This is a genomic window from Dankookia sp. P2 (genome assembly GCF_050632255.1).
Taxonomy (GTDB): domain Bacteria; phylum Pseudomonadota; class Alphaproteobacteria; order Acetobacterales; family Acetobacteraceae; genus Paracraurococcus.
In genome coordinates this window covers 2607082-2663408 of sequence record NZ_CP192581.1, presented here as the reverse complement: position 1 = coordinate 2663408, position 56327 = coordinate 2607082, and the positions used below count along the sequence as shown (strand labels likewise).

The window sequence follows — 56327 nt, the reverse complement described above, 5'->3', positions numbered from 1 at the left end:
GCTCCCGCAGCATCTTCATCTGGCCCTTGCCGCTGGCGGCCGCCCCCTTGGGCTTGCCGCGCAGCCGCTTGAGCAGGCCGACGATCCCCTTGCCTCCCCGGCCATGCTGAACTTGCCGAGCCGGGTCAGCCGCATGACCTCGGGTGCCGAGAGGCAGCAGACCAGCGCGTCGCAATGGTCCCGCCGTGCCGCCAGCGCCGGCTCGACCAGTCGGATATGGTCCTCCAGGAACAGCATGCCGGCGATGATGATGTCGGCCCGGCCGATATCCTCGAGGCAGGCGGCCAGGGCGGTGGGGTCGGTGGCGAATTCGTCGGCGGCGTGCAGCACCAGCTCCAGCCCGGGGAGGCTGCGGCGCAATTGGCTGCGGGCGGCGGTGACGGCCCCGCCGAAATGGCTGTCCATGGTGACGATGGCGACCCTGACTGGGGTGCTCATGGCCAAAAGCCCTCGTCCCCACCTGCGCGGCGCATGCCGGTCGCCTTCACGGACTTCCCCTCGAACAGGCCTGTGTCAGGCATTTTGGACCGGGTGCGCGAAGTGTCAATCTAAACTGACGTCCAACCTTGTTGACGGTTGGTGGCGCCCTGGCGCCCAGCCCCATGCCGAATGGATAAGCCCCGGATTTATTTGTCCGTGCCCGATGCAATGGCGATCCGGTCGGGCCATGTCTTCCCGGTAACAGACCAGCGTCAGTAAAGCCGCAAGTCCCCGCGGTCGCCCCGAACCCAAGGACTCCGCCGTGACCAGCCGGATACGCCGCGAGACCCTGGTTTTCAGCCGCCCCTTCCGCCTGCGCGGCTGGAAGGAGGCCCATCCGGCCGGGACCTATGCGCTGGAGACGGAGGAAGAACTGATCGACGGCCTGTCCTTCACCGCCTATCGCCGGGTCGGCACCACCCTGACGCGGGAAGCGACCCCGGGTGGCCATTGCCGGCAGGTGATCCCGGTGGAACTGGCCGACCTGGATGCAGCGTTGGCGGCCGAGCGGGCGCTGGCCGGCGCGCCGCCCGCCACCCCGCAAGCCTGACAAGACCGAGGAGGCCAGCATGGCCAAGGGTCAGAAACGCAGCACCCGCGAGGCCAAGAAGCCGAAGGCCAGCGTCAAGAAGCCGGCCGCGGCCAGCACCGCCTCGCCCTTCTCCCAGCCGCCCAGCCCGCCGCGCAAGCCGGCGCGGGAGGCCTGATTTGGTCCGCCTCCTGCGACTGCTGTTCGGCCGCCGGCGCTACGAGCGCCGCTGGGGCCGGGTCGCCGCCGCCGCGGTGGCCGCCGCCGACCGGGCGACGGCCGAGCTGAACCGGACTAATCCGAGTCGGGCCGGCCGCGCATCCGCTTGACGTCGCCGCGCTTCGCCTTGCCTTCCAGCCGGCGGGTCTTCGACCCGAGCGTCGGCTTGGTCGGGCGGCGCGGCGGGGGCGGCGGCACCGCGGCCTCCCGGATCAGCTCCAGCAGGCGTTCCAGCGCATCCTCCCGGTTGCGGGCCTGGGTCCGGTGGCGCTGGGCGGTGATGACCAGCACGCCGTCCCCGGTGATCCGCCGCCCGCCGAGCCGCAGCAGCCGCTGCCGCACCGGCTCCGGCAGGTTCGGGCTGCGGGCCACGTCGAAGCGCAGCTGGACCGCGGTCTCCACCTTCTGGATGTTCTGCCCGCCGGCGCCGGAAGCGCGCAGGAAGTCCTCCTGCAACTCCGCGTCCTCGATGCTGATGCGCGGCGTGACCCGGATCAGCATGGCGGCAGCAGAACCCCGGACGGCTGCTCGTCCTTCAATGCCACTCCGGTCTCGCCCAGCCGCCGCGCCGCGCCGGTCAGCCAAGCCAGCTTCTCCGCCGCCTGCATGGGCGAAAGCCCGCCGGGCCGGATGTTGGAGATGCAGTTGCGCTCCGCATCGGCCCGCCCCGGGCGGGGATTCCAGGTGAGATAGATGCCGAGGCTGTCGAGCGCGGTCAGGCCCGGCCGCTCGCCGATCAGCACCGCGACCATGGCGGCGCCCATCGCCCCGCCGATCTCGTCGCCGAGCGCGACGCGGGCCTGGTCGGCCACCACGATCGGCGCGATCTCCAGCCCCGAACGGCGCAGCAGCGGCAGGGCAGCGGCGATCAGCGCCGGGGCCCGGGCCTGCACGCCGGTGGCGCAGAGCCCATCCGCCACCACGAAAAGGAAGGCGCCCGGCGCGGCCGGCAGCCGGTCCCGGTCCGCTGCCCGCAGCCTTCGGCCGAGATCGGGGCGCAGCAGGTAGCTGCGGCGATCCGGCGCCTGGCTGGCAATCCGCACCACCGGCAGGCCGAGCGGCGCCAGCGCGGCCTCGAGCGCCGCGGCGTCGAGGCTTGAATGCACCGCATCCCGTGCCTGGGCATGGGCTTCCTGGAAATCCAGGTGCGCCGCGGTCGGCAGGCCATGGCCGGCGCGGCCGAGCGCGACCCGGGCCGTGGTGAAGCGGCGCAGCTCCGCCCAGCGGGTCGGGGCGCTCATGCCAGACCCACCAGGGCCGGCGCCATGCGGCTTGGCAACTCGCCGGCGCCGCTCGCCGCCTCGATCCCCATGGACTCCATCCAGGCCTCGAATTCCGGCGCCGGGCGGCGGCCGAGCGCGGCGCGGAGGTAGAGGCCGTCATGGAAGGAAGTGGACTGGTAGGCCAGCATCACGTCATCCGCGCCCGGTACGCCCATGATGTAGGTGACGCCGGCGACGCCCAGCAGGGTCAGCAGCGCGTCCATGTCGTCCTGGTCGGCTTCGGCATGGTTGGTGTAGCAGACATCCACCCCCATCGGCAGGCCGAGCAGCTTGCCGCAGAAATGGTCCTCGAGCCCCGCCCGGGTGATCTGCTTGCCGTCGAACAGGTATTCCGGGCCGATGAAGCCGACGACGCTGTTGACCAGCAGCGGATGGAATTCCCGTGCCACGGCATAGGCGCGGGCCTCGATCGTCTGCTGGTCGCAGCCGTGATGCGCCTCGGCCGAGAGCGCGCTGCCCTGGCCGGTCTCGAAATACATCACGTTGTCGCCGATGGTGCCGCGGTTCAGCGACAGCGCGGCGTCCCGCGCCTCCCGCAGCAGGGCGAGGGAGACGCCGAAGCTGCGGTTCACCCCTCGGTCCCGCCGATCGATTGGAAGACGAGATCGACCGGTGCGCCACGCTCGATTGCCAGCAGGCTGGTGGTGACATGCGCCAGCACGCAGGACTGGGTCGGGATGGCGTAGCGGTCCCGCACCGCGTCCAGCAGCTTCCAGCACCCGCACCGTCGTGTCGATGTTGTCGCTGGCGGGATTGACGCCGATGACGGCATCGCCGGCGCCGAGCAGCAGCCCGTCGAGGATGGCGGCGGCCACGCCGCGCGGGTCGTCCACCGGGTCGTTCGGCTGCAGCCGGATCGACAGCCGTCCAGGCAGGCCGAGCGTGTTGCGGAAGCGGGTGGTGACGCGGCACTTCGCGGCGATCGCCACCAGGTCCTGCAGCCGGCAGATCTTGCTGACCGCGGCCACCATCTCCGGCGTCAGGCCGGGCGCGAGGGCCGAGAGGTCGCCCGGCGCGGCCAGCAGCCAGTCGCGGAAGCCGCCGACGGTCAGGTGGGCGATGGGAGCGAAGGCGGCGGCATCGTGCCGGTCGAGGGTCAGCCGCGTGACCTCGGTCCGCCTCGTAGGGGATCACCACCTCGTTCAGGAAGTGCCGCAGCGGCAGGTCGGCCAGGGCGCGCTGGGCCGCGACACGCTGTTGCGCGCTTTCGGCGGCGACGCCGGCGAGCACGTCGCCCGAGCGCAGCGGCGTGGCCCGGGCCAGCAGGGTGCGCAGGTCCGGGAAGACATGGCGCGTGCCGCCCACCACCTGCGCAAAGCCCATCCATCCTCTCCACCCGCGACAGGCCGTTCAGTAGCACGGGACTCGGCCGCCGCGGCACCCATGGGCGCTTGACGGGTCCCGCCGCGGCGGACCAGCCTGGACCCAAGGCCCGCGAGGCCAGGAGGATCCGCGCATGCATGATCGCCCCAACCCTTGGCTGCCGAGCGTTTCGGCATGACCGCGCTGCCGACCGCCCGGCCGGAGGAGGTGGGGCTCTCCGCCGCGCGGCTGCGGGCGATGGGCACGGTGCTGGAGGAACGCATCGCCGCCGGCCACCTGCCGGGCGCCGTGGTGCTGGTCGCGCGCCGGGGCCAGGTCGCGTGGCAGGAGGCCTATGGCCGGCGCGACCCGGCCGGCGGCGCGCCGATGCGGACGGACACGATCTTCCGCATCTATTCCATGACCAAGCCGCTGGTCTCGGTCGGCGTCATGATGCTGGTGGAGGAAGGCCGGCTGCTGCTGGGCGAGCCGATCAGCAAGTACCTGCCGGAGCTTGCCGAGATGCAGGTGGCGGCGACGGGCGGCGGCACGATGCCGGCCGCCGCACCCATCACCATCCAGGACCTGCTGCGGCATACCTCAGGCCTCACCTACGAATTCCGCGGCAATGGCCCGGTGCAGCAGGCCTATGCCGCGGCCGGCATCGCCCGACGCGAGCAGAGCAATGCCGACCAGGTCGCGACGCTCGGCCGCCTGCCGCTGCTGCACCAGCCGGGCACGCGCTGGGAATACAGCCGCTCGACCGACGTGCTGGGGCGGCTGATCGAGGTGGTGTCCGGCCAGTCGCTCGGCGCCTTCCTGCAGGCGCGGATCTGCGGCCCGCTCGGCATGGTCGATACCGGCTTTCACGTCCCGCCGGCTGAGCAAGGGCGGTTGGCCGAGGGCTTCGCCACGGACCCCGATACCGGCGCGGCGGCGATGACCCTGCTGGAGGTGCGCGAGCCGCCGAGCTTCGAATCCGGCGGCGGCGGCATGGTCGGCACCGCGGCCGACTACCTGCGCTTCGCGCAGATGCTGGCGGACGGTGGACAGTACCAGGGCACGCGGCTGCTCTCGCGCAAGACGGTGGAGCTGATGGCCAGCGACCACCTGGGCGGCATCCCGGGGGCCGGCGACATCCTGCCGCTCGGCCACGGCTTCGGCCTGGGCTTTGCGGTGCGGAAGGATCGCGGCGTTGCCACCGCGCCCGGCTCGGTCGGCAGCTTCTTCTGGAGCGGCATGGCCGGCACCTTCTTCTGGATCGACCCGGCGGAGCGGCTGACCGCGGTCTTCATGATGCAGGGCGTCGGGCAGCGTGAGTACTACCGCAACCTGATCCGCAACCTGGTCTATGCGGCGATCGCCGATTGACGCGGTCCGATGACCGAAACGCCGCAGGGCATGGAGGTCTGAATCGGCCCGCCGGAGGACATGTCATGCGCTGGACGGTAGGCAAGGTCACCATCACCAAGGTGGTGGAGCTCGAGATGGCGGGCGGCAGCAAATTCTGCTGCCGCAGGCGACCCCCGAGGCGGTGCGGGAGATCGATTGGCTGGTTCCTCACTTTGCCGACGAGGCCGGCCGGCTGCGGATGAGCATCCATGCGCTGATCATCGAGACGCCGAACCGGCGCATTCTGGTCGATACCTGCCTCGGCAACGACAAGCAGGGCCGGCGCATCCCGCACTGGAACGCGCGGCAGGGCACCTTCCTCGAGGATCTGGCGGCGGCGGGCTATCCGGCCGAGAGCATCGACACCGTGCTCTGCACCCATCTGCACGTGGATCATGTCGGCTGGAACACGCGGCTGCAGGACGGGCGCTGGGTGCCGACCTTCCCCAAGGCGCGCTACGTCTTCGGCGCCCGCGAATATGCCCATTGGTCGAGCCCGGACTCCGGCGAGGAGCCGCAGCGCGCGGTATTCGCCGACAGCGTGCAGCCGATCATCGAGGCCGGCCTGGCCGAGCTGGTCGAGGCCGACCACCAGCTCTGCCCCGAGGTGCGGCTGGTGCCGAGCTTCGGCCATACGCCGGGGCATGTCAGCGTGCTGATCACCTCGGAGGGCGAGGAGGCGCTGATCACCGGCGACATCGCCCACCACCCCTGCCAGCTGGCGCGGCCGCACTGGAGCTCGACCGCGGACAGCGACCCGGTCCAGGCGGTAGCGACGCGGCATGCGGTCTTCGGCGGCCTGGCCGGGAAACCCGTGCTGGTCATCGGCACGCATTTCGCCGGGCCGAGCGCCGGGCGCGTCACGCGGGACGGGGAGGGTTACCGGCTGCTGGTCTGCTGGTAGGCGAGGAAGCAAGGCCAGGGAGGAGGTATCCTCCCTGGACCCACCTCTATTTTTCTGAGTCTGGCACTCGCCGCGCGGCGGCTGGGGAGGGAATACCTGTTTCCCTCCCCAATCTTCAGGCGTGCACGTGCATCGGCGATCTGCCGCCGAAATAGGTCCGCTCCAGCCGGTGCGGCAGATGCGGCTCGTCCGCCCGCGCCTCCAGCGCGATATTCCCCTGCACCATGGCATAGACCCGGTCGGACACGGCCAGAGCCTTCTCGATCAAGCTGCTCGACCAGCAGCACCGATGTGCCCTTGGCCCGCAGCGCGCTGACGACGCCGAGCACGCGGTCCACCAGCACCGGCGAGAGGCCCGCCGAAGGCTCGTCCAGCATGATCAGCCGCGGCCGCCGCACCAGTCCCTGCGCGACCACCAGCATCTGCTGCTGCCCACCGCTGAGCGCGCCGCCGCGGTCGCCCCGCTTCGCCGCGATCTCGGGGAAGTATTCCAGCGCCTCCTCGATCCGCTGCGCGCCGCTCGCCGCGGGGCAGGTCGTAGCCGGCCAGCAGCAGGTTGTCGGCCACCGAGATCTGGGTGAAGACCCGGTGCCCCTCGATGACGTGCACGAGGCCAGCGCGCGCGGCTTCCCGCGGCCCGGCGCCGCGCATGTCCTGGCCGGCGAAACGGACCGTGCCCGCCGCCACTGGCAGCAGGCCCGACATGGCCCGCAGCAGCGTGGTCTTGCCGGCGCCGTTCGGGCCGAGCAGCGCGACGACCTCGCCCGCCGCGATGCGCAGCGAGACGCCGTGCAGCACGGCGATCTTGCCGTAGCCGGCCTCCAGGCCCTGCACGTCGAGAAGGGGTTCACCCGCCGAGATAGGCACTGACGACCTCCTTGTGGCTGCGGATCTCGTCGGGCGTGCCGGCGGCCAGCACCTTGCCGAGGTTGAGGACGGTTATGCGGTCGCAGATCTCGAAGATCAGGTCGGCATGGTGCTCGACCAGGAGCACGCCGGTGCCCTGCCGGCTGACCGCGCGGATCAGCTGGTCTAGCCGCTTGATCTCGTCGGTCGAGAGGCCCGCGGCGGGCTCGTCCAGCATCAGGAAGGCCGGGCGCAGCATCAGCGCCCGGGCGATCTCCATGAAGCGCAACTCGCTGTGCTGCAGCCGGTCGGCCCGCACATCGGCCAGCGCGCCGAGTCCGACGGCGGCGAGCGCCTGGCGGGCGCGGGCGGTGGTCTCCTGCTCCTCCCGCCGCTGCCGCGGCAGCGACAGCAGCGCCTCGAGGAAGCCGGCGCGGCCCTCGATCATGGCGCCGACCATGACATTCTCCAGCACCGAGGCCTCGCCCACCACGCGCGGGGTCTGGAAGGTGCGGGCGATGCCACGGGCGGCGCGGCCGACCGCGTCGCCGGCCGGCAGCGGCGCGGCATCGCAGGTCATCTCCCCGTCTCCGGCCGGTAGTAGCCGGAGATGACGTTCAGCGTCGTGGTCTTGCCGCTGCCGTTCGGGCCGATCAGCCCATGCACCTCGCCGGGGCGAAGATCGAGGTCGAGCCCGTCGATGGCGCGGACGCCGCCGAAGGCCAGCACGATGTTGCGCAGGCTGAGGCCGGCATGCGGCGGCTGCTGGCCGAGCAGGGCCGGCAGCAGCTCGGGCCGTGGGATCACCGCGCGGTTGTCGGGCAGGGCGCGGCGGTTGCGCGGGTCGATCAGCGCGGCGATGCCGCCCGGGATCGCCAACACGATGACCAGCAGCAGGGCGGCATAGAGGAAGGTGGACCAGGCGGCGAGCGGCGCCGCAACCTCTGGCAGCAGGGTCAGCAGCAGGGTGCCGAGCAATGGCCCGAGGATGGAGCCGCGCCCGCCGATCAGCACCGCGATGAAGAAGAGCAGCGACAGGTCGAAGGTGAAGGCGTCCGGCGTGATGTAGGTCTGCAACGTGGCGAAGAGGCCACCGGCGAAGGCGGCCAGCGCCCCGGCCAGGATGAAGACCCAGATCAGCAGCCGCGGCTTGGCGATGCCGCTGGCCTCCGCCGCCACCTCCGCATCCCGCACCGTGACCAGGGCGCGGCCGAAGCGGCTGCGGGCGATGTTGCCGGTGATCCAGGTGCAGACGACGGCAACCGCGAGGCAGGCATAGTAGAAGCCCCAGGCGGTATCGAGCGGCGCCGGCATGGACGGCCCGGTGATGCCGATGCCGCCCCCGTCACGTCCTGCCAAGCCAGCGCCACCTGGGTCACGATGGTGGCGAAGCCGAGCGTCGTCATGGCGAAGTAGAAGGTCCGCAGCCGCAGCGCCGGCAGGCCGACGACCACGCCGAAGACCGCGCCCATCAGCGCCGCGACGGCCAATGCCAGGAAGGGGTGCACCGGCTCGAACAGGTTGCCGGCGGCCAGAACGGCGGCGGTATAGGCGCCGATCGTCAGCAGGGAGACATAGCCGATGGCGAGCTGCCCGGCATAGCCGACGATGAGGTTGAGCCCGGAGACCAGCACCCAGTAGATGCAGGCGCGGGTCGCGATCAGCGCCCAGTACTCGTTTCCCGTCAGCGGCAGCAGCACCGCCAGGCCAAGCAGCGCGGCGAAGGGCCAGAGCGCGGCGAGCGGGCTGGACGCGGGCAGCGCGACAGGCTGCGGCGCTGCCAGGTTGTTTGCCAGTGCCATCAGACCCTCCGTGCCGCGGGAGCGCCAAACATGCCTTGCGGCGCGGCGAGCAGCACGATGATGAACAGCGCGAAGACGGCGACCGAGGAGAAGATGCCGCCGACCATGAAGTTTGCCGCCTGCTGGAACAGCCCGAGCAGGATGCCGCCGATCACGGCGCCGCGGTTGTTCCCCAGGCCCCTAGCGCCACCGGGACGAAGCCGTAGAAGTTCAGCAGCGCGCCGTTGGCGAAGAAGGCCAGCAGCAGCTGTCCGCCGGCGAAGCCGGCCAGCGCGCCGATCGCGCCCGCCAGCGCATAGCTGGCGATCTCGCAGGTTGCGCTCAGGCAGGCCGAGCGCGCGGGCGGCGAAATTGTCCTCCGCCACCGCCAGGAAGGCGCGGCCGACCAGGGTGCGGCGATAGAGAAATCCGAGTCCGAGGATGGTCGCCGCGCAGGCCAGCACCGGCAGCCAGTACTTCTCGTCCCAGACCCCTTCGCCGAGCCCGACCAGCCGCGGGAAGGGTTGCGGCTCGGTGCTCCAGAGGATCGCCGCGGTCTGCTGCACCATCAGCGCCAGCGCCAGGGTAGACAGGACATACAGGTGCTGGTCGAGGCTTTTCAGCACTGGCCGCACCGCGACATATTCGGTGACCACGCCGAGCAGCGCGGCCCCCGCCAGGGTCAGCACCAGGGCCGGCAGCAGCGGCAGGCCAAGGCGCAGCATGAACAGGGACCCCAGGACGCCGCCGAGCATGCCGAGCTGCCCGGCGGTGAAGCTCATGACACGGGAGGTCGCGTACATGGTGTTGTAGGTGATGCCGATCAGCGCATAGATCGCGCCGACGGCCAGGCCCGAGGCCAGGATCGAAGCCAGCATCCGCGAACCCCCGCGTCCCCTGCCTCAGCCGTAGCCCGGGGCGAGGGCGAAGGTGCCGTTCTTGCCCGAGCTGGCATCGGACATGATGACGTCCTCCACCGGGTAGCCGTTGTGCTCCGCCGGCGTGAAGGTGAAGTTGCCGTAGTAGCCGGGTCGCGCCTTCAGCGTGTTCCAATGGCCGATGATCGCCTCGGAGGAGGTGCTGCCGCTGGCGGCCACGGCTTCCGCGATCATCTCCACCGCATCCACGCCGCAGGCGACCCACCACATCAGCGTGTCGTTCAGCGCCACCTTGCCGGCCATCTTCTGCACCAGCTTCTCGGTATGCGGCGGCAGCTTGCCATTGGCGTCGTAGCTGCAGCTACGGTAGCCGATGCAATAGACCTTCTTCCAATTGTCCGGCTTGTCGAGCAGCGAGGCGATCTCGCCCGAGGACAGCGCCGGGTGGCCGATGAAGGGCACGTCCCAGCCCATCTTGGCGCGGGTGTTCAGCAGCCGGGCGATCATGCCGGTGGAGACCGACCAGATCACGATCGCCTCCGCCCCCGCATTGCGGGCGCGCAGCATGTCGGGCGTCATGTCCGGCTGGGTCGCGTCGATATTGGCCTTGTAGACCACCTCGGCGCCTTCCTTCTGGATGTTGGCGGCCGAGGCATTGGCGGCGGTCACGCCATAGCCGGTGGTGTCGCCGACGACGGCCACCTTCTTCGCCTTGGCGATCTTCAGCGTGTAGTTGCGCACCGCGTCGTCCCACTGGGTGTTGCTGGGGGCGATGCGGAAGGCGTTCGGGTATTTCTTGGTGTCGATCAGGCTGTCCACCACGCAGGGGTGGATGTTCGGCATCTTGCCGCGGGCCATGATCGCGGTGGTCGCCAGGCTCTCGCCGCTGTTGGTCGGCCCCCAGATGGCATGCACCTTGAGTTGGCTGATCATCTCCTGCGTCGCGTTCACCGCCTTGGTCGGGTCGCCCTGGGTATCGCGGGTGATGATCTCGACCTTGCGGCCCTTGACGCCGCCGGCGGCATTGATGGCGTCCGCGGCAAAGACCACGCCGCGGTTGAAGCCGATGGCCGGCGCGCTGCTGGGCCCGGTCATGGCGGCGAGCCAGCCGATGCGGATCGGGTCGGTCTGGGCGAGGGCGGGGGTGGCGAGGCCGAGACCGGTCGCGGCCACGAGCCCGGTGCCGCCGAGGGCCAGGCCCCGGCGCGTGATCATCATGGACATTCTTGTTCCTCCAGGGACGGACCCGGTTGCCCGGGTCCGGCAGTTTCTTCGGCGATCGTTCGCGCGGTCGGGCCGCGGCGGCGTTCTGTGCCCATCCTGCGGTGGTGGCGGGCGATGTCAACGTGGCAGGGCATGGATCGCGGCGCCGCCCCAGGCCCAGGATGGACGCGTCGCCGTTGCGGCGGCAGAGTGCCGCCACCGGGGCCGCCTGGCCTCCCATCAATCGTCCAAGGACCGCCACCGCCATGTCCAGCACGACCGGCCCAGACTATGAGCGCCTGTTCCGCCGCGGCGTGCCCGCCGCGGCCGCACGCTTCACCGGGTTCCCGAAATACAACTTCATCGGCGGCCACAACGATCCGACCATGCTGCCGGTCGAGGCGCTGGCGGACTGCGCCGCTGCGGCGCTGCGGCGGGAGGGCGCGAGCCTCTCGCTCTACAATCTCGGCCACGGCCCGCTCGGCCATCGCGGCATGCGCGACCTGGTGGTGGACAAGCTGAAGCGCCACCGCGGCATTGAGGTGACGCGGGAGGAGGTGCTGCTGACCTCCGGCTCGCTGCAGGGGCTCGACTTGGTGAACAGCCTGCTGCTGGAAGCCGGCGACACCGTGCTGTTCGAGGAGCTGTCCTATGGCGGCGCCATCTCCCGCGTCCGCACGCTGGGCGTCGAGCCGGTGCCGATTCCGCTGGACGGGGAGGGCATCCGGATCGACGCGTTGTCGAACGCGCTGGATGCGCTGAAGGCGAAGGGCGCCACGCCGAAATACATCTACACCATTCCGACCATCCAGAACCCGACCGGGTCGATCCTGCCGCTGGAGCGCCGGGAGCAATTGCTCAAGCTGGCCCGCGTGCATGGCGTGCCGGTTTTCGAGGACGAGTGCTATGCCGACCTGATCTGGGCCGGACAGGCGGCGCCGCCGGCGCTCTACGCCATGGACCCGGCCCAGGTGATCCACATCGGCAGCTTCTCGAAGACCCTGGCGCCTGCGCTGCGCTCGGCTTACGCCGTCGCGCCCTGGCCGGTGCTGTCGCGGCTGGTGTCGCTCAAGACCGATGCCGGCAGCGCTTCGGTCGAGCAGATGCTGGTGGCCGAGTACTTCTCCCGCAACTTCGACAGCCATGTCGCGGCATTGTCCGGCGTGCTGAAGGAGAAGCTCGACGTGATGGTCGAGGCGGTGGAGCGCGAGTTCGGCAGCACCGCCGAATGCTTCGTCCCGAAGGGCGGCATCTTTCTCTGGATCAAGCTCCCGCCCGAGGTCGATGTCCGCAAGCTGGTCAAGCCGGCGGCCGAGCGCGGCATCGCCTTCAACCCCGGCCCGGAATGGGCGGTGGTGCCGGACTCCGCCAGCTTCGCAGCTCCGGCTTTGCTTCGCCCTGCCGAGCAAGGACGAGATCAGGGAGGGCGTCGCCGCCTTCGCCCGGGTCTGCTTCGAGCAGACCGGCATCCCGGCGCGCAGCGGCAACATCCGCAACGCGGGCTGAGTCAGGCGGGCGCCCCCGCCGGCACCCGCCGCGCCGGCAGGTCGAGGGGGATCAGCCCCATCTCCAGGCTGCGGGCAATCCGCCGGGCGCGTTCCAGCATGTGCCCGGCGCCCTCCGGGGTCAGGCGGGTGCGCACCGTCGCCTCGAACAGCGCCAGCCAGCGGGTGAAATGCGCCGGTGTCAGCGCCAGCGGCCGGTGCGCCTGCATCGGCTGGCCGTGATAGTCGCCGGTCATCAGCGCGACCGAGCCCCAGAAGCGGGCGAGGTTGGCGATATGCGTCTCCCAGTCCTCGACGCCGGCGAAGGCCGGGCCGAGCAGCGGATCCTGCCGTGCCGCACCGTAGAAGGCGCGCAGCACCTCCTCGATCGTGGCGGCATCCAGGCCGGTGCGGGCGGTGATCTCGGCGCCGAGCGCGGCGCGGCGTTCGGCGTTTTCCGGGATGGGCTGCAAGGCGGGCTCTCCGTATGCCTGCATCATGACCGATATAAGTGGTATTTTCAATACTATTTTTCAGAATCCACGCTCCACCGCTTGCGCTCCGCGTCCGCCGGCCGATGCTTGGGGCCCTGCCTGGGTGCCGGAGGCCTGACCATGCTGGACCATGTCGACGGCCTCGCGCAGCATGAGGCCCGGGTCGCCCGCGACCTCGAATTGCTGCTGCTACCGCCGGCCAATTGGACCGCCCCGGTCACCGGGCCGGGCGGCGAGCCGGTGCTGGACGTGCTGGTGGTTGGCGCCGGGATGTACGGCATCGCCGCCACTGCTGCCCTGACCTTCAAGGGACTGCGCAACGTCCTTATGCTGGACCGCGCGCCCGAGGGACAGGAAGGCCCCTGGGTGACCACGGCGCGGATGGAGACGCTGCGTTCGCCGAAGCACCTTCCGGGTGTCGCGCTCGGCATCCCGTCGCTCACCTTCCGCGCCTGGTTCGAGGCCCGCTCCGGCGCCGCGGCCTGGGCGCGGCTGTACAAGATTCCGAATGGCGACTGGCAGGACTACCTGTCCTGGATTCTGCCGCGTGCTGCGCCTGCCCGCGGCGAACGGGGTGGAGCTGCTGCGGGTGGAGCCGCGCGGCGGGCTGCTCGCGGCGGTGCTGCGGCAGGACGGCGCCGAACGCGTGCAGCTCACCCGCCGCCTGGTGCTGGCCACCGGGCGCGGCGGCACCGGCGGCTTCGCCGTCCCGCCCGGGATCGATCCGGGCCTGCTTCCGGACCTCGCCGCGCATGGCGGCGGTCCGGTCGACTTCGCCGCGCTGCGCGGCCGCCGCATCGCGGTGATCGGCGGCGGACCGACCGCCTGGGACAATGCCGCGACCGCGCTGGAACGCGGCGCGGCGCGGGTCGACATGTATGTCCGCCGCGCCGTGCTGCCGCAGGTGAACAAGGGTCGCGGCTCCGCCCATCCCGGCTTCTTCGAGGGCTGGGCGACGCTGCCGCCGGCGGAGAAGTGGCGAATCCTGGCCTATATGCACGACCTGCAATCACCGCCGCCGCACGAATCCATCCATCGCGCGCTGCGGCTGGAAGGTTTCCACATCCATCTCGGCACGCCGGTGCTGGGCGCGGCGCGGCAGGACGGGCGGGTGCGGCTCGATCTTGGCGGCGGGCGGACCGAAGCGGTCGATTTCCTCATCCTCGGCACCGGCTATGGCATCGATGCCCGGCGCATCGCCGAACTCGCCGCGCTCGCCCCGCGAATCGCCACCTGGGCCGACCGCTTCACCCCGCCGCCGGGGCAGGACCGTCCTGAGCTCGGCCGCTTCCCCTGGCTGGGGAGGGGTTCGAGCTGGCCGGGCGCGCGGCAACGGACGACGCGATGCTGTCCCGCATCCACCTGTTCAGCCATGCCGCCTTCGCCAGCCTGGGCGCCATTGCCTCCGACGTGCCGGGCGTCTCGGCCGGGGCGGAGCGCCTGGCGCACCGGATCGCCGCCCGGGTTTTCGCCGAGGATATAGACGCCATCCGCGGCCGGCTGGAGGCCTTCGCCGAGCCGGAGTTGCAGGGCACGCCCTTCTTCGTCGCGCCACCCTGACGCGGGCAGGGCCGATCGGCGCCGCGGCCTCGCGGCCGGCCCAGGCCAGCGAAAAGGATCTGTACGGGCCGGGGTCTCTCCGGTGTGCCTTGGTCGGCATGGGCAAGGTCGACGGCGGCGCCTCGGCAGCCATCCCTGGCATCCGGGGTGATACAGGGTCCGCAACACTCTCCGGCCGGTCCGGTCATGCGATGATCCGCGCTGGCCCGACTCGATTGAGGGGCCGCCCGATGCAGCGCCTTATCGGCAAGACGGGCCGGCACAGGGTGGGAACAGCCTTCGGCCTCCGCCGTTCCGCCCCGGCGCGCCCCGAAGCGACGCAACGGGCGGGGGACATGTCGTCGGCTATGGTGGAGCGCAGCTCACTCACGCACGCATCGAGAATGGCATCGGTGTCCCGGTGTCGCGTCCGGCCGGGCCAGGGTCGGTGAGCGAATCCCGGGACGGCGCGATGCGTGTCTTCACCGTGCCGGCCTGGCGCCTGCGGATGATTTTGGCGGTCTATTCCTATCAAGGTTTGGTCGCGGGCTTCGGCATGACGGCGCTGCCGAACCACCTCGCCGCCACCGGCGCCTCGGCCGGAGCGATCGGCGCGCTGATGGCCATGATCGGCCTGCCCTGGGCGCTGCAGCCATTCTGGGGGCCGGTGGTCGATGGCTTCGGCCAGTTCAGGATGGGCCGGCGGCGCTTCTGGATCGTGCTGCCGCAGACCGCTGCGCTCGGCTGCCTGGCACTGCTGCCGCTGGCCGGCGACGGCATCGGCGCGATGCCCTGGCTGGGCGCGATCCTGATGGCGCACAGCGCCTGCGCCGCGCTGCTCGACACCGCGATGGACGCGATGATCATCGACGGCACGCCGGCGGATCGGCTGGGTCAGGCGACAGCCCTCACGCGCACCGGCTTCGTCGGCGGTACGGCGCTGGGCGCCACGGCCTTCGCCGGGGCGATCCCGGCTTTCGGCCTGCCGGCCACGGCCGGCTTGCTGCTGCTGCTCGCCGCTCCGCTGGCCTGGGTGCCGCTCACCGTGCTCGAATCGCCGGGCGACGACCGGCTGTCGCTGCGGCGGCGGCCCATCACCGCAGCACATGCACCCGTGCCGTCCCATGTCATGCTGCTGCGGCTGTCGTGGCGGCTCCTCTCGATGATGCGGCAGCCTGCGGCGCTCGCCCTGATCGCGCTCTGCGTCGTCGAGGAATCCGCGACCTCGGTCTTCGGCGTGCGCCTAGCAGTGGAGATGATCCAGGCGGGCGGCTGGGATCCGGCGGCCTTGTCACGGCTGCAAAGCGGGCTGGCAGTGCTGGGCGGGACGCTTGGGGCGCTCTCCATCGGCTGGTGGTCGGACCGGATCGGGCCCTACCGCACCCTGGTCGTGCTGTTCTGGCTTTGCGCCGTCGCCTATGCCGGCAGCGCGCTGCTGCTGCTGGGCCCTCGCCGGCCTGGCCGCGGCTCTGGCCATGGCGCTGACCAGCGTCGTGCCGGCGCTGGTCTTCGTCGCGCTCGCGCCCGCGGTGATGCAGGCCAGTCGCGGGCCTGCCGCCGCGACGCGGTTCGCGCTGTTCATGGCGGCGCTCAACCTCGGCAGCGCACTCGGCGCCGCGGCATCGGGACCTGTCGGCGCGCTGCTGCGGCCCTGGCAGACGGTGCTCGGGGCAGCGGCGATCTTTGCCGCCTGCGCCCTCGTGGCGATGCGGCCGGAGCGGTTGTTCGGCGATTCCAGAACATCTTGATCATCCGGCTTGTTCCCGGAAACCATTCGGCACTCGGCACGGAGAGCGCTCGTTTCGATTTGCATCATTCGGGTTTCGCAGAAACATCTCCGGTATACGTGATCATGTGCGGCTCTGGCGCTTTTCGCGGCCGGCATGAGCTTCTCCGACGGACAGCGACGGTGGGAGAGAGATGCCAGCAGCTTCGAAGCGGCGCCGGGTAGGCGTGGCCGTGGTGGGTCTTGGCGGTGCGGTGGCGACCACGGCGGCGGCGGGCGTGGAAATCCTGAAGCGTGGCACCAACCAGATGAGCGGCCTGCCCCTCGCCGGCCTCTCCGTTCCCGGGCTTGCGGGCTATGAGGACCTGGTCTTCGGCGGCTGGGACCTGAACGGCCAGAACCTTGCCGAAGCCGCCGCCGAGCATCGCGTGCTGAACGACAACCAGCTCGACGATACCGCTCCGGCCCTGGCGGCGATCCGGCCCTGGCCGGCAGTCGCCAGCAGCGCCTTCTGCCGCCGCATCGAGGGCGCCAACATGCGGGAGGCGAAGGGCCACCGCGCCGCGATCGACGCCATCATCGATGACCTGCAGCGCTTCAAGGCGGCGAACGACATCGACGACGTGGTCATGGTCAACCTCGCCTCCACCGAACGCACGCCGGCCGATGCGCCCGCGCTGCGCACGCCGGAAGCCTTCGCCCGCGCCATCGCCGAGGACGACCTCTCGATAGGCCCGGCCATGCTCTACGCCGCCGCGGCGATCGAGGCGGGCGTTCCCTACGGCAACTTCACTCCCTCTGTCGCCGCCGACGCGCCGGCCCTGACCGAGCTGGCGCGGCGCGGCGGCGTGCCGATCGCGGGCAAGGATGGCAAGACTGGCCAGACCCTGATGAAGACGGTGCTTGCCCCGGCCTTCCGGGCGCGTGCGCTGCATGTCGATGGCTGGTTCTCCACCAACATCCTCGGCAACAGAGACGGCCAGGCGCTGGAGGACCCGGACAGCCTGAAGTCGAAACTCGGTACCAAGGGCAGCGTGCTGGACAGCATCCTCGGTTATCGGGTCGAGGACCACATCGTCGATATCCGTTACTACCGCCCTCGCGGCGATGACAAGGAAGCCTGGGACAACATCGACATCTCCGGCTTCCTCGGCCACCGCATGCAGGTGAAGGTGAACTTCCTCTGCAAAGACAGCATCCTCGCGGCTCCCCTGGCACTCGAGATCGCCCGTGTGCTGGACCTGGCGAAGCAGCGTGGCGAGGGCGGGCCACAGGAGCAGCTCAGCCTGTTCTTCAAGGCGCCGATGACTGCGAACGGCCGCGCGCCGGAGCATGCATTCCACACCCAGGAACGCATGCTGGCCGAATGGCTTGGCCTGCCGGTGCCGGCAGCCGCTGCGGAATGAGTTCGGCCGCCGAGGAGGGCAGGCGTGCGCCCCCGCTTTGCTCCCGCTCTGCCGTGCACTCGGCGACCTCAAGCGCATCCGCTCGGCCGGACGCAGCGGATCGATCGCCGAGCGTCTGTTCGCGGCGGCCTGGGCACGGGTCGCTGCGGGCGAGGCGCCCGAGGCCGTTGCGCGCGACACGGTACGGTCTGCGCTGATCGCCACGCGCCTGAGCGATTTAGATGCCGCCGCGCTGGGTGATGCCGGCATCCCGCCGGCGGAGGTGGGCCGGATCCAGGGTGCTGCGCTGGCGCAGGCGGCCACACCGCTCGATATGGCCACGCGGGCCTGGCTGGCGGGAGGCACCAGGCCGGAGCCTGCCGCCACACCAGCCTCGCTTCCCGGCTTCGTCGCAAGCCTTGCTGCCCAGCCGCGCGCCGGCGCGACGCATCCGCAGCTCGGGCGCCTGATGCTGGAGCCGCCGGAGAGCCATGCCGAGCATTGCGTGGTTGTCGCGGTGATCGGCACGCTGCTCGCGCCGAGCTGGGACGCCGGCTTTGAGGCGGTCTTCCTGGCCGGCTTGGCGCACCATCTGCACAACGCGCTGCTGCCCGATTCCGGCTTCGCGGGAGAGATGCTGCTGGGTGCATGGCTGCAGCCCGCTTTCGCGCGCGCGACCTCGCTGGCGCTGCAGCAGCTCGACCCCGTGCCACGCAACCGCGTCGCGGCGGCGCTGCAGGTCATCCCGGATGCCGCGACGCCGGAAGGCAGTGCCTTCCACGCCGCCGACACGCTGGACCGCGTGCTGCAGGTGGAGCACCACCTCCGCGCCGCCGGCACCACGATGGACTACGTGTTGCGGGAGATGGAGCTGGTGCATGCCGGCCCGACCAGGATTTTCCAGGATGCAGTCCTGGCACGATTCGGGCTGCTAACGGGGCCGCCGGAGGCACGCGGCGGGGTGGCGGCGTGATCCCGGACACCCCGCATTCGGTCCGCGACGCCGCGGGCCGCCGCTGGCCGGCGCCGGATGGCATTCCCTTCCTGCGCGCAGGCCGCGATGCGCTGGCGGAAGCAGCCCTCGCTGCGCTCGATGCCGGTGATGCCGAGGGCGCGCTGGTGCTGCTGCTGGCCGACCAAGACGACTGGTGGCGCGGCCCGACCGCCGATGCCGGCGCCCTGCGCCGCTTGGTGCGGGAGCGCGAGCGGCTGAGCCTGCGTGACGCCATGGCGCTGCTGGCCTGGGGGCCGGTCGCCGACTACTTCGCGCATCGCTGGTCGGATCCAACCTTCCTGGCCGGCTTGGCGCTGGTCGAGGCCCACTGGACTGCGCCCCGCACAGCCTTCGAGCTGGCCTGTGGGATCGGCCACCACCTGCGGGAGCTGTCGCGCCGCGGTATCGCTGTGGCCGGCATGGACGTGGTCTTCGCTAAGCTCTGGGTGGCGCGGCACTGGGTCTGCCCCGAGGCACGGTTGTTCTGCCTGGACGCGGCGCAGGACTGGCCCACGCTCGGGCGTTTCGACCTGGTGGCCTGCCACGACGCCTTCTACTTCCTCGAGCCCAAGGCGGCGATCCTGGCCCGGCTGCGGGCCCTGCTGGATGCGCGGGTCGGCCTGCTGGCCATAGGCCATGTCCATAACCGCGAATGGGAGAACCTCTCGGCCGGGGCTGCGGTCAGCGCGGCCGAGATGGCCGGACTGCTGCCCGATGCCGTGCTGTACGACGATGCCGAGCTGACCCGCGCCCTGGCCGCCGGGCGTGCGCCACGGCCGGCCCAGGCCTCGGCCTTGCGCGGCGCGGAAGCCTTCGCCGCGATCGCGGGGCCAGGCCTCTCCGCGGCGCGGCCGAGCCCCGGGCTGCTGGCTTTGCCGCCGCCCGGCACGCCGCTGCGGCGCAACCCGCTCTATGACGCGGCGGGCCGCATCGCCTGGCCATCCGAGCGCTACGGGCGGGAATACGGCGCGCGCGCGACCTACCCGCCCGGCAGCCAGGCGCCCGAGCATGCGGTGCTCGACGCCGCGACGGCCGAGGCCGCGCGACGGCGCGAGCTAGTCGACCTGCCGGAGCGCTGGTGAGGATGCTGGACGCACTCTCCGCTACCACCTCCGGCACGACCGGCCTCGGCTGGGGCGTCATCGGCTTTGGATGGGTGGCGCAGGATTACGCGGTGCCGGGCCTGCTGGATGCAGGCGGGCGGCTGGTCGCGATCGCCGATCCGGATGCGCGGGCACGGCGCCGGGCAGCAGCGCTCGGCGCGCGTGCCGAGAAAGAGTTGCGGGCGCTGCTGGAAGACCCGGCGGTGCAGGCGGTCTATGTGGCAACCCCCAACCACCTGCACCGCGCCGCCGTCGAGGCTGCGGTGGCCGCCGGCAAGCCCGTGCTGTGCGAGAAGCCGATGGCGACGACGCTCGCCGAGGCGGAGGCAATGGCGATGGCGGTGCGCCGTGCCGGCATTCCCTACGGCACCGCCTTCGACCAGCGCCATCATCCGGCGCACCAAGCCATGCGCGACGCCATCGCGGCCGGCGCGATCGGCAAGGTGACGGCGATCCGCATCGCCTATGCCTGCTGGGTGGATCCGGGCTGGGCCGGCGACAACTGGCGCGCCGATCCGGCGCGCGCCGGCGGCGGGGCGCTGATGGACCTGGCGCCGCACGGGATCGACCTGGTGCAATTCCTGCTGGGCGAGCCGTTGCTTGAGATCGCGGCGCTGACCCAGTGCCGGGTGCAGGACTATGCGGTGGATGACGGCGCGCTGCTGATCGGCCGCACGGTCTCCGGCATCCTGGTGCAGCTGCACGTGGCCTACAATTGCCCGGAAGCCCTGCCGCGTCGACGTCTCGAGGTCCTGGGCACCACCGGCCAGCTGCTGGCCGAACGAACCATGGGCCAGACTGCGGGCGGCAGGGTCTGGCGTATCGACGGCCGGCTCGGCCTGCGGGTGCCGCTGCCGGTGCCGGAGGCCGGCGCCTCCCCTTCACGCGGCAGATGGCGGCCTTTGAAGCCTGGCTGCGCGGCGGCGGGGACGCCGCCGCCTTCTCGCTCGACCGCGACATCCACACCATGCGTCTGCTGGAGCGCGCCTATGCGGCGGCGCACCGGGGGCCAGCCCCGACGAGGTCGCCGCATGCCGTTGAAGCCCTATTCCTGCGCCAATTGCGGCCACTGGCAGCGCTACTTCGCGCCGCCGCCGGACTGCCCGGTCTGCACGGACACGCGCAACGACCTGCCGGAGGATGGCTGGCGGTTCCTCACGGTCGAGGAGGTGCGCCCCATGCTGCGCGGCCACTGGCGGCAGCTCGGCCGCGACATGGTCGCCTTCCTCGACCACGCCGCCGCACGGGCTGAACGGCACCGGCTGGCTGCTGCCGCACCCCGAAGGCAATATCGCCTTCGAAGCGGCACCCTTCTACACCGATGACATGCTGGCGGAGATCGACCGGCTGGGCGGCATCCGATTCCTCGCGGCCTCCCACGTACACGGCTATGGCGCGCTGTGGCAGCTGCAGGACGCCTTCCGGCCGGAGGTGCTGGCGATCCAGAAGGAAGACCTTTGGCTGACAAAGGCCTTCCGCGTCACCCGGCCCTATGACGAGGCGCTGGAGCTACGGCCCGGCCTCACCCTGCATCATGTCGGCGGCCACTACGAGGGTCAGGCCGTGCTCCACGATGCGGGGCGGCGGATTCTGTTCTGCGGCGACGCCTTCAAGGTGGACCAGGACGTCGAAGGCAACAGCCTGGCGGTATCGACCCACAAGGCCTTCCACAAGAACATCCCGCTGACGCCCGGCGAGGTCAAACGCTACCGCGAGGTCATTGCCGGGCTGGACTTCGACACCGTCTGCACACCCTTCGAGCACGCGCCGGGCATCGGCCGCGACATCGCGCTCGCCGTGCTGGACGACCAGCTGCGTGGTCCACCCGAAGTCCGCCACATTCCCCTCCCCGAGCTGCGCAGGAGCACCGCGCGATGACCGACCTGCACGACGTCGCCAAGGCCTTTCGTGAATCGATGCCCTCGCAGGGCCATGTCTCGGTCTTTCGCATCGACATGCTGGACCGCATTGGCATTCCCGTCATCCAGGCCAACCTGATCCTACCGGACGAGCCGGCGACGATCGGCTACGGCTATGGCTTCGAGCCGATCGAGGCGGAGGTCGGCGCGCTCGGCGAGCTCTGCGAGGAAGTGCATGTCCATGGCTGGCTGAAGCAGGCGGAGCGCGTCGTCGGCTCCCATGCCGAGCTGGTCCGGCGGCACGGCGCGGACGGCATCGTCGATCCCCTGACGCTCTGCCTGCCGGCGGGCAGCCCCTACGCGCCCGAGATGCCGTTGTCCTGGGTGACGGCGCATCGGCTCTCGGGGGAGCCGGTGCTGGTGCCGCGCGAATGGGTCGCTGCCTACTCCTACCAACTCGGCGAGGACAAGCCGCGGCTGATCACGCCCATCACAAACGGCCTCGGCGCCGGCTTCGACCTGCCGCATGCGATCGCGCACGGTCTGATGGAGCTGCTGCAGCGCGACGGCAATGTCGTCACCTACCGGGCGCTGGACCAGGGCGTGGCAGTGGAGCTGGACGCGGTGGAGGAGCCGGAAGTCGCGGCGCTGCTGGAGCATCTCCGTGCCCTCGGGATCGCGGTGAAGGTCAAGCTCGCCTGCACCGATTTTGGTATCCCGAACCTCTACGTCGTTGGCGACGACCACGGCACGCCGACCGTGCCGATCCAGGTGACGAGCTGCGGCGAGGCATCGCATCCCGACCGCGCCCGGTCGCTGCGCAAGGCGCTGCTGGGATCCTGCGGCAGCCGGTCCCGCAAGGCGGCGACGCACGGGCCGATCGAGGCGGTCACCGCCGTCCTGCCGCGCGAATATGTCGAGCGCCAGATGGCAGTCGCCATGCTGGAGGAAGAGGAGAACCGCGCGCTGGACGCGATGGCCGAATGGGTCGGCCAGGATGCGGTGGAGCTGCGCCAGCGGTTGTCCGGCAGCGTCTTTGCCGAGCAGAGGCGGGTGCGGCTGTCTCGACCTGCCCACCGTGCCGGCAAGTGCGATGGCGGAGTCCGGCAACCGGCTGCGCCTGCTGACCGAACGGCTCGCCGCCGAGGGGTTGGCGCCGCTTGTGGTCGATTGCTCGCCCAGCGAAGGGCCGGTGAAGGTGGTGAAGACCATCGTCCCAGGTCTCGAAAGCGAGACGATGAGCTATCACCGCATCGGCTGGCGCGGCGTGGTCCGGCTGCGTGCGCGGCAGGACCCGCTGCTGCTGGACGCGCCGCGTGACGGCGCCCGGCGCGTGCTGCTGCGGCCGGAGGACGAGGCACGCGCCGGCGGCCCGGCCTGGTTCGACGCGCGGCTGGCGGACCATCTGGTCGGCAAGCTCTACCCCCTGTACCGCGAGAGCGGCCCCTTCTCGGCGCAGATGCATCGCCAGCGGCGGGCGGCATGAGCACGACGCTCGGCGACATGCCAGAGCCCGCAGCGGCGGCAAGCATCCTGTCGCCTTCTCCGCGGCCGTCGGGCGGGCTGCGCTTCGCCTACAATACCAATGGCGCGGCGAACCACCGGTTGTCCGACGCCATCGCGTTGATCGCGGTCGCTGGCTATGACGGCGTTGCGTTGACACTCGACCATCACCATCTCGATCCGCTCGAGGATGGCTGGGTGCAGCGCACCGAGGCCCTGGCGCGCGATCTGCACGCCCGCAACCTCGGCTGCGTCATCGAGACCGGCGCACGCTTCCTGCTCGACCCCCGCCGCAAGCACGAGCCGACGCTGCTGACCCCGCACGCCGAGGGCCGGGCCCGCCGCGTCGCCTTCCTGCAGCGTGCCGTGGAGATCGGCCAGATCCTGGGTGCCGAGGCGGTTTCCTTCTGGGCGGGCGTGCCGCTGCCGGGCGTCGATCGCGGCGAGGCCGCGGAATGGCTCGTGGAGGGTGTCGAGCAGGTGCTGGACCATGCGGCGGCGCGCGGCGTGACCGCGGCGCTCGAGCCCGAGCCCGGCATGCTGGTCGAGACGCTGGACGACTACGCGTTGCTGCAGGCGCGCCTGCCGCAGCTGAAGCTGGCCCTCGACCTCGGCCATTGCCTCGTGACGCAGGAGCGCGAGCCTGCCGCGGCGGTCGGCGAGTTCGCCGCGCAGCTCGGGACCGTGGCGATAGAGGACATGCGGCGCGGCGATCACACGCACCTGCCCTTCGGCGAGGGCGACATGGACATCCCTGCCTGCCTGGATGCGCTGGAGGCGATCGGCTTCGCGCGCCTGGTCTGCGTCGAGCTGTCGCGCGAGAGCCATCGAGCGGACCGGATCATTCCGCAAAGCCTGGATTGGCTGCTTCGTTGCCGGGAGGAAAGAACCGCATGAGGATCCTGTTCTGCAGTCGGCGCTTCTTTCCTGCGATCAGCGGGATGAGCGTCTATGCAGTGAACCTGCTGCGCCAGCTGGTCGCCGCCGGACACGACGTCACCATGGTCAGCCAGTACCGCCACGACGAGACCGGGACGAAGGTCTATGGCGGCGGCCCGCCACCGCCGGTTCCCGGTGTCACTGTCATTGGTCGGCAATCCTTGGGCGAAGAGGCCTTCGCCGAGCCGGGTGGCGCGGATTTCGAGCGTGACGTGGAGGACATGGTGCAGGTCATCCTGGCCGAGCATCGCAAGAAGCCCTTCGACGTGCTGCATGCGCAATATGGCTACCCGAATGGCTGGGCGGTGCTGCTGGCCGCGCGGCAGATCGGCATCCCGGCAGTAGTGTCCATCCAAGGCGGCGACGGTCACTGGGTCGGGTCGTGCTGCGAGACCCACCGCCTTGGCATGCTGAACGTGCTGAACAACGCCAATGCCCTGCTGATCGGCTGCGAGAGCTTCGCGCGGGAAGTGGTGGAACGCCTGCACGTGCCTCGCTCGCTGTTTACCATCGTCCCCGGCGCAGTCGATACCGCCCGCTTCCATCCGGCGCCCGGGCATGTGCCGGGCCAGGCCGCGCATCCGGTGCGCCTGCTGTACCATGGCCGGGTCGACCGGCGGAAAGGCTCGCTCGACATGCTCGAGGCGCTGGCGCTGCTGCGCGACCAGGGCGTGCCCTTCGCCGCCACCATCTCCGGCATCGGGCCCGACTATGACAGTTCGCGCGCGCTCGCGGCGAAGCTCGAGCTGGGGGTCGAGGTCTCCGGCTATGCCGATTATGAGGCCGCGCCGGCGCTGTACCGCAAGGCTGATGTGTTCGTCAGCCCGACCTATGCCGAGGGATTCTCCAACACCATCCTGGAAGCCATGGCGAGCGGGCTGCCGAGCGTCGCCTGCTATGCCGTCGGCGTCGTGGACTGTCTGCGGAACGAGGAGAACGGCCTGCTGGTTCAGCCGGGCGACATCCCGGCGCTGGCGAACGCGCTCCGCCGTGTCATCGAGGACCGGCCGCTCCGCACCCGGCTCGCCACGGCCGCGCTGGAGGAATGCCGCCGTACCTATTCCTGGGAAGCCGTGGGATGGCAGATCATGCAGGTCTATGCGGAGGTGCATGGCCAGGCGCCGAAGACCGGCTTCGACCCGATCCTGCCGCGCGACCCGGATTGCCGCTTCCGCGCGACGCCGCACCTGTTGTGACCCAGGGTGCCTGATGCCACGCGCCCTCGCCCTCTCCCCCACTTGGACGATGCCGCCTTCTCCTGCGGCGGCACGCTGGCGCGACTTGCACGCATGGGCTGGAATGTCACGCTCTGCACCGTCTTCACGCAATCGGTGATGCGGCCGACCGGCTTCGCCCTCGCTTGCCAGCTCGACAAGGGGCTGGGGCCCGAGGTGGACTACATGGCACTGCGGCGTGCGGAAGACGCTGCGGCCTGCGCGGCGCTCGCCGTGCAGCCGCATTGGCTCGACCTGCCGGAGGCACCGCATCGCGGCTACGGCGATGCCGGGGCGCTGTTCGGGCCGCCGCAGCCGATGGATCGCGCCGTCACGCCGCTGACCCGGGCGCTCGTCTCCCTGTTGGATGCGGGGCCGGATCTGGTGCTCGCGCCGCAAGCAGTGGGTGGGCATGTGGATCATGTGCTGCTGGTGCGCGCGTTGTGCGCCGTTTTGCCGGCTCGTATGCCCGTGCTGTGGTGGACGGACTTCCCGTACTGCCGGAAGCCGGACAGCCACCCGGCGCAGCCATTCGCCGCCGAGATGGCCGCATGGCCCAAAGTGGAGTTCACGGGCGACGCCGAGTCGCGGCGTCGCGCCTGTGGCGCCTACCGGACGCAACTCGGCTTCCAGTTCGGTGGCGAGCAGGGCCTGCATCAAGCGCTCGCCCAGGCCGGACCCTTGGAGCACTTCCGGGCACAAGGGCGCGCATCATTGCCCACGGGCCTCTATGAGGCGGCATAACGGTGCCGGAGATCGATCGCGCGGAGAGAGACATCGCAGCGCACCGACGGCTGTTGTCAGACACTTCGACTCCTTCCGTGCCGGCGTTCGACTTCTGATCCGGGGCGCAGGGCCGCCCATGCTACGCCTGGGACGGCGGCGCATGGTCCTCGCGTTGCTCGCCGGCAGCGTGACGCTCGGCTTCCTCGTGCTGGCCTGGCAGGTGCTGGCGGGTGGCGGCTGGACCGTCTGGGAAGCGCTCATCCTCGTCTGCTTGGCCGCCAACGCACCCTGGCTTGGCCTTTCGGCGGCGACCGGACTGGTCGGGCTTGGGGTGCGTCTGCTCGCCGCGGATCCGACTGCCGCCGTGCTGCCCGCATTGCGGCACCGCGGCGACCTGGACGCGACGCCGATCCGGATGCGCACATTGCTAGCGGTCTGCGTGCGGCTGGAAGACATGACCTCCGTGCTGCCGACCTTTGCCCGGCTGCTGCGGGAGCTGCAGGCAACGGACGAAGGCCGCTTCGCCCTCGGCGTCCTGTCCGACACACCGGACGGGAGCGCGGCGGAGGCGGAAGCGGAAGCCGTCGCGGCGCTGGCCGCACGCCTGCCGCCCGGTACGATGCTCTACCGCCGGCGTGCGACGAATATCGGGTTCAAGGCCGGCAACCTGATGGATTTCCTCGACCGCCACGTGGAGGAGTTCGACCTTGCGCTTGTCCTCGACGCCGATTCCACGATGGCGGCGGGGACGGTGCGGCGGCTGGTGCGGGTCATGCAGACCGATCCTCGCCTGGCCATACTGCAGCCGACAATCGCCGGGGCCGGGGCGGAAACCTGCTTCGCCCAGTTGTTTGGCTTCGGCCATCGCCACGGCACGCGCCTTTGGGCCACCGGTCAGGCCTGGTGGCAAGGATCGGAGGGGCCCTATTGGGGCCACAACGCATTGTTGCGCGTCGGCGCCTTCCGCCGCGACGCAAGGCTGCCACTGTTGCCGGATGGTAGCCACATCCTGAGCCACGATCATGTCGAGGCAGCATTGCTCCACGCGGCCGGCTGGGCGGTGCGGGTACTGCCGGAGGATGCCGGCTCGTTCGAGCGGCATCCGCCCGACCTCCTGGCATTGTTCGGTCGCGACCTGCGCTGGGCGGCTGGCAACATGCAGTATTGGCACCTGCTGAGGCGAAAGGATTCAGCGGCCTCGGACGCTTCCAGATGGTGCAGGCACTTCTGCACTACGCGTTGGCGCCGCTCTGGTTTTGCCTGCTGCCGGCGGCGGCGTTGAATGTCGTGGCAGGCGGCGGGGAGAACACTTCGCGCGGCGCGTTGCTCGCCTTGTTGCTCGCAGGCTTTGCCGCGCTGAACCTGCCGAAGCTGGCCGGCTATTTCAGATTGCTGTTGCGCCCCGGGCGCGCGAGGCGAGCGGCATTGTTGCGTTGCATGGGACAGGAAATCATCCTCGGATTGCTGCTGGATCCGGTGGCGGCACTGGAGCGGACACTGACGGTTCTGCGGCTGGCCGGTGCGCGGCTGGGCAACTGGACGCCGCAGCACCGCGCAGCACGGGCGATCACCTGGTCCGCGGCGACACGGCGCTTCGGTCTGCACATGGCGGTAGGACTGGCAATGGCCATGGGTTTCGCCACAGGCGGTGATTTCGCCTTGCTGACTGCCCTGCCGGTCATCGCGGGACTGCTGCTTGCCGTGCCGCTTGCGGTTGTTACGGCGTGGCCTGCAGCGTCAGTGTACGGCGAGTCTGAGCTGCCGGCGCCCTTCCGGTAGACTGTCACATGTCGGGACGAGACGGAGCGGACAATTCTCAAGGCGGCAATGTCACGTGTCGCGCTGCCGAGCGTTGCGCATCCTTCGCGCGGCGGAATGACGAAAGATGTCCCTGAATACTCGCCTCCTCGATACCGGCAGTCCGCCCATCCCGGAGGTGCAGGCCTGGGCCACCCGCTACGCCGGGCCGGGAGGACTGCTGAACATGTGCCAGGCAGTGCCGTCCCATGCGCCGGCACCCGGCCTGCTCGAGCGTCTCGCCCGCGCAGCCGGAGATCCGGCTTGCGCCACCTATGGACCGATCCTGGGCGATGTAGCGCTCAGGGAAGCCTACGCTGCCGATCTCGGCGCGCTTTACGGCGGCCGGCCTGACGCATCGGAGGTAGCGATCACCGCCGGCTGCAACCAAGCCTATGTCGTGGCCATGATGGCCCTGGCGCAGCCCGGCGATTCGGTCCTGCTGCCGACGCCTTGGTACTTCAACCACCGCATGACGCTGGACATGCTGGGGGTCGTGCCGCGCCCGCTGCCCTGCCGCGCCGAGCGGGGCTTCGTGCCCGACCCGGAGGAAGCGGCGGCGCTGATCGATGACCGGGTGCGGGCCATCGTCCTCGTCACGCCCAACAATCCGACCGGCGCAGCCTATCCGCCCGAGGTGATCGCCCGCTTCCACGCGCTGTGCCGGGAGAGGGGGCTCTGGTTGGTGCTCGACGAGACCTACAGGGACTTCCTGCCGCCCGGCCGGGAGCGACCGCATGGGCTGCTCGCCGGCAGGACTTGGCCGGAAAACCTCTTGCAGCTCTACAGCTTCTCCAAGTCCTTCGCGATCCCAGGGCACCGGCTGGGCGCCCTCGGCGCGCCGGCGGCGCTCTTCCCGGAACTCGGCAAGGTCATGGACTGCGTACAGATCTGCGCCGGGCGGGCAGGGCAGGCCGCGCTGGCCTGGGGGCTTGGGGCATTGTCTTCGTGGCGCGCGGCGAAGCGCGCGGAGATGCAGGCCAGGGCAGCGGCCGTTCGCGCCGCCTTCGCCCGCCTGCCGGGCTGGGAGTTGCAGTCGCTCGGGGCCTACTTTGCCTATGTGCAACACCCTTTCGGGGCCACCTCCGCCTGGCGGGTGGCGGAGCGGCTGGCTGCCGAACAGGGGCTGTTGTGCCTACCCGGCCCGGCCTTCGCCGGGGAAGAGGCGCATCTTCGCATCGCCTTCGCCAATGTGGACGCGACGGGGATCGTGGCGATGGAGGAGCGACTGCGGGCAGCATCCGCCTGAGCGGGCCGGACATCCTGCCGGCCCGGGCGGCGAGGGCTGATCCGGTCGCTGGCAGGCCGGGTGTCCGTCGGGCGCGGCCCGTTCAGGGCAGCCAGCCGAGGGCGCGGAGACGCTCCCGATCGCCATCCAGGAAGCGGTCGCCGATATCGGCGCGCCAGCGCAGCTCCGGCGCGACGACATTGCGCGCCCGCGCGCGCGCGTCTTCCTGGGCCGCCTGCACCGTCGCGCCAGTGCCGGTGACGATCATCAAATGCCCGGAACGCCGGCGACCCAGCAGCTGGCCGTCTTCCATCCGCATGTCGACCAGATGGTAGCGGTCCAGCTCCGGCGCCCTCGGGCGGGCGCAGGAAGAAGACCGGCGGGTCCTCCTCCGGCGGCGCGGTGTCGGTATGGGCGGGGAAGGGCGGCACGGTCAGCACGATGGCGACCGACCAGCCCGGCCGTGCGGCGAAGCGCGGCGGCAAGCCGGACTGGTAGCCGCCGGCCATGCGGGCCAAGAGGTCGCCCCAGCCCTCCGGCTGCAGCGCGGCCAGCACGGCGAAGCCGGGATTGCCGAAGCGGCAGGTGAATTCCAGGGGCCAGATGCCACGCTCATTGACGATCAGGTTGAGGTTCACGTAGCCGACATGCCCGGCAGCGGCGAAGCGTGGCGCGAGCCGGTCGAGCGTCGCGGCGAAGAGCGGTTCGGAACCGTCATAGGCGGCGAGCGTGCCCATCTCGCCCGTCATCTCGCCCATCTCGCCGGGGAAGAAGCGTTTGTGCTCGAAGTCGATGCAGGCCGGGCGCAGGAAGCGGGTCCCGTCGAAATAGGCGCCGACGCCGACCTCCACCCCCTCCAGCCGCTCCATCAGCAGCACGCGGCCCTCCCCGGCGCGGCGGAGCATGAAGGCGAGGTCGGCACCTGCGGGATGGTCGCCGACGAATGTGGTACGCGCAGTGTCGTCGTGCTTCAGCACGTAGCGTCCGGGGTGCCGGCCCAGCCATTCCAGGGCGAGGGCGGGATGCGCGAAGGAATGGCTTTCGGCGATGGCGAGCCCCGCCTCCCGCAGCGCGGCCTGGCCGAAGGCGCGGTCCTGCTCCAGCCGGTCGCCGAAGGCACTGCCGCCGACAACACGGTAGCCCTCCGCGCGCAATGCGTCCTGGAGCGCGCCACGGCCGACCCGCTCGAAGAAGATCACGCCGTCCTGCCTGACCCAGTCCAGCTCCGCGCGCCAGTCGGCGATGCAGTCGATCAGGCCGCCGAAGGCGCGGTGCTCAGGCGGGTCTTCGGCGAAAACCCGGACTTCGTGGCCCTCCCGGCGGAGCGACAGATAGACGTCGCCGAGATAGGCACGGGGCCCGATGGCGAGGATCCGCATGCGGGTTCTGCTCCGAATTCGATGCTGCCCGGCCCGGCGATCCTGACCGGCTCGAAGGGCCATGTGAGCGAGGGGAGCGGATGACTCAAGGGCGGGTGCCGCATTCGCCTGCGCAGGCTGCGTCAAGGCAACCCACCTGGCGACATCGGGAAAATTCGGCAGCAATACCAGATGGACGGTGGCTAACGTCTTCTTGTTAGGTCGTACACCGCCTTTGCTGAAAACACTGCCATCCCACCCAGGGCGGTCCCCGCACTGAAGTGAAGCGCTGCCAGCACTGGCAGGTAAAGCACAGCGATCATGCCCGCACTCGCTTGGCGAGGGTGCCTACGGTCAGGACCGCTCCGGCGATACCCGCTCCGAATGCGACGCCGCTGGCGACCGACATCATCACTACCAAGCCGGTGATGATGCCCGGAGGCGACAAGAGTCTGATCATGGTTGGCTCTCTCCTATCGCCGACAGAGATGGTTCGGCCCTGCCTTTCCGTAAGGGAGCCATTCCCAGGTCGATGCGTCGCAGGCGTCTGGCCGGGAAGGCTGGCCCAAAGGTGGTGGCCGGTCCAGCTGACGGGCCATCTTCCGGCGCCCCATGTCGCATCGGCCAGCGAGGAGGAGCGCGCCGGAAGCAGGGCGGCCGTGACCACCCAGGCGTTGAGGCAGGACGATTTTGCGCGGTGATCCAGTTCCTGCGACATGCAGGCAGAAAGGCAAACCGGCTCGATCCGGACCGAATGCGTCGCCTTCAGGCAGCGGCGACCTCGACGTCTGACACGATGCCGACGCCCTAATCATGTTCCTGTACGAGCCGAGGATCGAAGGCTTGGCCTTCAGGGCGGCGAGGCGGTTGAGGCCGAGGCGGGCGGCCACCTGCGCCACGCTCTGGCCTGTCGCCAGGCGCGTGAGGGCCAGCATTCAGCCATGCAGTGTCGTCCGGCCAGTATCCTGCGCGTCAATTCGGGGCTGCGGGCTGGAAGGGGCTGGCCTGACACCGCAACGTCCCGATCCAGCCCCGGAGGGACAACCTCCAGGACAACGGCAATGCCCGAAGGCGCACGTTTTATCGACACCGCCGTGGTTGGCGCGGGCCAGTGCGAACTCGGTTTGCCGACAGCCACGGCCGCTGGAACCTCATCGCTGGTACCAGCGCCGTGGTGCAACGCGCTTGTCGGCACTTGGCGACGAGCTCGAATCACATGGGACATTTCCTTAGCGGGTTTCGTTCCTGGTCGTCGGCTGGGCGGGAGGTGAGCCGGGCAAGGATGGCGAGGGGACCGCTGCACGACCTGCATCCGGCGGAGAACGCGGCTTCTACCGAGATTCCTCATTCAGGTAAGGCCGGCTCGCGGTGATGGAACCGAGTCCTCGGCAAAGGCTTGAGAAGCCCCGTCGAGCGCGGGTCGCATGACCTCCCCCGCCCGACATGACGCGCCAGATGGCGACTCTTGCCGAAACGCCCCACTGGACCCGATCTGATGCCTTATGACGATTCCGTGTCGTGATGGCGCAGCAGCAAACTTGATGGCGGCGCGACGTTGCAGCGCCCAACGGCTGAACCGGGCAGACCGTGTCATTGAGCTCAGGGACTGGGGCAGATGAGCGGTGCGCGATGAACCCGATGGTGGTCGTCCACCGCGAGACGCTGCGGTTGCGCAGCTCTTCCCGCCCTGGGCTACCCTTGTCGCACGTCTCGCCCTCGTCAGCGGCGTGCTGCTGCCCTTCTGCCTCGTCGGGCTGCTGATGGCGCTGCAATACACCCCGTATGTCACCGGGCAGACTATCACGCCCGAACAGACCGTGCCCTTCAGCCACGAGCATCATGTTGGCGGTCTCGGGATCGAGTGCCGCTACTGCCATACCTCGGTGGAGAAATCCCGCTTCGCCGGGCTCCCGCCGACCCATACCTGCATGACCTGCCACTCCCAGCTCTGGACCAATGCCGCTGTGCTGGAGCCGGTGCGACGTAGCCTCGCGGAGGACAGGCCGATCCGCTGGCGGCGGGTGAACGCGCTGCCGGACTACGTCTACTTTGATCACAGCATCCATGTGGCGAAGGGCGTCGGCTGCACGAGCTGCCACGGCCCGGTCGACACCATGCCGCTGATGCGCCAGGCGGTCCCGCTGACCATGGGCTGGTGCCTCGATTGCCACCGAAACCCGGCACCGCATCTGCGGCCGGAGGGCGAGATCTTCGCCGGCCACTGGTCGCCGCCGGCGGACCAGGACAAGCGCGGCGCGGCACTCATCGACCACTACGGCATCAGCACCGAGCACCTGGCCGATTGTTCGGTGTGCCACCAATGACCGGCGACCTCCTCTCCCGCCGTCAGGCGGCGCTCGGCCTGCTCGCCGCGGCGCTGTCCGGAACATTGGTCGGCTGTTCGGAACCGGAGGAGGAGATCCTCCCCTATGTCAACCAGCCGGAGAACCTTGTCCCCGGCCTGCCGCTGCGTTTCGCCACCGCCCTGCCGCTGAACGGCTACGGCCGCGGCGTGCTCTGCACCGGCTTCGAGGGACGGCCGGTCAAGATCGAGGGCAATCCGGCGCATCCGGCCAGCCTCGGCGCCACCGACGTCTTCGCCGAGGCGAAGCTGATGCAGCTGTACGACCCTGATCGGTCGCGTAGCCCGCGCCAGGCGGGGCGTACGGCCACCTGGGAAGGCTGCCTCGCCGCGCTGCTGCCGCGGCTCGAGGCGCTGCGGGCGCACGAGGGCGAAGGGCTGCGGCTGCTGACCGGCCCGGTCACCTCGCCCACCCTGCTGCGGCAGATCGGCGCCGTGCGGCAGCGCTTTCCGCGCATGGTCTGGCACGCGCACATGCCCGTCGGTGAGGAGAATACGCGGCGTGGCGCCGTGCTCGCCTATCGCCAGCCGCTCGAGTTGCTGCCACGGCTTGACCGCGTCTCGGTGGTGCTGTGCCTTGATGCCGACCCGCTGGGGCCCGGCCCCGACCAGATCCGCAACGGGCGGGCCTTCGCCGCGCAGCGCCAGGCGCGCGTGACTGGGACCCGCTTCGGCCGGCTCTATGTGATGGAGCCGGCGATGACGCTGACCGGCGCCAATGCCGACCACCATCGCCTGATGCGGCCGGACGAGTTCCACGACACTCTCGCCTGGCTGGCGGCGGAGTTCGGCGCCCCGCTGCCGCGCCCGGCGCTGCCGGAGGCGCGGGAACGGTTCCTGCGCGCCGTCGCGGCCGACCTGCAGGCGCACCACGGCGAGGCCCTGGTGCTGGCCGGCGAGGCGCTCCCGCCGGAGCTGCATGCGCTGGTGCATTGGCTGAACGCGCAGCTTGCCGCGCCGGTCGAGGCGATCGCGCCGGTCTGGCCGCCGTCGCAGGACGGGCCCGCCCCACTTGGCGAGCTGGTCGCTGCGATGCGGCATGGCCAGGCCGAGACCTTGCTGATACTTGGCACCAACCCGGCGCATGACGCGCCGGCCGATCTCGGCTTTGCCGCGGCGCTGCGGCAGGTGCCCTTCGCCCTGCACCACGGGATGCATGTGGACGAGACGGCGGAGCTCTGTGCCTGGCACCTGCCGGCGCCGCATCCTCTGGAGGATTGGGGCGACCTGCGCGCCCGCGACGGCACCGCGGCGATTGTCCAGCCGCTGATCCGGCCGCTTTACGCCTCGCGATCTGCCGCCACGTTGCTCGGTGTAGTGCTCGGACAGCTCGACCTCGCCGCGCATGACGCGGTGCGCGAGACCTGGCGCGCGGACCACACACCAGCGGATTTCGAGTCCTGGTGGCGGCGCAGCCTGCACGACGGCGTGGTGGCGGACAGCGCCGCGCCGCGGGTCACGCCGCCCGCGCCACGCCTGCCGGAGCTGCCCGTTACGCCGGCCACCGCCGGCCTGACCCTGGTGCTGCGGCCCGATGCCTCGGCCTGGGACGGCAGCTTCGCCAACAATGCCTGGCTGCAGGAATGCCCGCGGCCGCTGACCAGGCAGGTCTGGGGCAATGCCGCCCGGCTGTCGCCCGAGGACGCGACGCGGCACGGCGTGCGGCAGGGCGACTTGGTGCGGCTGGAGGTCGGCGGCCTCAGGCTGGAAGCGACCGTGCTGCCCGACTCCGGCATCGCGCCCGGCGTCGTGGCGCTGACCCTCGGCTACGGCCGGGCACGGGCCGGGGCGGTCGGCAACGGGATCGGCGCCGACGCCTACCGGCTGCGGCGGTCGGATGCGCTCTGGGCGGTACCCGATCTGCGGCTCACGCCGACTGGCCGCCGGGCCCCGCCGGTGCTGGCGCAGGAACAGCAGGAGCTGGAGGGCGAGGCGCGCGACCTGCTGCCGCTGGTGCCGCTGGAGACGGCGCTGCACGACGGGTCCACTCAACAGTCGCACGTGCAGGCCCAGCCAAGCTTCTACCCGGACGTCAAGTACGAGGGCTACGCCTGGGCGATGACGATCGACACCACGCTCTGCATCGGCTGCAATGCCTGCGTGGTCGCCTGCCAGTCCGAGAACAACATCCCCGTCATCGGCCCAGAAGAGATGGAGCGCGGCCGCGACATGCATTGGCTGCGCATCGACACCTACGTGCAGGAAGCCGGCGGCGAGCAACGGCCCGGCTTCCAGCCGGTGCCCTGCATGCATTGCGAGAAGGCGCCCTGCGAGCCGGTCTGTCCCGTCGCCGCCTCGGTCCACGACCATGAGGGGCTGAACGTCCAGGTATACAATCGGTGCATCGGCACCCGCTTCTGCCAGGCCAACTGCCCCTACAAGGTGCGGCGCTTCAACTGGTATGGCTATGCCGACGGGCAGGAATACGCCAACCAGGGCTCGCCCGTGGTCGCCGCGCAGCACAATCCGGAAGTGACCGTGCGGGCCCGCGGCGTCATGGAGAAATGCACCTACTGCGTGCAGCGCATCAGCGCCGCCCGCCGCGGCGCGGAGAAGGAGAATCGCCGGATCGATGAGGGCGAGGTCGTCACCGCCTGCCAGTCCGCCTGCCCGACCCGTGCCATCCAGTTCGGCGACCTGAACCGCGCGGAGTCCCAGCCCTCGCGCCTGCGGCAGGAGCCGCACCACTACGCGCTGCTCGGCCATCTCGGCACCAGGCCGCGCACCACCTACCTCAAGCGCGTCCGCAATCCGAACCCGGTGCTGGAGGAGGGGGCATGAGCGCGGCGACGCAGGACGCCGGCCTGCCGCCCACCTCGAGCTATGCCGGGATGATCGGCATCGTCGCCGACTCCGTGCTGCGGCACCGGCCGGGCCGGCGCTACTGGATCGCCCTCGGCCTCGCCTTCCTGGCCACGCTCGGCTTCGTCGGCTTCGTCACTTGGCTCTTCGTCGAAGGCATCGGGATCTATGGCAACAACGCGACGGTGGTCTGGGGCTTTCCAATCGCAGATTACGTGTGGTGGATCGGCATCGGCAATGCGGGGACGCTGATCTCCGCCCTGCTGCTGATCACACGGCAGCCCTGGCGCGCCTCGATCAACCGCTTCGCCGAGGCGATGACGCTGTTCGCCGCCAGCATCGCCGGGCTGTTTCCCATCCTGCATCTCGGCAGGCCCTACCGCGCCTATTGGCTGGCGCCCTACCCGAACACCATGGAACTCTGGCCGCAATGGCGTAGCGCCCTGGTCTGGGACTTCGCCGCGATCGCGGTCTACATCCTCTTCTCGCTGCTGTTCTGGTATCTCGGGCTGATCCCAGACTTGGCGACGATGCGCGACCGTGCCCCCAGCCGGCGGGCGCGGCTGATCTACGGCGTGCTCGCCTTCGGCTGGCGCGGATCGGCCCGGCACTGGCAGCGGCACGACGCGGTGTATCGCGCCATGGCGGCGCTGGCTGTGCCATTGGTGGTCTCGGTCCACAGCGTCGTCGGCCTCGACTTCGCGGCCAGCCTGATGCCGGGCTGGCAGGAATCGATCTTCCCGCCTTATTTCGTGGTGGGCGCGCTGTTCTCCGGCTTCGCCATGGTCGTCACCCTGGCGGTGATCCTGCGCTGGGCCCTTGGATTGCAGGCGGTGATCACCGAACGGCATTTCGACGCCATGGGCAAGATCCTGCTCGCCGGCGCGATCGTCATGGGCATGTCCTACGCGACTGAATGGTTCCTGGCCTGGTATGGCGGTGAGCATGCGGAGCGCGGGGTGCTGCGCTTCCGAATTCACCGGTCCCTATGCGCCGCTCTACTGGACGATGCTCGCCTGCAACGTGATGGTGCCGCAGTTGCTGTGGTTCCGCCGGATGCGCACCAGCCTGCTTGCCGCCTTCGCCATCGCGGTGGCCATCAATATCGGCATGTGGCTGGAGCGGATCCTGATCATCTGGAACACGCTCTCGCACGGCTATTTGCCGGCCATGCGGCGGCTGTTCCACCCGACTTTCTGGGACTGGGCGACGCTCGCCACCTCCTTCGGCGTCTTCGTCTTCCTCTTCCTCTGCTTCGTCCGCCTGGTGCCGGCCGTGGCGATGCACGACGTGAACAAGCGCTTGCACGACGAACGGACGGGACGCACATGAGCTTGCTGCTCGCCGAATTCCGCGACCCGGAGACGTTGCTGGACGCCGCGCGCCGTGCCCGTGACGCCGGCTGGCAGGGGCTCGATGCGCATGTCCCCTTCGATATTGACGGGCTGACCGAGGCGCTCGGCTTGCCGCCGACGCGGCTTCGCCTGGTGATGCTCGTCGGCGGCGTGCTGGCCGGCGCCCTCGCCTACACGCTGCAATGGTACAGCGCCGTCCACGACTATCCGCTCAACTCCGGCGGGCGGCCGTTGCACAGCTGGCCGGCCTTCCTGATCCCGACCTTCGAAGCGGTGGTGCTCGGCGCCATCCTGTCCGGCGTGGTCGGCTTCCTCGTCTCCACGGGCCTGCCGCGGCTGAACCACCCGGCCTTCGCCGCGCACGGCTTCGAGCGTGCCAGCCAGGACCGCTTCTTCCTTGCCGTCGCCGACTCCACGGTGGACGCGGCGCGGCTGGCGGCGGCGCTCGACGGGCTCGGCCCTCTGTCGATCCGCGAGGTCGGATGACCCGTGCCGCGCTCCTCCTCCTGCCCCTGGCGCTCTCGGCCTGCCGGCTCGAGATGGCGCAGCAGCGGAAGCTCGATACCTATGTGCCCAGTGCCATCTGGCCGGACGGCAGCGCGGCGCGGCCGCTTCCGGTGGGCGTCGTCGCCCGCGGCGACCTGGCGCGCGACGCCGCGGCGGCCGAGCCGCCCGTGGCGACGCCGGCGCTGCTGGCGCGCGGCCGGGAACGCTTTGACATCTACTGCGCGCCCTGCCATGGCCCGGCCGGCGACGGCGATGGCATGATCCCGCGCCGTGGCTTCCCCCATCCGCCGAGCTATCACACCGCCCGGTTGCGCGCCGCCCCGGCGCCCTACATTTTCGACGTCATCACAAAGGGCTACGGCGTGATGTACGGCTACGCGGCCCGGGTGGACCCCGCCGACCGCTGGGCCATCATCGCCTATATCCGTGCGCTGCAGCTCTCGCGCCAGGTCGCGGTCGCGGCGGTGCCCGACGCGCGGGAGCGGCTGCCATGACCGCGCCGGCCTGGCTGCGCGACCATGCGGGGCGACTGGTCCTCGCCGGGGGCGGCACCGCCTTGCTGGCGCTGTGGGGCCTCGCCGCGCCGGACGTTGCGCTGGCGGGCTGGCTGACAGCCTTCGCCTTCTGGCTCGGGCTCGCCCTCGGTGCCTATGCCCTGCTGGCGGTACACGCGCTGACCGGCGGCCGGTGGCTGTCGCCGCTCTTCCCCGTGCTGGCGCCGGCGGTGGCGAGCCTGCCGGTCTTCGCGCTGCTGGCGCTGCCGCTGCTGCTCGGGGCCGCCTTCGTCTGGCCCTGGGCGGCGGATCCTGCCGCGGTGACGGCGACCGGAGTGGCGCAGTGGTACCTCAACCTGCCGGCCTTCGCCCTCCGCGGCGCGGCGCTGCTGGCCGGCTGGTCGGTTTTCGGCCTGCTGCTGGTCGGCAGCGGCGCGCGGCGGCCGGCCGTCGCCGCGCCGGCGATGGTCTTCCATGGGGTCGCGGTCCCGGTCTTCGGCCTCGACTGGCTGCTCTCGCTCGACCCGGATTTCCGCTCCTCCAGCTTCGGTATGGCGCTCGGCGTCACCCAGGTGCTGGCCGCGCTCGCCTGGGCTGCGCTGCTCGAACCGGAGCCGGCGGGCTTCCGCGGCAAGGCGGGTGATCTGGCGCGGCTGATGATCGCCGCGGCGCTGGGCGCCATCTATCTCGGCTTCGCCGAATACCTCGTCGCCTGGTACGGCAACCTGCCGCACAAGGCGGCATGGTACCTGCGGCGGGAGGCGCTGCCCTGGATCCTGCTTGAGGCCGGGGCGGTCGCGCTCACCGCCATCCTGCCGGTCGTCGCGCTGCTGCCTGCGGCCATGCGGCGCAGCCCGCGCGTGCTGGCCTGGATCGGCGCTTGGGTGTTGGCGGGGGTATGGCTTTACGTGGTCTGGCTAATCGGGCCGCAATTCGGGCCCTGGACCATCGGCTCGGCCGCGCTCGGCACGCTTGGGATGGGCGGGATCTGGCTCGGCCTCGCCGGCGGCCCCTTCGCCGCGCGGCTGACGCGGGAGGTGCCGCATGGCGCGTGAGACGGTGCTCGCCGCACGCCGAGAGCCGCCCGACCTCCGGCCCTGGCTGGTGCTCGGCGTCGGGCTCGGGACCCTGGCCCTGGTCGGCGCGGTGCTCGGCGCGGTCTGGCTGTTCGAGAGCCTCGCCGGCTTCAAACCCTCGGCGGTGACGCCGCCCGCCGCCTTCGCGCCGCCGCATCTGCAGAGCGACCCGGCAGGCGAGTTGCGCGACTACCAGGCGGCCCAGCGCGCCAGGCTGTCCGGCTATGCATGGGCCGACCGCGAGCGTGGGCTGGTACGGATTCCGATCGAGCGTGCCATGGCGATGATCGCTGCGCGCGGGGGCAATGCTTACGAACCGCCTGACCCGCCGCGCATCCCGGACCCGCGCCGATGACGCGCCGCGGGTTGCTCGGACTTTTGCCATCCTGCCGGCCGCCCCGCTGCGCGCGGCGGAACCGGCCCTGGCGCCGCTGCCCGGAGCGGCGCTGCCGGTCGGGCTCGCGGTACGGGACCAGGCCGGCCGTGCCATGACCTTGGGCGCGGCGTTGGGCGGCCTGCCGGCCGTCTTCGCCTTCGCGGACTATGACTGCGCCGCGCTCTGCGGCACGGCGCTCGGCCTCGCCGCCGCCACCCTGCCGGGCACCGGCCTGCGGCCGGGGTGGGATTACCGGCTGGTCGTGCTCGGGCTGGATGCCGCGGACGGGCCGAACAAGGCGCGGGCGATGCGGCGCGGCTGGCTCGGGGAAGGCAATGCCCTCGCCGGGTCCGCTGCCTTCCTCGTCGCCGAAGCCGCGGTGGTCGCCGCGGCCACGCGCGCCCTTGGCTACGTCGCCACCCGGCGCGGCGCGGGCTTTGACCACCCACTGGCATTGTTCGTGCTGCGGCGCGACGGCACTCTCTCGGCGGTGCTGCCCGCCCTCGGCGCCGAGCCGGAGGAGGTGCGGGCGGCACTGCAGGCCGCGGCGCGAAGTGCGGAACCCGGCATCTTCGGCCGTGTGCGGCTATTCTGCGCCGGTGCCGCCACGGAACGCGGCGCGGCGCTGGAGGGCGCGCTGGCCGCCGGCGGGGCGGCGACGCTCGGCCTGCTCGGCGGCGGCATCCTGCTGCTGCGGCGGCGGGAGCGCCGCGCATGAGCCCGCTTTCGCTCTGGCCGGCGACCGCCTCGGAGCAGGCTGCACGGATCGACCTCCTGTTCGCCGGCTTGCTGGTGATTTCGGGCGCTATCCTGCTGCTGGTCGGCGGGCTGCTCCTGGTGTTCTGCACCCGCTACCGTCGCGGCTCCGCCGCGCCGCGCGGCACTCTGCCGGATTTCCTCCGCCGCGATGTCGAGATCGGTTGGACGGCGGCGACCTTCTTCCTCGCACTCTTCCTGTTCTGGTGGGCCGGCGCGACCCAGCTCCGGGCCAGCGACCCGCCGCCCGGCGCGCTTGAGGTCCATGTCGTCGCCAAGCAGTGGATGTGGAAGACGCGCTACCCCAATGGCGCGCGAGAGATCAACGCGCTGCACGTCCCGCGCGGCGAGGCGATGCAGCTGGTGATGACCTCGCAGGACGTGATCCACAGCTTCTTCGTTCCGGCCTTTCGGCTGAAGCAGGATGTGTTGCCCGGGCGCTTCACCGAGATGTGGTTCCGCGCCACGAAGAGCGGCGAGTACCGGCTGTTCTGCGCCGAGTTCTGCGGCACCGACCATGCCCGGATGGGCGGCACCGTCACGGTGATGGAGCCGGAGGATTTCGCCCGCTGGGTCGCCGCCCAGCCGCAGGAGGAGGACCTGCCGGGCGAGGGCGCCGCGCTCTTCACCGCGCTCGGCTGCTCCGGTTGCCACGCCCCGGCCTCGGCGGTGCATGCGCCGGTGCTCGCCGGCGTCTACAACCGCATGGTGCACCTGGCGGATGGGCGCACGGTCAAGGCCGACGAGGCCTATCTCCGGGATTCCATCCTGCAGCCGAAGCGCGACGTGGTGGTCGGCTACGAGCCCATCATGCCCTCCTTCGACGGGCTGGTGGACGAGGCCGACCTGCAGCGCCTGGTTGCCTATCTGCAATCCCTGCGCGGCGAGGCGTCCCGATGAGCGACATCACGGCGGAACGCGCCATCCCCGAGGTGCCGCCGCGCGAGGCGAGCTACCTGACGGCCACGACCGGCCTTGCCTCCTGGCTGCTGACCACCGACCACAAGCGCATCGCATTGCTGTACATGGCGGCGATCACCGTCTTCTTCTTCGTCGGCGGCGCCGGCGCGGTTGCCATCCGGATCGAGCTGTTCACGCCCCAGGCCGACCTGCTCTCGGCCGATGCCTACAACCGCGCCTTCACCTTCCATGGCGTGATCATGGTTTGGTTCTTCCTGATCCCGTCGATCCCGAACATCCTCGGCAATTTCCTACTGCCGCTGATGATCGGAGCGAAGGATCTGGCCTTTCCGCGGCTCAACCTCATCAGCTGGTACATATTCATGACCGCCGGCGGGCTGGCGATCTACACGCTGTTGTCGGGCGGCGTCGATACCGGCTGGACCTTCTACACCCCGCTGACCACCGCCTTCTCCAACGGCAACGTGCTGGCCGCGGCGGCGGCGGTCTTCGTCTCGGGCTTCTCCACCATCGCCACGGCGGTGAACTTCATCGCCACGGTCCACCTGCAGCGCGCGCCGGGCATGACCTGGTTCCGCCTGCCGCTCTTCGTCTGGGCGATCTACGCCACCAGCATCGTCATGGTGCTGGCGACGCCCGTGCTGGCCATGGTGCTGGCGCTGATCTTCGCCGAGCGTGCCTTCGGCATCCCCATTTTCGACCCGCTGCGCGGCGGCGACCCCATCCTGTTCCAGCACCTGTTCTGGTTCTACAGCCACCCCGCCGTCTACATCATGGTCCTGCCGTCCTTCGGGGTGATCTCGGAGCTGATCACCTGCTACGCGCGGCGGCGGGTCTTCGGCTACAACTTCATGGTCTATGCGATCCTCTGGATCGCCCTGGTCGGCTTCCTGGTCTGGGGCCACCACATGTTCGTCTCCGGCCAGTCGCTCTTCGCCAACCTGGCCTTCTCGCTACTCTCCTTCGTCGTCGCGGTGCCATCCGCCATCAAGGTGTTCAACTGGACCGCCACGCTCTACCGCGGGCAGATCATCTTCGACGCGCCGATGATCTACGCGCTCGGCTTCATCGGCCTGTTCACCATCGGCGGGCTGACCGGGCTATTCCTTGCCTCCGTGCCGGTCGATGTCCATGTGACAGACACCTATTTCGTCGTCGCCCATTTCCACTACATCATGGTCGGCGGTGCGGTCTCCGCGCTCTATGGCGGGCTGGCCTTCTGGTGGCCGAAGATCACCGGGCGGCTCTATCCGGAGGGCTGGGCGCGCTTCGCCGCCATCATGATGTTCTTCGGCTTCGGCTTCACCTTCTTCCCCATGTTCATCATGGGCTATCTCGGTATGCCGCGGCGCTACCATGTCTATCCGGAGGAATTCCAGGTCTGGCACGTGCTGGCCTCGGCCGGGGCAGTGATCCTGGCCTTTGCCTACTTGCTGCCGATGGGCTTCTTCGCCTGGTCGCTGGTCTGGGGCCAGCGGGCACCGGCCGATCCCTGGGGCGCCACGGGGCTCGAATGGCAGACATCATCGCCACCGCCCGAGGATAATTTTCACAGCCCGCCGGTCGTGGAGCATGGTCCCTACAACTACCACCCGGAACATGCCGGCCCGCCGGCGATGGAACGCGAGCAGCACCAGCCGCAGGGCCGCCAGCCCCAGGGTCGCGGATCATGAGCGACATCGCCGCCCGCGATGCCGCGCTGCGGAAGCCCTGGCGCAGCCTGCGGCGGCAGCGCGAGGGCGCTACCTTCGGCATATGGGTCTTCCTCGGCAGCGAGGTGATGTTCTTCGGTGCCGCGCTGCTGGCCTATGCCGTCTATCGCAGCCTTTGGCCCGAGGCCTTCGCGGCGGCGGCGCGCGAGACCAACATCACCTACGGCACAGTCAACACCGCGCTGCTGCTGACCAGCAGCCTGACCATGGCGGTCGCGGCGGAAGGCGCCCGCGCCGGGCTGCGCCGGCTGACCCTCTACTGCCTTGCCGCGACAGCTGTTCTCGGCCTCGGCTTCCTCATCGTGAAGGGGTTCGAGTACCACGAGGACATCACCAAGCACCTGGTCCCCGGCGCCGGCTTCGGGCCGGACCAGCCGCAGGCGCAGATCTTCTTCGCCTTCTACTGGCTGCTGACCGGGGTGCATGCGGTGCACCTCTCGACCGGCATCGGCATCGCTACGACCTTCGGTGTCCAGGCCTGGCGCGGCACCCGGTCCCTCGCCAGCCCGGCCTTCGAGGCCCTCGGCCTCTACTGGCACTTCGTCGATCTGGTCTGGGTCTTCCTGTATCCGCTGCTCTATCTTGGGGGCCGGTCGTGACCGGGCTCGGCGAGGAGCTTCCCCGCAGCGCGGGCGCGATCTGGCGCGCCGCCCTGCCGGTCTGGGCCGGGCTGATGGCACTGCTCGCGGCGACGCTCGTCGCGGCCTATCTGCCGCTCGGGCGCTTCAACCTGGTGCTCTCGCTCGGCATCGCCGTGGCCAAGGCGGCGCTCGTCGTGGTGTTCTTCATGCAGTTGAAGCGACCCAACCCGCTGCTGCGGCTGGCCGCCTTCGCCGGGCTGATCTTCCTCGCCTTCATGTTCACCCTGACCTATGCCGACGTGCTGACCCGCGCGGCGCCGACCCAGCCCGGCATTGTGATGCCGCGCAGCATCCCGGACATGCCCGCCACCGGGCAGCGGGCCTTCTGATGGATGGCACCGGCACTCCGTCGCTCCGCCGGCCACCGGCGATCGCGCGGCTGCTGGGGGCACTCGCGGCGCAGGACATGGTCGCCGCGCATGGGCGGCCGCTGGTAGTCCAGGCGCTGCGGGCGGCGGTCGCGGATTTCCGCGCCGGCGCCGGCGCAGGCCCTACGGAAGCCGCCCTCCTCGGCGCCGCGGCGCAATGGCTGGCCCGGCACACGCGTGGCCCTCGGCCGGTGCTGAACCTGACCGGCACGGTGCTGCACACCAATCTGGGCCGCGCGCCGCTGCCGCCCGCAGCGCTGGCGGCAATGGCCGCGGCCGCCGGCGCCGCCGACCTGGAGATCGACCTTAGCACCGGCCGGCGCGGCGAGCGCGATTCCCATCTTGAGGCGCTGCTCTGCAGCCTCACCGGCGCCGAGGCCGCGCTCGCTGTGAACAACAACGCCGCCGCGGTGCTGCTGCTGCTGCGCGCTTTGGCGCCGCGGCGGGAGGTGGTGGTTTCGCGCGGCGAGCTGGTGGAGATCGGCGGCGCCTTCCGCATTCCCGACATCATGCGCGAGGCCGGCTGCAGGCTGCGCGAGGTCGGTACCACCAACCGCACGCATGCGCGCGACTATGCTGAGGCGATCGGCCCGCGTACCGCCTTGTTGATGAAGGTCCACCGCAGCAACTACCGCATCGAGGGCTTCGCCGCCGAGGTCGCGGAGGAGGAGCTCGCAGCCATCGCGCACCGCCACGCCCTGCCCATGGCCGTCGACCTCGGCAGCGGCAGCCTGCACGACTTGGCGCGCTGGGGCCTGCCGCGGGAGCCGACGGTGGGGGCGGCGATCGCCGCCGGCGCCGACCTCGTCACCTTCAGCGGCGACAAGCTGCTGGGCGGGCCGCAGGCCGGGCTGGTGGTCGGGCGCGCCGCGCTGGTGGACCGGCTGCGGCGCCACCCTCTCAAGCGTGCATTGCGGTTGGACAAGACCACCATTGCCGCACTGGTCGCGGTGCTGCGGCTGCAGGCCGACCCGGACCGCCTGCCGCAACGACTGCCCGCGCTGCGATTGCTGCTGCGGCCACAGACGGAGATCGCGGCGCTGGCGGAGCGGCTGCGCCCGGCCGTGGCGGCGGCGCTGCAGGACTTGGCCGAGGTCAGCGTGATCGCCTGCGACAGCCAGATCGGCAGCGGCGCCCGCCCCGCCGACCTGCTGCCGAGCGCGGCCCTGGCGCTGCGCCCGCGCCGGGGCCGGACGGCGGATGCCCTGGCCGCGGCGCTGCGGCGGTTGCCGGTCCCGGCGCTCGGCCGCGTCGCCCGGGGCAGCGTGGTCCTAGACCTCCGCTGCCTTGAGGATCCCGCCGCCTTCGAAGCGCAGCTTCCCCTGCTGCCCGGGCTGATCGCGGGATGACCAGCATCGCCATTGGCGTGATGGGCCATGTGGACCACGGCAAGACGGCGCTGGTCCGGGCGCTGACAGGCACCGACACCGACCGGCTGCCGGAGGAGAAGGCGCGTGGCATCTCCATCGCCCTCGGCTTCGCCCTGCTGCGGGCGGGCGAGGCGGACATCGACCTGATCGACATGCCGGGACACGAGCGCTTCCTGCGCACCATGGTCGCCGGCGCCGCGGGGATCGGCGCGGCGCTGGTCGTCGTCTCGGCGCTGGAGGGCCCGCGGGCGCAGACGCGGGAGCACCTGGAGATCGCCGGGCTGCTCGGCCTCAGGCGCGCGGTCGTCGCCGTATCCTTCTGCGATCGCGCCGCGCCCGATCAGGCCCGGATGGCAGGGGAGGCGACGGTCGCGCTGGCGATCCAGGCCGGGCTGCAGGCGCCGCCGGTGCTGCTGACCGCCGCCCCGGCCGGGCTCGGGGTGGCGCCGCTCGCCGCGGCGCTTGCCGAACTGGTGCGCGCCGTACCGGCGCCGGCCGATCTCGGCCTGGCGCAGCTTTCGGTGGACCGTGCCTTCGCCCTGCCCGGCATCGGCCCGGTGGTGACGGGCACGCTGCGGCGCGGACGCCTCACGGTCGGGGAGGAAGTGGAACTGCACCCGGGTGGCAGGCGCGCGCGCGTGCGCAGCCTGCAGGCGCATGGAAAGCCTGTTGCAGCGGCGCCGCCCGGACGGCGGGTCGCGGTGGCGCTGCGCGGGGTCGAAATAAGCGCGCTCTCCCGCGGCATGGTGCTGGCCAGCCCGGGCGCGGCCCTGCCGGGCGAATGGCTGGATGCGCGGCTCGCGGTGCTGGGTTCGGCGCCCGCGCCGGTGGCGGATGGCGCCACTCTTCGCCTGCTGACCGGCACGTCGGAGGTCGCGGCGCGGTTGCGGCTGCCGGCCGGCGATGCGCTCTCTCCCGGGCAGGCCGCGACGGTGCAGCTGCGCTGCGATCCGCCGGTTGTCGCCATGGCCGGCGATGGTTTCGTGCTGCGCCTTCCTCGCCGTCCCGCAGCATCGGCGGCGGAGTGATCCTCGACCCCTGCACCGTCCGTCGACGCCGCGCCGACCAGGTCGCGCTGCTGCGGCTGGAGGCCGCTGCCGCCGGCGACTGGGCGGCGGCCACGCTGGGCCTGTTGCGGGAACGCGGCGGTGAAGGTGCGCAACCTCGGGCGCTGGTGCCGCGACTTGGCCACGCGGCGGCGCGCCTGCGCGGCTGGGCGGTGGCGGGCGGGGCGCGGGAAGTGGCGGATGGCACGCTGCTACATCCTGCGGCCTGGACGACGATGCTGGACCACCTGCGCGCCACGCTCGCCGGCTTCCATGCGGCGCAGCCAATGGCGGCGGGGATGCGGCCGGACGCATTGCGCGGAAGCCTGCCGGCTGACGTGTCCGACGCGGTGGCCGCGGCGCTGCTCGCGGCCGGCGGTTTCGAGCGCGACCATGGCCTGCTGCGCCTGCCCGGCTTCGATCCGGCCCGGGCCATGGCGGCGGAAGGGCGCGATCTGGCGCTTGGCCTTGCCGCGCTGTTCCGCCAAGCCGGCCTGTCCCCGCCCGATGCGGCGGAGGTCGCAGCCGGCGACCGGCAGCGAGTCGAGGCACTGCGCTTCCTGCTGCAAAAGGGTGTGCTGGTGCGGACGGTGGATGCGGTGCAGCACCGCACCATCCTGTTCCACCGCGACGCGGTGGCGGAGGCGCAACGCCGCCTGGCCGAGACACTCGCCCGGCCAGAGGGCTTCACCGCCGGCGAGGCAGGCGCGCTGCTCGGCATCTCGCGCAAATTCAGCATTCCGCTGCTCGAGCATCTCGACGCGTTGCGCTTCACCCGACGCGCCGGCGACAGGCGCTTCCTCGAAGGTGATGCGACGGTGCGACGATCCGCGGCCGAGATGGCGCGTTAGGTCGCGCGGAGGCGTCCTGGGCCTGGTGGCCCGCCCGGTCTTCAAAACCGGTGGCGCGCCAACCGCGCGCGGCGGGTTCGATCTCCGTCCGCCTCCGCCACTCGAACGCCGGAGCAACCCGCAGCTGGCTACAGCGCGGCCAGGAGCGCCCGCAAGCCGTCGCGCGTCTTCTCGACCCGCTCCCAGTGTAGCCCGGTGACGGGAAACTCCGCGCCGACGGCGATGCTCACCAGCTGGTTCACCCGGTCCAGCTGGTCCTTCCCGTCTCCATCGGCCCGCACCCGTTGGATCAGGTCGTCGCGGATGCAGACGATGCCGCGCACCGCCTCGGACAGGTCCTCGTGCACCTCATGTGGTCGTTCGGCGAGGAGCCGGTCGAGCCGGCGCAGCGCGGCGCCCGCCGCTTGGCGCGTCTCCGGCGCGATCATCGGAGTCGCCGCCGTCCATCGCGCGGCTGGGCCAGGCGGAAGGTATCGCGCGGGCGATCGGCGCTGGCATTGCCGGTGCGAATGATCTCGTTGCGCATGACGATGTTGCCGAAGATGAGCGCGAGGGAGGCGGCAAGCGACAACTCCCGCCGCGCCCCCGGTGCGAGCACCGCAGCGGCGTATCCGGCAACCGGCAACGCCTCCGCCAGGCCAATCGCGCCGAGGCTTTCCGCCCATTCCAATGCCGGGCGCCGCACGCCCGCGGCGACGGTGCGCCCTTCCGCGATGGCCGAGGCGACAAGGCCGACGCCGGCCGACAGCAGCGCCACCTCGTCGAGCCGGTCCGCCATCGCGTCCTCGCCGCGCCGCCGGGCGCCGAGCGACAGCGCGGCGGCCCCGGCAGAGAAGGCCGCCGAGCCGAAGCGCGCGCCCATGACCCGTGGCTCCGCCGCCCAGAGCGGCGTGCTGGTCGCCGACAGCAGCGCGGCGGTATAGACGCTCATGCCTGCGCCGCCGATCGCGGCAGGCACCTGCGCGGCGCGTGCCAGGCGACGGGCGCCGAACAGCTCGGCCAGGCTGCCGACAGCGCTGGCCAGGCCGAAGCCGCTGAGGATCCAGGTGCCGAGCGACATTGGCGAGGTTGGCCGCAGGATGCGCAGCATGTTGGCAAAGCGGTGCGGCGTCTTCAGGTCCACCACCAGCAGTGCCGCGCCGACGGCGGAGACCATGCCGCCCAGCCAATGCGCCTGCCGCCGCAGCGCGCCATGCGGGTCACGCCCGCGCGCCAGCAGCGCCAGCATCTGCGCCGCGCCGGCCATGCCGCCGAGGCCGATATAGGTGCCGACCTTCCAGTTCCAGTGGCTGCGCCGCACTGGCGGCACGTTGTAATAGGTCTCGCCACGCCAGGGCCCGGCGGGGTTGGCCACCGGCGGCGGCGGCACCGCGTTCATCGCCGCTGACCTAGCAGCGCGAAGGCCGCAAGCGCGAGGCCAGCCACCGCGACGAGGCCGCTGCCGAGCGCCGGGGCGATGCGTTCCGCCGGCCGGCTCGGCGCCGCCGGGAGGTTGTAGACCTCCGGCCGGTCGACCAGCAGGAAGCTGGCGTTCAGATGCCGGATGCCGCCCGTGGCGCCCTCCGCCCCCGGCGTGCCGTAGAGCCGCGCGCCGGCTACGCCGCGGTCGCGCAGCTCCTGCACGCGCGCCTCGGCACGCGCCTGCAGGTCTTCGACCAGCCCGAACTGGATGCTGTCGGTGGGGCAGGACTTAGCGCAGGCTGGCTCCAGCCCGCCCTTCATGCGATCGTAGCAGAGCGTGCACTTATGCGCCTTGCCGTCGTTGTCATCCATGGCGACGACGCCGAAGGGGCAGGCGGGCACGCAGTAGCCGCAGCCGTTGCAGATGTCCTGCTGCACCACCACCGTGTCGAATTCGGTGCGGAAGATCGCCCCGGTCGGGCAGGCCTCGAGGCAGGGCGCCGGGCTGCAATGCTTGCAGACATCCGACATCATCAGCCAGCTGCCCTGGAAGGCCTGCTGGCTGTTGTCGCGCACCTCCTTCTCGATGAAGGCCACGTGCCGCCAGGTGGTGGAGGACAGCCGCCGTGTATTGTCGTAGCTCATGCCCGAAATCCGGACATCGTCAGCCGGCAGCGATCCCATTCCTTGCAGGCGACTTCGCAGGCCTTGCAGCCGATGCAGAGCGTGGTGTCGGTGAAGAAGCCGTAGGACCGGCCGGGCTCGATCCTGACCCCCGCGGTCAGCTCGGACTCGTCCGGGATCATGCGGTCGAGCTCGGAGGGCGTGTGGTCCTGTGCCCGGGCGTGGACCTCGGTCATTCCGCTGCCTCCGGCGGCCGTGGGATGCGGCCCTTGCGCAGGGCGCAGGTCAGCGCCTTGTTCTCATGCATGCTGGTATTGGGGTCGCCGACCACGGCGGTCAGCGCATTGGCGATGTCGCCGGTGGCGTAGCCAACCCAGCCGAAGTGCCAGGGCATGCCGATCTGGTGGATGCGCCGCCCGTCGATCTCGAAGGGCCGCAGCCGTTCGGTCACCAGGGCGCGGGTCTCCACCTCGCCGCGCGCCGTCGACAGCACCACCCAGTCGAGGTTGGCGATGCCGAGCGGCTCGGCCAGCTCGGGCGGGATCTCGGCGAAGCCCTCGGGCTGCAGTTCCGCCAGGTGCGGCACCAGCCTGGTCGGGATGCCGCCAGAATGGTGCTCGGTCAGGCGGTAGGTGGTCAGCACATGCGGAAAGCGCGGGTCGCTCACCTCATGCAGCGGGTTGTCCGGGCGGCCCCAGGTCTTGGCGCCGGGATTGGTCTGTGTCTCCGGATGCACCGGGTTGCGCACGGGACTTTCCACCGGTTCGTAATGCGTCGGCAGCGGCCCGTCCTTCAGGCCGGAGGAGACGAAGAGCGCCGCCTTGCCGTCGGCCATCATGATAAGGGGTCGGCGCCGCTGATCGCGTCCATGCCCTCGTTCGGGTGCGACCAATCGGGACGGTAGCCCGGCGGCTTGTGGGGCTCGAAGTCGAGTGCGTCGGGACTCTTCCAGTCTTTCTTCTCCGCGTCCCACCAGACCAGCTTCTTGCGCTCGGACCAGGGCTTTCCCTCGGGATCGGCGGAGGCGCGGTTGTAGAGGGTGCGACGGTTCGCCGGCCAGGCAAAGGCCCAGCCGAGATGCGTCCCCGGCCCCTGCGGCGGGTCTGGCAGGCGGGACCGCGCCTGGTTGTGGTCCTGCTTCGGCCATACGCCGCTGTAGAGCCAGCAGCCACAGGCGGTGCTGCCGTCGTCCTTCAGCTCGGTGAAGGCCGCCACCTGCTTGCGGTCGGACCAGGTATAGCCGTTGATCTCGCGCAGCACGTCCTCGGCCGAGGGCTCGCGCCGCGCGCCCTTCTCGCGGTAGTCGAGCGTCACCGCCTGGATCGGCGCGTCCTTCGGGTCGGTGCTGCCGGCGTAGAGCTGCTTCAACCGCTTGCCCAGGTGGTACACGAACCACAGTTCGGACCGGCTGTCGCCTGGTCCGTCCACCGCCTTGTCATGCCCATTGCACTAGGCGATGGGTGTTGGTGACGGTGCCTTCCTTCTCGGGGCCAAGCTCGGCCGGCATCAGGAAGACCTCGGTGGCGACCTTGCCGGGGAGAGCTCCCCGCGATCGATGAGGCGCCCCTTGTGCCAGAAGCTGGCGGTCTCGGTTTCCACCATGTCGCGGACCACCAGCCATTCCAGCTTCGCCAGGCCGCGCTGCACCGTGTCCGAATTGCTGCCGCCGATGATCGGATTCTGGCCCAGCATGAACATGCCGCGGATGGTGCCGTCCGCCATCGCCATGGTCATCGGCAACTGGGAATGATCGCCCATGATCTTCGGCAGCAGCGCTGGAAGCCGAACTCGTTCTCCGGCGTCGCGGCGTCGCCGTACCAGGCCTTCAGCAGGCTGACGATGTATTTCGGGAAGTTGTGCCACCAGCCCGTCGGCACTGTCTCGTGCTCGAGGTAGTCCTTCAGGCTGGTTTCGGGCTTCTGCGCGTTGGGGTGCGGGATGTAGCCGGGCATCAGGTTGTACAGCGTCGGGATGTCCGTGCTGCCCTGGATGCTGGTATGGCCGCGCAGCGCCAGGATGCCGCCGCCGGGCCGCCCGACATTGCCGAGCAGGCCCTGGATCAGCGCCGCGGCGCGGATCATCTGCACGCCGGTGCTGTGATGCGTCCAGCCGACCGCGTAGCAGAAGGCGCCGGTGCGCTCGCGCCCGCTGTTGCGCGCCAGCGCCTCGCAAACCTTCAGGAAGGTTTCCTGCGGGCAGCCCGTCGTTTTCGCCACCATCTCAGGCGTATAGGCGGCGTATTGCCGCCTGAGGATCTGGTAGACGCACATCGGGTGCCGCAGCGTGCGATCCTCCGGCGGCGGGTGCTCCGCCAGCTTGTGCGTCATCGAGGAGAAATTCTCGGCGGTGTTCAGGTAGTGCTCCGAGAGGGCGGAGGGCATGACCATGCCCTCGGGCTGCCAGGTGTCGAACTGGTAGCCGCGCTTCTCGTCGTTCCAGCCGGAGAACCTGCCGCCGCCGGTGCCGGCGTCCTCGAAGCCGGGGTCGATGATCTCGGCGATGTTGGTGTAGGCCAGCGCCCAGTCACGGAACCAGAGGTCGTTCTCGAGCAGGTGGCGGACGATCCCGCCGAGGAAGGCGATGTCGGTCCCGGCGCGGATAGGCGCATGGATGTCGGCCAGCGCCGAGGTGCGGGTGAAGCGCGGATCGACATGGATGACCGTCGCGCCCCGCTCCTTCGCCTGCAACGCGAAGCGGAAGGCGATCGGGTGGTTCTCCGCCATGTTGGACCCCATCACGACGATGCAGTCCGAATTGGCGAGATCCCACTGCGCCACGGTGGCGGCGCCGCGTCCGTAGGAGGCACCCAGACTGGGCACCGAGGAGGAGTGTCAGACCCTCGCCTGGTTCTCGACCCAGACGAGGCCCAACCCGGCGGAGAAGACCTTCTTGATGAGGTAATTCTCCTCGTTGTCGAGCGTCGCGCCGCCGAGCGAGCCGATCGCCATGGTGTGGTTGACGGTGGTGCCGTTCGGCAGCGTGTGGACGAAGGTCTCGTCGCGCGTCCGCTTCACCAGCTGGGCGATGCGCTCCATCGCCCAATCGAGCGGCTTCTCCTCCCACCGGTCGGAATAGGGCGCGCGCCACTTCACCGTGGACAGGCGCTGCGGGTTGTTCACCAGGCTGAAGGTGGCGGCGCCCTTCGGGCAGAGCGTGCCCTGGTTGATCGGGCTGCGCGGATCCCCTCGACATGGATCAGCCTGCCGTCCCGGGCATAGGCCAGCTGAGCGCAGCCGACGGCACAATAGGGGCAGATGGTGGTGCCGATCCTGTCGGCCTGCTCCAGCCGCGGCCGCAATCCTTCGCTCGTCGTGCTGCGCGCGGCGTCCGACCGGTGCGGCTGCCCGGCCAGCTGGCGCGGCAGCGACCAGTCGCGCAGGAAATCGTCGATGCGGCGGCCGAGCGGGCGGCGCATCGTGCGGCGGCTGGGCGGGCGGCTCATCGGCTGGTCTCCGGCGCGCGGTCCAGGACGCGGATGGCATGGGCGACCTGGGCGACCTTGCCCGGCGCGGCGTAGCACCGCACCGCGATGCGGCTGGAGTCGCGCTGCAGCGCGGGCAGGTCCTGCGGCTCGATCGCCGCGGCATGGCTCAGGACGAACAGGGTCGAACACCCGTCATCTTCGACAAGCTGGAACCGGCCTTCCTGCACCAAGCTGACGCGCCCCACCTTGGTCTCCATACGGACGCCCTTTGAAGCTTCTGCTTAACCGGCAACCACGGCTGAAGTTTCCGGGAACTCCGCGGCTTGCTGCATGAGCCGGATGCCCGGCGACCCGGGCTCCACCGTACCAATCAGGGCGGCATCGCAGCCGAGGCGGCGCAGTGCCGCCAGGGCGGTCGGCGCGGCGGCCGCCGGCAGGCCCGCCAGGAAGCCACCCGCGGTCTGAGGATCGACCAGCGCGGCGATGGCGGGCGAGGCGAGGTCAGCGCCGCCCAGCAGCCCGGCAACCGCCGCCGCGTTGCCGTCATGCAGCGTGCTGCGGATGCCGCGCGCCAGGGCTTCCCGCGCGCCCTCCAGCAGCGGCACCGCCGCGGGGTCGAGGCTGGCCGCACAGCCGCTCGCGCCCAGCATCTCGGCCAGATGCCCGAGCAGCCCGAAGCCGGTGACATCGGTGCAGGCGGTGGCGCCATGCGCCGCAAGCTCGGCCACCACCGGCCCGCCCGGCTGCTGCATGGCGGCGACCGCGCCCTCCAGCCAGGCTGCCCGCGCCTCGCCCCGCATCGCCGCCGCCAGGATCACCCCGGTGCCGAGTGGCTTGGTCAGTACCAGCCGGTCCCCCGGCCGCAGGCCGCCCTTTCGCAGCAGCCGCGCCGGATCGACCGCGCCGGTCACCGCGAAGCCGAGCGCCGTCTCCGCTGCCTCCGCGCTGTGGCCGCCGGCCAGGCCGGCGCCCGCCGCGCGCAGCACCTCCTGCGCGCCCAGCAGCATGGCGTGCAGGTCTTCTTCCTGCCAGGCGGCGGGGCCGTGCGGCAGGGTCACCAGGGCCAGCGCCGCGAGCGGCCGGCCGCCCATGGCATGAATGTCGCCCAAAGTATGGTGCGCGGCGATCCGGCCGAACAGGTGCAGGTCGCCGAGGAAGGCGCGGAACTGGTCGACGCTCTGCAGCAGCACCTCGCCGGGCGGCGGGCGCAGCACGGCAGCGTCGTCAGGGGCCTGCAAGCCGACTCAGCACTTCCGGCCCATCCGCCGCGCCGAGCCGGCGCAGCGCGGCCGAGAGCACCGGCGCGGGCAGCTTGCCGCCGCAGCCGGCGCAGCGCATCGCCGGCGCCGGCCTGGAGGCCTGGATGGGCATGGCGGGGAGTGCGGCGAAACGGGCGATCCAGCGGCGATCGATCCATTGCTTCAGGCGCCAGGGCCAGGTGCCAGAAAGCGCCAGCGGACCGCGCAGCGCGATCGCCCGCCCGTCCGCCGTGCCGATCAACGCAAGCGCGTGGCGCTGCGGACGATAGGGCCGCGGCGCCTTGCCCCGCAGCAGGTGGCGGATATTGGCCAGCAGCGGCGCGCCCTGCCGCACCGCCCAGACCCCCGCCTTTTGCCGCGGATGGGGCAGCACCGCGGCGACGTCGCCGGCGGCGAAGACCTCGGGGTGGGAGAGCGAGCGAAGGGTCGCATCCACCGCGATGAAGCCCTGCGGGTCGAGCGCCAGGCCGGTTTCCCGCAGCCAGGCCGGGGCCGCGGCGCCGGTGGCCCAGAGCGCGAGGTCGCTATCCAGGTGCCGCCCATCGGCCAGCACGACGCCGTCCGACCCAGCCCGGATCACCGCGCCTCCTCGGCCAGGCCGATGCCGCGGGCGCGCAGCGCCCGGCGCACCAGGATGCGCGCCAGGCCACCGCCGCGCGGCAGCAGCACCCCGCCGGGCACCAGCGTCACATCCGCCTGGCGCCCGGCGACCGCGAATCGGTGCTGCAGCGAAAAGGCCAGTTCCACCCCCGCCGCGCCACCACCGATCACCGCGAGACGCAGCGTCCGACCCGCCAGACGGGCCAGCGCGGCATCGAGCCGCGCGGGGAAATCGCCGATGGGCCTTACCGGCAGCACCCCTTCGGCGTCCGGCGGCAAAGGGCGCGCGACCGAGCCGATATCGAGCGAGAGCAGGTCGTAGCGCAGCGGCGGGTGACGGGCGCAGAGAAGCCGGCGCGACCCGGCCTGCAGCCCGGTCGCCCGGTCGTGCACCAGGCGGGCACCGGCGGCCGTCGCCAAGCGCAGCAGGTCGACCCGACATTCCTCCGGCGCGTAGAGCCCTGCGACCAGGCCTGGCAGCATGCCGGAGTAGACCGGCTCGGTCTCCTCGGCGAGCAGCGTGACGCGCAGTCGCGGCTCCGGCCGCATGGCCAGTCCGCGCAGCAGGCCGAGATGCGCATGCCCGCCGCCCACCAGCAGCAACGCCCGCCCCTCGGCACTGGCGATCGGATCCGGCACCCCGTCCATATCTCTCGGCATTGATCCTCATCATGCGGCGGGCTCGGTCCGGCGGCCGCAGGTAGCCGCGCGGCCCATGGCCGGTAGGTCACGTCGCGCGGAGGCGGCACGCCCGTATCGCGCCATGCGTTGCAGTCGCGGCGGGACCGCGCAGGGCTGACCTTGGAGGGCGGATGGAATACCTGGTCGGAGGCTATGACGAGGTCGGCTGGGTGGCGCTCAAGGCGCTGCTGCTTTACCTCACGGCGGTGATCGGTCTACGGCTGGGCGAGCGGCGGACCCTGGCCCAACCTCGCCCTTCGACTTCGTGGCCGCGGTCGCGGTCGGCGCGATCGTCGGGCGCGTGCCGAATGCGCATGACGGCTCCTACCTCAATGGTCTCGCCACCCTGGCGACGGTGCTCGGCGCGCATTCGGGTTTGACCCGCCTGCGGCTGCGCACCGGCGCGGCCCGCATGCTCGAGCACCGGCCGCGCCTGCTGGTGGCCGAGGGCCGGGTCCAGGAGGACGAGTTGCGACGATGCGGCCTGACCCGCGACGACCTTGATGGCCTGCTGCGACAGCAGGGCATCGAGGAGCTTCGCCTGGTCCGTCACCTGATCTTCGAGCCACGCGGCCAGGTCTCCATCATCCGAGAGACCGCGGCCGCATCCCGCATGAGCGCCGGCGCGGAGTGACGAGGTCCAACCCGGACATCGCCAGGCCAATGCCCACGGACCCGATCGGGCCCGGCCGATGAGATGACGCGTGCCGCGCCGCTCATCACGGGCTTGCGGCAGGGAGACGCATGGAGAGCCCTGCCGCAGGGCCGCCCACCCATGCTCCCCCTTTGCCGCAGGTCGCGGCGCCAGCCGGTCGTCTGGTCTGAGGCGATCTCTGGGCACGGAGATCGGCGGCAACGACCGAGACCTCGCTCGGTTGCCGGACAGGCTGATGCCGCGCGTGCCTGGACGGGATGCAGCGGCGTGCAGAGCCAACGCCGATGAAGCGGCTGGCCAACCTCGCTAACAGCCCCGCGAGCAGGGCCTGGGTTGCCCGCGGCCTGCGGTTCAGCAACATGCAGGTCGCGGCGATCTCAACCCGGAACGAGAGATGGGGCGCCAGCGCCTTCCATCCTCGACGTGATCACCCACCGAACAGGTGGTCGGGCGAGACGGTCAGCGCGTCCCGATGATGGCTGCGGCGATGCCGAGCGCCGCGGCGGCGAGCAGAATGACGAGGAGCCGCGGCCCGACTCGCGCATTGGCGCGAGCGCCCGGATCACCGGGTGGCGGATGCTGCATGCGTTCCGTCTTGCGGGCGAGCTTCAACCATCTCGGGCGTCATCGGCGTGCCGGCCGCTTCGGCCCCGGTACCGATATTGGCCATGCCCGGATCGAAGACGGCCACCTTGTCGCCAGCGGCGCCGCTGCCGATGTCCTGCTTCAACTGCGCGACCGTCGACCCCGGGCCGTTGTCCGAGGTCGGGCCGGGACGTGGATCGATCACGGTCGGGTCGCCATGCCTTGGCAATTCGTCACGTCCTGCCATCGTCTTGTGGTCCTTGTGTGACATCCTGGGCGCTGGGCCGGGCCGCCG

The 56327-nt window shown here is 70.9% G+C and carries 50 protein-coding genes, 1 tRNA gene and 9 pseudogenes (1 of these 60 running past the window's edge); 37 read left to right on the top strand and 23 right to left on the bottom strand.

The window, feature by feature from the left end; all coding sequences use genetic code 11:
• Positions 1-405, bottom strand: a pseudogene (locus ACQ86J_RS15830) (DUF3479 domain-containing protein); its annotated part reaches 2296 nt to the left of the window's first position; the annotation flags it as partial.
• Positions 406-742: 337 nt separating this feature from the next.
• Between ACQ86J_RS15830 and ACQ86J_RS15825 the strand changes: the two are divergent.
• The gene (locus ACQ86J_RS15825) at positions 743-1030 is read left to right on the top strand and encodes a hypothetical protein (RefSeq protein ID WP_431271853.1); all 288 of its coding nucleotides are present in this window, start codon (positions 743-745) and stop codon (positions 1028-1030) included.
• A 19-nt stretch (positions 1031-1049) separates the two neighbouring features.
• Positions 1050-1187 (top strand): hypothetical protein, encoded by a 138-nt coding sequence (locus ACQ86J_RS15820; RefSeq protein WP_431271852.1) that lies wholly within the window; start codon positions 1050-1052, stop codon positions 1185-1187.
• Positions 1188-1303: 116 nt separating this feature from the next.
• On the opposite strand, the gene arfB is transcribed toward ACQ86J_RS15820, so the two are convergent.
• The 3 genes and pseudogenes from arfB to ACQ86J_RS15805 form a co-directional block, all read right to left on the bottom strand.
• The gene (gene arfB, locus ACQ86J_RS15815; protein ID WP_431271851.1) at positions 1304-1729 is read right to left on the bottom strand and encodes an alternative ribosome rescue aminoacyl-tRNA hydrolase ArfB; all 426 of its coding nucleotides are present in this window, start codon (positions 1727-1729) and stop codon (positions 1304-1306) included.
• The gene (eutC, locus tag ACQ86J_RS15810) at positions 1723-2469 is read right to left on the bottom strand and encodes an ethanolamine ammonia-lyase subunit EutC (RefSeq protein ID WP_431271850.1); all 747 of its coding nucleotides are present in this window, start codon (positions 2467-2469) and stop codon (positions 1723-1725) included. The genes arfB and eutC overlap by 7 nt, the downstream gene beginning before the upstream one ends.
• Positions 2466-3834 (bottom strand): annotated as a pseudogene (locus ACQ86J_RS15805) (ethanolamine ammonia-lyase subunit EutB). The gene eutC and the pseudogene ACQ86J_RS15805 overlap by 4 nt, the downstream one beginning before the upstream one ends.
• 174 nt (positions 3835-4008) lie before the next feature.
• On the opposite strand from ACQ86J_RS15805, the gene ACQ86J_RS15800 reads away from it, so the two are divergent.
• Complete coding sequence (locus ACQ86J_RS15800) at positions 4009-5184, top strand: serine hydrolase domain-containing protein (protein ID WP_431271849.1); 1176 nt, start codon at positions 4009-4011, stop codon at positions 5182-5184.
• Positions 5185-5347: 163 nt separating this feature from the next.
• Positions 5348-6109: an MBL fold metallo-hydrolase gene (locus tag ACQ86J_RS15795; RefSeq protein ID WP_431271848.1), complete on the top strand. Its 762-nt coding sequence runs from the start codon at positions 5348-5350 to the stop codon at positions 6107-6109.
• 115 nt (positions 6110-6224) lie between these two features.
• On the opposite strand, the gene ACQ86J_RS15790 is transcribed toward ACQ86J_RS15795, so the two are convergent.
• From ACQ86J_RS15790 to ACQ86J_RS15760, 7 genes and pseudogenes are all read right to left on the bottom strand, one after another.
• Positions 6225-6377, bottom strand: a complete 153-nt coding sequence (locus ACQ86J_RS15790; RefSeq protein ID WP_431272840.1) for a hypothetical protein — start codon at positions 6375-6377, stop codon at positions 6225-6227.
• A gap of 151 nt (positions 6378-6528) precedes the next feature.
• Positions 6529-6907, bottom strand: a pseudogene (locus ACQ86J_RS15785) (ATP-binding cassette domain-containing protein); the annotation flags it as partial.
• A 49-nt stretch (positions 6908-6956) separates the two neighbouring features.
• Positions 6957-7193 (bottom strand): hypothetical protein, encoded by a 237-nt coding sequence (locus ACQ86J_RS15780; protein ID WP_431272421.1) that lies wholly within the window; start codon positions 7191-7193, stop codon positions 6957-6959.
• 42 nt (positions 7194-7235) lie between these two features.
• A pseudogene (locus ACQ86J_RS15775) lies at positions 7236-8206 on the bottom strand (ABC transporter permease subunit); the annotation flags it as partial.
• On the bottom strand, positions 8092-8757 hold the full coding sequence (locus ACQ86J_RS15770) for a branched-chain amino acid ABC transporter permease (protein WP_431271847.1): 666 nt from the start codon (positions 8755-8757) through the stop codon (positions 8092-8094). The gene ACQ86J_RS15770 and the pseudogene ACQ86J_RS15775, both read right to left, overlap by 115 nt.
• Positions 8757-9614, bottom strand: coding sequence for a branched-chain amino acid ABC transporter permease (locus ACQ86J_RS15765; protein ID WP_431271846.1), 858 nt, complete (start codon positions 9612-9614; stop codon positions 8757-8759). The genes ACQ86J_RS15770 and ACQ86J_RS15765 overlap by 1 nt, the downstream gene beginning before the upstream one ends.
• Before the next feature lie 24 nt (positions 9615-9638).
• Positions 9639-10838, bottom strand: coding sequence for an ABC transporter substrate-binding protein (locus tag ACQ86J_RS15760; RefSeq protein WP_431271845.1), 1200 nt, complete (start codon positions 10836-10838; stop codon positions 9639-9641).
• A gap of 161 nt (positions 10839-10999) precedes the next feature.
• On the opposite strand from ACQ86J_RS15760, the pseudogene ACQ86J_RS15755 reads away from it, so the two are divergent.
• Positions 11000-12094: pseudogene (locus ACQ86J_RS15755) on the top strand (PLP-dependent aminotransferase family protein); the annotation flags it as partial.
• Between the two features lie 230 nt (positions 12095-12324).
• On the opposite strand, the gene ACQ86J_RS15750 reads toward ACQ86J_RS15755, so the two are convergent.
• Positions 12325-12774: a group III truncated hemoglobin gene (locus tag ACQ86J_RS15750; RefSeq protein ID WP_431271844.1), complete on the bottom strand. Its 450-nt coding sequence runs from the start codon at positions 12772-12774 to the stop codon at positions 12325-12327.
• Positions 12775-13342: 568 nt separating this feature from the next.
• Here ACQ86J_RS15750 and ACQ86J_RS15745 point away from each other — a divergent pair.
• The 16 genes and pseudogenes from ACQ86J_RS15745 (at position 13343) to ACQ86J_RS15670 (ending at position 28829) form a co-directional block, all read left to right on the top strand.
• Complete coding sequence (locus tag ACQ86J_RS15745) at positions 13343-14278, top strand: FAD-dependent oxidoreductase (RefSeq protein WP_431271843.1); 936 nt, start codon at positions 13343-13345, stop codon at positions 14276-14278.
• 528 nt (positions 14279-14806) lie between these two features.
• A complete protein-coding gene (locus ACQ86J_RS15740; protein WP_431271842.1) occupies positions 14807-16285 on the top strand; it encodes an MFS transporter in 1479 nt (492 codons plus the stop codon).
• Complete coding sequence (locus ACQ86J_RS15735; protein ID WP_431271841.1) at positions 16255-17466, top strand: inositol-3-phosphate synthase; 1212 nt, start codon at positions 16255-16257, stop codon at positions 17464-17466. Before ACQ86J_RS15740 ends, ACQ86J_RS15735 begins: the two co-directional genes overlap by 31 nt.
• 37 nt (positions 17467-17503) lie before the next feature.
• Positions 17504-18418 carry a hypothetical protein gene (locus ACQ86J_RS15730; protein WP_431271840.1) on the top strand — a complete coding sequence of 305 codons (915 nt, stop codon included), beginning with the start codon at positions 17504-17506 and terminating at the stop codon, positions 18416-18418.
• The gene (locus ACQ86J_RS15725; RefSeq protein ID WP_431271839.1) at positions 18415-19521 is read left to right on the top strand and encodes a class I SAM-dependent methyltransferase; all 1107 of its coding nucleotides are present in this window, start codon (positions 18415-18417) and stop codon (positions 19519-19521) included. Before ACQ86J_RS15730 ends, ACQ86J_RS15725 begins: the two co-directional genes overlap by 4 nt.
• A 2-nt stretch (positions 19522-19523) precedes the next feature.
• Positions 19524-20867: a Gfo/Idh/MocA family protein gene (locus ACQ86J_RS15720; protein ID WP_431271838.1), complete on the top strand. Its 1344-nt coding sequence runs from the start codon at positions 19524-19526 to the stop codon at positions 20865-20867.
• A 1-nt stretch (position 20868) separates the two neighbouring features.
• Complete coding sequence (locus ACQ86J_RS15715) at positions 20869-21420, top strand: MBL fold metallo-hydrolase (RefSeq protein ID WP_431271837.1); 552 nt, start codon at positions 20869-20871, stop codon at positions 21418-21420.
• Positions 21417-22328 (top strand): annotated as a pseudogene (locus ACQ86J_RS15710) (YcaO-like family protein); the annotation flags it as partial. The gene ACQ86J_RS15715 and the pseudogene ACQ86J_RS15710, both read left to right, overlap by 4 nt.
• Positions 22315-22569: pseudogene (locus ACQ86J_RS15705) on the top strand (hypothetical protein); the annotation flags it as partial. The pseudogenes ACQ86J_RS15710 and ACQ86J_RS15705, both read left to right, overlap by 14 nt.
• A gap of 99 nt (positions 22570-22668) precedes the next feature.
• Positions 22669-22887, top strand: a complete 219-nt coding sequence (locus ACQ86J_RS15700) for a hypothetical protein (RefSeq protein WP_431272839.1) — start codon at positions 22669-22671, stop codon at positions 22885-22887.
• Positions 22884-23801 (top strand): sugar phosphate isomerase/epimerase family protein, encoded by a 918-nt coding sequence (locus ACQ86J_RS15695; protein WP_431271836.1) that lies wholly within the window; start codon positions 22884-22886, stop codon positions 23799-23801. Before ACQ86J_RS15700 ends, ACQ86J_RS15695 begins: the two co-directional genes overlap by 4 nt.
• Positions 23798-25039, top strand: coding sequence for a glycosyltransferase family 4 protein (locus ACQ86J_RS15690; protein WP_431271835.1), 1242 nt, complete (start codon positions 23798-23800; stop codon positions 25037-25039). The genes ACQ86J_RS15695 and ACQ86J_RS15690 overlap by 4 nt, the downstream gene beginning before the upstream one ends.
• 42 nt (positions 25040-25081) lie before the next feature.
• Positions 25082-25801 carry a PIG-L deacetylase family protein gene (locus ACQ86J_RS15685; protein WP_431271834.1) on the top strand — a complete coding sequence of 240 codons (720 nt, stop codon included), beginning with the start codon at positions 25082-25084 and terminating at the stop codon, positions 25799-25801.
• A complete protein-coding gene (locus ACQ86J_RS15680; protein ID WP_431271833.1) occupies positions 25788-27065 on the top strand; it encodes a glycosyltransferase family 2 protein in 1278 nt (425 codons plus the stop codon). Before ACQ86J_RS15685 ends, ACQ86J_RS15680 begins: the two co-directional genes overlap by 14 nt.
• Entirely contained in the window at positions 26996-27562 is a 567-nt protein-coding gene (locus tag ACQ86J_RS15675; RefSeq protein ID WP_431271832.1) for a hypothetical protein, read from the top strand. The genes ACQ86J_RS15680 and ACQ86J_RS15675 overlap by 70 nt, the downstream gene beginning before the upstream one ends.
• A gap of 106 nt (positions 27563-27668) precedes the next feature.
• Positions 27669-28829, top strand: a complete 1161-nt coding sequence (locus ACQ86J_RS15670; protein WP_431271831.1) for an aminotransferase — start codon at positions 27669-27671, stop codon at positions 28827-28829.
• Positions 28830-29434: 605 nt separating this feature from the next.
• Here the strand turns inward: ACQ86J_RS15670 and ACQ86J_RS15665 are convergent.
• Positions 29435-30187 (bottom strand): annotated as a pseudogene (locus ACQ86J_RS15665) (hypothetical protein); the annotation flags it as partial.
• Positions 30188-31788: 1601 nt separating this feature from the next.
• Here ACQ86J_RS15665 and ACQ86J_RS15660 point away from each other — a divergent pair.
• The 15 genes from ACQ86J_RS15660 (at position 31789) to ACQ86J_RS15590 (ending at position 46903) form a co-directional block, all read left to right on the top strand.
• Positions 31789-32490, top strand: coding sequence for a cytochrome c3 family protein (locus tag ACQ86J_RS15660; RefSeq protein ID WP_431271830.1), 702 nt, complete (start codon positions 31789-31791; stop codon positions 32488-32490).
• The gene (locus tag ACQ86J_RS15655; protein WP_431271829.1) at positions 32487-35309 is read left to right on the top strand and encodes a 4Fe-4S dicluster domain-containing protein; all 2823 of its coding nucleotides are present in this window, start codon (positions 32487-32489) and stop codon (positions 35307-35309) included. The genes ACQ86J_RS15660 and ACQ86J_RS15655 overlap by 4 nt, the downstream gene beginning before the upstream one ends.
• Positions 35306-37171, top strand: a complete 1866-nt coding sequence (locus ACQ86J_RS15650) for a quinol:electron acceptor oxidoreductase subunit ActD (RefSeq protein WP_431271828.1) — start codon at positions 35306-35308, stop codon at positions 37169-37171. The genes ACQ86J_RS15655 and ACQ86J_RS15650 overlap by 4 nt, the downstream gene beginning before the upstream one ends.
• Positions 37168-37686 carry a c-type cytochrome gene (locus ACQ86J_RS15645; RefSeq protein ID WP_431271827.1) on the top strand — a complete coding sequence of 173 codons (519 nt, stop codon included), beginning with the start codon at positions 37168-37170 and terminating at the stop codon, positions 37684-37686. The genes ACQ86J_RS15650 and ACQ86J_RS15645 overlap by 4 nt, the downstream gene beginning before the upstream one ends.
• Positions 37683-38741 carry a hypothetical protein gene (locus ACQ86J_RS15640; RefSeq protein WP_431271826.1) on the top strand — a complete coding sequence of 353 codons (1059 nt, stop codon included), beginning with the start codon at positions 37683-37685 and terminating at the stop codon, positions 38739-38741. Before ACQ86J_RS15645 ends, ACQ86J_RS15640 begins: the two co-directional genes overlap by 4 nt.
• Positions 38731-39117, top strand: a complete 387-nt coding sequence (locus ACQ86J_RS15635) for a hypothetical protein (protein WP_431271825.1) — start codon at positions 38731-38733, stop codon at positions 39115-39117. The genes ACQ86J_RS15640 and ACQ86J_RS15635 overlap by 11 nt, the downstream gene beginning before the upstream one ends.
• Complete coding sequence (locus ACQ86J_RS15630; RefSeq protein ID WP_431271824.1) at positions 39068-39856, top strand: hypothetical protein; 789 nt, start codon at positions 39068-39070, stop codon at positions 39854-39856. Before ACQ86J_RS15635 ends, ACQ86J_RS15630 begins: the two co-directional genes overlap by 50 nt.
• Positions 39853-40794 carry a cytochrome c oxidase subunit II gene (gene coxB, locus ACQ86J_RS15625; protein ID WP_431271823.1) on the top strand — a complete coding sequence of 314 codons (942 nt, stop codon included), beginning with the start codon at positions 39853-39855 and terminating at the stop codon, positions 40792-40794. The genes ACQ86J_RS15630 and coxB overlap by 4 nt, the downstream gene beginning before the upstream one ends.
• Entirely contained in the window at positions 40791-42488 is a 1698-nt protein-coding gene (locus tag ACQ86J_RS15620; protein WP_431271822.1) for a cytochrome c oxidase subunit I, read from the top strand. Before coxB ends, ACQ86J_RS15620 begins: the two co-directional genes overlap by 4 nt.
• Positions 42485-43126 carry a cytochrome c oxidase subunit 3 gene (locus tag ACQ86J_RS15615; protein ID WP_431271821.1) on the top strand — a complete coding sequence of 214 codons (642 nt, stop codon included), beginning with the start codon at positions 42485-42487 and terminating at the stop codon, positions 43124-43126. Before ACQ86J_RS15620 ends, ACQ86J_RS15615 begins: the two co-directional genes overlap by 4 nt.
• Entirely contained in the window at positions 43123-43497 is a 375-nt protein-coding gene (locus tag ACQ86J_RS15610) for a cytochrome C oxidase subunit IV family protein (protein WP_431271820.1), read from the top strand. The genes ACQ86J_RS15615 and ACQ86J_RS15610 overlap by 4 nt, the downstream gene beginning before the upstream one ends.
• Positions 43497-44885, top strand: coding sequence for an L-seryl-tRNA(Sec) selenium transferase (gene selA / locus ACQ86J_RS15605; RefSeq protein WP_431271819.1), 1389 nt, complete (start codon positions 43497-43499; stop codon positions 44883-44885). Before ACQ86J_RS15610 ends, selA begins: the two co-directional genes overlap by 1 nt.
• The gene (locus ACQ86J_RS15600) at positions 44882-45934 is read left to right on the top strand and encodes a GTP-binding protein (protein WP_431271818.1); all 1053 of its coding nucleotides are present in this window, start codon (positions 44882-44884) and stop codon (positions 45932-45934) included. The genes selA and ACQ86J_RS15600 overlap by 4 nt, the downstream gene beginning before the upstream one ends.
• Positions 45931-46803 (top strand): SelB C-terminal domain-containing protein, encoded by an 873-nt coding sequence (locus ACQ86J_RS15595; RefSeq protein ID WP_431271817.1) that lies wholly within the window; start codon positions 45931-45933, stop codon positions 46801-46803. Before ACQ86J_RS15600 ends, ACQ86J_RS15595 begins: the two co-directional genes overlap by 4 nt.
• A 7-nt stretch (positions 46804-46810) precedes the next feature.
• Positions 46811-46903, top strand: a tRNA-Sec gene (locus tag ACQ86J_RS15590).
• 28 nt (positions 46904-46931) lie between these two features.
• Here ACQ86J_RS15590 and ACQ86J_RS15585 read toward each other — a convergent pair.
• The 9 genes and pseudogenes from ACQ86J_RS15585 to ACQ86J_RS15545 form a co-directional block, all read right to left on the bottom strand.
• Positions 46932-47231, bottom strand: a complete 300-nt coding sequence (locus tag ACQ86J_RS15585) for a hypothetical protein (protein WP_431271816.1) — start codon at positions 47229-47231, stop codon at positions 46932-46934.
• Entirely contained in the window at positions 47228-48181 is a 954-nt protein-coding gene (gene nrfD / locus ACQ86J_RS15580) for an NrfD/PsrC family molybdoenzyme membrane anchor subunit (protein WP_431271815.1), read from the bottom strand. Before nrfD ends, ACQ86J_RS15585 begins: the two co-directional genes overlap by 4 nt.
• Positions 48178-48849 (bottom strand): 4Fe-4S dicluster domain-containing protein, encoded by a 672-nt coding sequence (locus tag ACQ86J_RS15575; protein WP_431271814.1) that lies wholly within the window; start codon positions 48847-48849, stop codon positions 48178-48180. The genes nrfD and ACQ86J_RS15575 overlap by 4 nt, the downstream gene beginning before the upstream one ends.
• Positions 48846-49064, bottom strand: coding sequence for a hypothetical protein (locus ACQ86J_RS15570; protein WP_431271813.1), 219 nt, complete (start codon positions 49062-49064; stop codon positions 48846-48848). The genes ACQ86J_RS15575 and ACQ86J_RS15570 overlap by 4 nt, the downstream gene beginning before the upstream one ends.
• Positions 49061-52243, bottom strand: a pseudogene (gene fdh / locus ACQ86J_RS15565) (formate dehydrogenase). Before fdh ends, ACQ86J_RS15570 begins: the two are co-directional and overlap by 4 nt.
• Before the next feature lie 23 nt (positions 52244-52266).
• Entirely contained in the window at positions 52267-52509 is a 243-nt protein-coding gene (locus tag ACQ86J_RS15560; protein WP_431271812.1) for a hypothetical protein, read from the bottom strand.
• A gap of 24 nt (positions 52510-52533) precedes the next feature.
• Positions 52534-53466, bottom strand: coding sequence for a selenide, water dikinase SelD (selD, locus tag ACQ86J_RS15555; protein WP_431271811.1), 933 nt, complete (start codon positions 53464-53466; stop codon positions 52534-52536).
• 10 nt (positions 53467-53476) lie between these two features.
• Positions 53477-54091, bottom strand: a complete 615-nt coding sequence (locus ACQ86J_RS15550; RefSeq protein WP_431271810.1) for an FAD-dependent oxidoreductase — start codon at positions 54089-54091, stop codon at positions 53477-53479.
• Positions 54088-54750 (bottom strand): FAD-dependent oxidoreductase, encoded by a 663-nt coding sequence (locus ACQ86J_RS15545; protein WP_431271809.1) that lies wholly within the window; start codon positions 54748-54750, stop codon positions 54088-54090. Before ACQ86J_RS15545 ends, ACQ86J_RS15550 begins: the two co-directional genes overlap by 4 nt.
• 307 nt (positions 54751-55057) lie before the next feature.
• On the opposite strand from ACQ86J_RS15545, the gene ACQ86J_RS15540 reads away from it, so the two are divergent.
• Entirely contained in the window at positions 55058-55426 is a 369-nt protein-coding gene (locus ACQ86J_RS15540; RefSeq protein ID WP_431271808.1) for a DUF421 domain-containing protein, read from the top strand.
• A 583-nt stretch (positions 55427-56009) separates the two neighbouring features.
• Here ACQ86J_RS15540 and ACQ86J_RS15535 read toward each other — a convergent pair.
• Positions 56010-56279 carry a hypothetical protein gene (locus ACQ86J_RS15535; protein WP_431271807.1) on the bottom strand — a complete coding sequence of 90 codons (270 nt, stop codon included), beginning with the start codon at positions 56277-56279 and terminating at the stop codon, positions 56010-56012.
• Positions 56280-56327 lie beyond the last annotated feature (48 nt).

Bases quoted from the DNA above. Each gene is read 5' to 3' on its own strand.
- ACQ86J_RS15820 (WP_431271852.1), top strand. From the start codon at position 1,050: ATGGCCAAGGGTCAGAAACGCAGCACCCGCGAGGCCAAGAAGCCGAAG.
- arfB (WP_431271851.1), bottom strand. From the start codon at position 1,729: ATGCTGATCCGGGTCACGCCGCGCATCAGCATCGAGGACGCGGAGTTG.
- eutC (WP_431271850.1), bottom strand. From the start codon at position 2,469: ATGAGCGCCCCGACCCGCTGGGCGGAGCTGCGCCGCTTCACCACGGCC.
- ACQ86J_RS15800 (WP_431271849.1), top strand. From the start codon at position 4,009: ATGACCGCGCTGCCGACCGCCCGGCCGGAGGAGGTGGGGCTCTCCGCC.
- ACQ86J_RS15780 (WP_431272421.1), bottom strand. From the start codon at position 7,193: ATGCTGGACGAGCCCGCCGCGGGCCTCTCGACCGACGAGATCAAGCGG.
- ACQ86J_RS15770 (WP_431271847.1), bottom strand. From the start codon at position 8,757: ATGGCACTGGCAAACAACCTGGCAGCGCCGCAGCCTGTCGCGCTGCCC.
- ACQ86J_RS15765 (WP_431271846.1), bottom strand. From the start codon at position 9,614: ATGCTGGCTTCGATCCTGGCCTCGGGCCTGGCCGTCGGCGCGATCTAT.
- ACQ86J_RS15760 (WP_431271845.1), bottom strand. From the start codon at position 10,838: ATGTCCATGATGATCACGCGCCGGGGCCTGGCCCTCGGCGGCACCGGG.
- ACQ86J_RS15740 (WP_431271842.1), top strand. From the start codon at position 14,807: ATGCGTGTCTTCACCGTGCCGGCCTGGCGCCTGCGGATGATTTTGGCG.
- ACQ86J_RS15735 (WP_431271841.1), top strand. From the start codon at position 16,255: ATGCCAGCAGCTTCGAAGCGGCGCCGGGTAGGCGTGGCCGTGGTGGGT.
- ACQ86J_RS15720 (WP_431271838.1), top strand. From the start codon at position 19,524: ATGCTGGACGCACTCTCCGCTACCACCTCCGGCACGACCGGCCTCGGC.
- ACQ86J_RS15715 (WP_431271837.1), top strand. From the start codon at position 20,869: ATGCTGGCGGAGATCGACCGGCTGGGCGGCATCCGATTCCTCGCGGCC.
- ACQ86J_RS15695 (WP_431271836.1), top strand. From the start codon at position 22,884: ATGAGCACGACGCTCGGCGACATGCCAGAGCCCGCAGCGGCGGCAAGC.
- ACQ86J_RS15690 (WP_431271835.1), top strand. From the start codon at position 23,798: ATGAGGATCCTGTTCTGCAGTCGGCGCTTCTTTCCTGCGATCAGCGGG.
- ACQ86J_RS15680 (WP_431271833.1), top strand. From the start codon at position 25,788: ATGAGGCGGCATAACGGTGCCGGAGATCGATCGCGCGGAGAGAGACAT.
- ACQ86J_RS15675 (WP_431271832.1), top strand. From the start codon at position 26,996: ATGGTGCAGGCACTTCTGCACTACGCGTTGGCGCCGCTCTGGTTTTGC.
- ACQ86J_RS15670 (WP_431271831.1), top strand. From the start codon at position 27,669: ATGTCCCTGAATACTCGCCTCCTCGATACCGGCAGTCCGCCCATCCCG.
- ACQ86J_RS15655 (WP_431271829.1), top strand. From the start codon at position 32,487: ATGACCGGCGACCTCCTCTCCCGCCGTCAGGCGGCGCTCGGCCTGCTC.
- ACQ86J_RS15650 (WP_431271828.1), top strand. From the start codon at position 35,306: ATGAGCGCGGCGACGCAGGACGCCGGCCTGCCGCCCACCTCGAGCTAT.
- ACQ86J_RS15645 (WP_431271827.1), top strand. From the start codon at position 37,168: ATGACCCGTGCCGCGCTCCTCCTCCTGCCCCTGGCGCTCTCGGCCTGC.
- ACQ86J_RS15640 (WP_431271826.1), top strand. From the start codon at position 37,683: ATGACCGCGCCGGCCTGGCTGCGCGACCATGCGGGGCGACTGGTCCTC.
- ACQ86J_RS15635 (WP_431271825.1), top strand. From the start codon at position 38,731: ATGGCGCGTGAGACGGTGCTCGCCGCACGCCGAGAGCCGCCCGACCTC.
- ACQ86J_RS15630 (WP_431271824.1), top strand. From the start codon at position 39,068: ATGCTTACGAACCGCCTGACCCGCCGCGCATCCCGGACCCGCGCCGAT.
- coxB (WP_431271823.1), top strand. From the start codon at position 39,853: ATGAGCCCGCTTTCGCTCTGGCCGGCGACCGCCTCGGAGCAGGCTGCA.
- ACQ86J_RS15620 (WP_431271822.1), top strand. From the start codon at position 40,791: ATGAGCGACATCACGGCGGAACGCGCCATCCCCGAGGTGCCGCCGCGC.
- ACQ86J_RS15615 (WP_431271821.1), top strand. From the start codon at position 42,485: ATGAGCGACATCGCCGCCCGCGATGCCGCGCTGCGGAAGCCCTGGCGC.
- selA (WP_431271819.1), top strand. From the start codon at position 43,497: ATGGATGGCACCGGCACTCCGTCGCTCCGCCGGCCACCGGCGATCGCG.
- ACQ86J_RS15600 (WP_431271818.1), top strand. From the start codon at position 44,882: ATGACCAGCATCGCCATTGGCGTGATGGGCCATGTGGACCACGGCAAG.
- ACQ86J_RS15585 (WP_431271816.1), bottom strand. From the start codon at position 47,231: ATGATCGCGCCGGAGACGCGCCAAGCGGCGGGCGCCGCGCTGCGCCGG.
- nrfD (WP_431271815.1), bottom strand. From the start codon at position 48,181: ATGAACGCGGTGCCGCCGCCGCCGGTGGCCAACCCCGCCGGGCCCTGG.
- ACQ86J_RS15575 (WP_431271814.1), bottom strand. From the start codon at position 48,849: ATGAGCTACGACAATACACGGCGGCTGTCCTCCACCACCTGGCGGCAC.
- ACQ86J_RS15570 (WP_431271813.1), bottom strand. From the start codon at position 49,064: ATGACCGAGGTCCACGCCCGGGCACAGGACCACACGCCCTCCGAGCTC.
- ACQ86J_RS15560 (WP_431271812.1), bottom strand. From the start codon at position 52,509: ATGGAGACCAAGGTGGGGCGCGTCAGCTTGGTGCAGGAAGGCCGGTTC.
- ACQ86J_RS15535 (WP_431271807.1), bottom strand. From the start codon at position 56,279: ATGGCAGGACGTGACGAATTGCCAAGGCATGGCGACCCGACCGTGATC.